This window comes from Pseudomonas sp. UW4 (assembly GCF_000316175.1).
Lineage (GTDB): Bacteria > Pseudomonadota > Gammaproteobacteria > Pseudomonadales > Pseudomonadaceae > Aquipseudomonas > Aquipseudomonas laurylsulfatiphila.
In genome coordinates this window covers 5,798,385-5,853,825 of sequence record NC_019670.1, presented here as the reverse complement: position 1 = coordinate 5,853,825, position 55,441 = coordinate 5,798,385, and the positions used below count along the sequence as shown (strand labels likewise).

Below are 55,441 nucleotides of genomic sequence, written 5' to 3'. Positions count from 1 at the left end.
TCGCCCGCATGCGCCATCGCATGCTGACGCTGCAACGCGGTCGATTGATCGGTGACGGGGAGGCCGCGGTATGAGTGCAACACGTAGCCCCAAGGTTTCCGAGCGCGTGGCCCCGAAAGCCGCCGATCCGCAGCCGCAAAAGAAAAAACACGACGATGACGACGGGCCGGACTTCGCCACGTTGTTCCGCGCCTGGATCGAAAGCCATCGCGCCAGCATGGTCGACAGCCTGCGTCGCCTGGGCAAGCAGCCTATCGGCAGTTTTTTCACCTGCATGGTGATGGCGGTGGCCCTGAGCTTGCCCATGGGGCTGTCACTTTTGCTAAGTAACGTCGAGCGTCTGGGGGGTTCCTGGCAGCGTGCGGCGCAGATTTCCCTGTATCTGGACCTTGAGGCCAAGCCGGCCGAAGGTGAATCGCTGCGCGATCAGATCAAGGGCATGCCGGGCGTCGCCGACGCCGAATACGTTGGCCGGGATCAGGCGCTGGAAGAGTTCCAGCAACAGTCGGGGCTGGGCGAGGCGCTCAAGGAATTGCCGGAGAACCCGCTGCCGGGCGTGGTCCTGGTGACGCCGAACGAGGTCGACAAGCCGGCCCTTGAAGCATTAAGACAAAAACTATCCGAGCTGCCGAAGGTACAGCAGGCGCAACTTGATTTAGTCTGGGTCGAGCGTCTGGCAGCCATCCTCAAGCTGGGTGACCGTTTTGTCTTCGGTCTGACCGTGCTTCTGGTTTCTGCATTACTTTTGGTGATAGGCAATACCATTCGTCTTCATATTGAAAACCGCCGCACAGAGATAGAAGTGATTAAACTGGTTGGCGGCACTGACAGCTATGTGCGCAGGCCCTTCCTGTACATGGGGGCGCTGTATGGCTTCGGTGCGGGGATTCTGTCCTGGGGCGTGCTTGCGTTCGGCCTTGATTGGCTGAACGACGCGGTGGTAGGGCTGGCCGGTCTGTACGGTAGTGATTTTGCGCTGGCTGGAGTGCCAGTTGCCGACGGTCTGTCTCTCTTGCTTGGCGCGGTGCTGTTGGGGTATATCGGTGCATGGATTGCAGTCGCACGCCACCTGAGGGAGCTTGCGCCTAAGTAGTATCATTTTGCTCGTATTGACCTTTCAGCGTTTATGGGTTTTAGGGAACTTGTCTTTCGGTTTCCGGTCAATTTTCGCAGTGCTGAACTGCACGAGTTTGTAAGTCGGAGGTTTTTTCGTATGACCAATTCTTTGCAACCTGCATATGCTCTGGTCCCGGGTGCGAACCTGGAGGCCTATGTGCACACCGTTAACAGCATTCCATTGCTGTCGCCGGAGCAGGAGCGTGAACTGGCCGAGAGTCTCTATTATGAGCAGGATTTGGGGGCGGCTCGGCAGATGGTGCTCGCCCACCTGCGTTTTGTCGTACATATCGCCCGTAGCTATTCCGGCTACGGCCTGGCCCAGGCTGACCTGATCCAGGAAGGCAACGTCGGCCTGATGAAGGCCGTGAAGCGCTTCAACCCGGAAATGGGCGTGCGCCTGGTGTCCTTTGCGGTGCACTGGATCAAGGCGGAAATCCACGAGTTCATCCTGCGCAACTGGCGCATCGTGAAAGTCGCGACCACCAAGGCCCAGCGCAAGCTGTTCTTCAACCTGCGCAGCCAGAAAAAACGCCTGGCCTGGTTGAACAACGAGGAAGTTCATCGCGTCGCTGAAAGCCTGGGTGTAGAGCCTCGGGAAGTGCGTGAGATGGAAAGCCGCCTGACCGGCCATGACATGGCCTTCGACCCGGCTGCCGAAGCGGACGACGACAGTGCTTTCCAGTCGCCGGCCAACTATCTGGAAGACCACCGGTACGACCCGGCGCGTCAACTGGAAGACGCCGACTGGAGTGACAACTCCAACCACAACCTGCACGAAGCGCTGGAAGTGCTGGACGACCGTAGCCGTGACATTCTCTACCAGCGCTGGCTGGCGGAAGAAAAAGCCACGCTGCACGACCTGGCGCAGAAGTACAACGTGTCGGCCGAGCGTATTCGCCAGCTCGAGAAGAGCGCGATGAACAAGCTCAAGTTGTCGATCGCTGCGTAACTGGCGGGCAGGCAGTAAAATGTATGGTCAGCCCGTCTCCTGCAACCTCTTTGGCTGTTTTCGGTAAAGCTGGCTTGCGCTAATGTATTCGGGCTCGTTGTGAGCGTTGCTGTAACAACGCTCGGCCCTCGATGAGTAGCCGCTCCCGACTGTCCTGAAAAAACCGTCAGCCTCTAAAGCTGATTTTTGTGCCAGGTTCTCAGTCGGGCCATATGCCGTTTACTGTCATCAGTCAGTGACGTCGCAAAAGCCGGTGGTAAAGCTGTAGGTTCAAACGTTCGGATGTGGGGCGTACTGGCCGCCTTTGGCCAGTACCGCCCACACGATTCGCGCCAGTTTGTTCGCCAGCGCGCAGGCGACAACATTGGCGTGTCGACGCGTTAGCAGTTCTCGAACCCAAGGCCCAAGGGCATCTTCCCGCTTATCGATATGCTGCATGAGGGCCCGCGCGCCCTGCACCAGCAGTTGGCGTATGTGCTTGTCGCCACGTTTGCTGATCCCCTGCAGCACCGTCTTGCCACCCGTTGAGTACTGTTTCGGCACCAGCCCTAGTGAAGCGGCAAAATCACGACCACTTCGATAGTTCGACGCATCGCCCACATCGGCCAATACCGCGCTGGCGGTGATGGGACCAATACCTGGAATACTCTGCAGACGACTCCCGGCATCATCTTCTTTCAACTGCTGTTTCAGGTCGGACTCGATGTCCTTGATTTCATCATTGAGCTGTTGAATTTGACGATGAAGACGCATCACCACACCCTTCAGGCGTACTGGAACGGGGTGTTGTGGATCGTCCAGCAGCGCTGGCACGCGGTGCAACGCAGTGACTCCAATAGGCAGGCTGATCCCGAACTCCAGCAGAAAGCCATGAATCTGGTTGGTCGCCACTGTGCGATGGCCAATCAATGATTCACGGACCCGATGCAGGGCTGAAAGCGTTTGCTGCTCTGCGGTTTTGATCGAGCAGAAGCGCATGGCGGGGCGGCTCGCCGCCTCGCAAATCGCTTCGGCATCAATGAAGTCGTTTTTGTTGCCTTTGACGAATGGTTTGACGTACTGCGGGGCGATCAGCTTCACCTCGTGGCCCAACGCACCGATCTGTCGAGCCAGCCAGTGGGCGCCGCCGCACGACTCCATCACCACCGTGCAGGCCGGTAGCTGGGCCAATGTACTGAGCAATTGGCCGCGGTTGGTTTTTTTGCGCAAGACCTGGTGGCCTTTAGAGTCCTGGCCATGCAAGTGGAAACTGTGTTTGCCGATGTCGATACCGAGAAGCGTCATCGTGTTCATGAGAGATCCTCCGGCCGAAAACGAGAAAAGCCCTGCAAGCGTAAACCTGCAGGGCTTCTCGGTCAGGCTGACCATCTCATTAAACCGAGCAGTGATCCTGTGGGAGCGAGCTTGCTCGCGATGAGGTCCGAACATTCAATACATAAGTTGAATGCCAGGCCGTCATCGCGGGCAAGCCCGCTCCCACAGTGGTTTTCAGGGCCTGAAGAATTGTGATCGGTTATTGGGACCAAGGTGCCCGACGCGAATCGTTCAGGCCCACCAGGTAGCTATCCCCGCCCAATTGGCTCATCTGTTGTCGAATCCAACCCGCTCGCCGCGATACGTATGAAGTCGGATGGCTTGCGCTCCAGACCCGCGGGTTTGGCAGTACGGCGGCCAGCAAGCTCGATTGCTGTCGGCTGAGGTTTTTCGCGCTGGTCCCAAAATGATGCCGTGCCGCAGCCTCTGCGCCAAACACCCCGTCATCCCACTCAACGCTATTCAGGTACACCTCAAGAATTCGCTGCTTTGGCCAGAACACTTCGATCAGCCCGGTGAACCAGGCTTCCAGGCCTTTGCGCAGCCAGCTGCGGCCAGACCACAGGAACAGGTTTTTCGAGACTTGCTGGCTGAGTGTGCTGGCGCCACGGATCGAACCGCCGCGCTCGTTATGGGCAAACGCCGCCTGAATCGCGCCGATATCGAAGCCCCAGTGCTCCGGGAATTTCTGGTCTTCGCCGGCAATGACCGCGACTTTCAAGTCGTCGGAGATCTCGTCCCAGGGTTTCCAGGTCCGTTGCAGGTCGATGGGTTCGCCGTCAAACCAGGATTCGATCTTGCGCTCGACCATCAGCGTCGTCCCCGGAGGTGGCACCACGCGAAAGATCAGCACCAGCAATACGCTGCCACCCATGAACCAGAGCACGGCCTTGGAGAAATGATGGAAATAGATACGCAGCATAGAGATGGCTTGGCCGAACCCGTTGAGCGGGCCATTATACAGACCCTTTGGATCGAAACTGACTGGAGTTCTGCATGCTGCGTGGCTTTCTGATGCTGGCCGCTTTTTTCGGCTTCACCGGTGTCGGCCTCGGGGCCTTTGCCGCCCATGGCCTGAAGAACCGCCTGAGCGCCGAGTACCTGGCGATCTTTCACACCGGCGTCACCTATCAACTGGTGCACGCCCTGGCGTTGCTCGGTATCGCAGCGCTGGCCACGCAGGTTCCCGGTCGTTTGGTCACCTGGGCCGGCGCATCGTTTGCCGTCGGAATCCTGCTGTTTTCCGGCAGTCTTTACGTGCTGACGCTGACGGGTATCAGCAAGCTCGGCATCATCACGCCTTTCGGCGGTCTTGCGTTCCTCGTGGGCTGGTTCTGCCTGGGACTCGCCGCCTGGCGCCTGTAGGAGCGAGCTTGCTCGCGATGGACGTCAACGATAACGCGTGCTGACTGATTTAACGCATTGCCCTGGCGTTTTTCGCGAGCAAGCTCGCTCCTACAAGGTCCATAACGACGAATGGCTTGGGTCGGCCTGACTGATCGGGCTAGAATGCCTGCCCCAAAAAATGATGGCGGCATCCGGCATGCGCATTCAGTTGAACGGCGAATCCTTTGAACTGCCCGACGGTGAAACCGTTGCGGCCCTGCTGACCCGTCTGGACCTGACCGGACGCCGGGTGGCGGTCGAACTCAATCTGGATATCGTCCCGCGCAGTCAGCATGCAGACACCACGTTGAACGACGGTGACAACGTCGAAGTGGTGCACGCCATCGGCGGCGGCTAGTAGTCTCGGCCGAGTGGCCACAGAATTCTGCAAGTACCTCACCCCTACAGAGGATTTCCCATGAGCATCGTTCGCAGCGACAAGCCTTTCGTCCTGGCCGGTCGTACTTACCAGTCGCGTTTGCTGGTCGGTACCGGCAAGTACCGTGACATGGAAGAAACCCGCCTGGCCATCGAAGCCTCGGGTGCCGAGATCGTCACCTTCGCCGTGCGCCGCACCAACCTCGGTCAGATCGAGGGCGAGCCGAACCTGCTCGAAGTGCTGTCGCCGGATCGCTACACCTTCCTGCCGAACACCGCCGGTTGCTACGACGCCATCGAAGCCGTGCGCACCTGCCGCCTGGCCCGTGAGCTGCTCGATGGCCACAATCTGGTGAAGCTGGAAGTGCTGGCCGATCAGAAAACCCTGTTCCCCAACGTGATCGAAACCCTCAAGGCCGCAGAAACGCTGGTCAAGGAAGGCTTCGACGTGATGGTCTACACCAGCGATGACCCGATCATCGCCCGGCAACTGGCGGAAATCGGTTGCATCGCGGTGATGCCACTGGCCGGTCTGATCGGATCGGGTCTGGGTATCTGCAATCCGTACAACCTGCAGATCATCCTCGAAGAAGCCAAAATCCCGGTGCTGGTGGATGCCGGCGTCGGTACCGCTTCCGACGCCACCATCGCCATGGAGCTGGGGTGTGATGCGGTGCTGATGAACTCGGCCATTGCCCACGCCCAGCAGCCGGTCATGATGGCTGAAGCCATGAAACATGCGATCGTCGCAGGCCGCCTGGCTTACCTCGCCGGCCGTATGCCGAAAAAACTCTATGCCAGCGCCTCTTCGCCGCTGGATGGTCTGATCAAGTAAGAGCCATTGATGACTGAATCGAACGACACGCCAATCCAGACGGAAGAAGGCGACGAGCGCCAACACCGCCGCATCAAGAGTTTCGTGATGCGTGCCGGGCGCATGACCGAAGGCCAGCAACGCGGCCTGGAGCAGGGCGCGCCCCTGTTCGTGCTGCCGCTGGCCGACGCGCCGGTGAATTTCGACCAGGTGTTCGGTCGCTCGGCACCGCGCTCGCTGGAAATCGGTTTCGGCATGGGCCATTCGTTGCTGGAAATGGCAGCGGCTGCGCCGGACCAGGACTTCATCGGCGTCGAGGTTCACCGTCCGGGTGTCGGGGCGCTGCTCAATGGCGTGCTGACGCAAGGCCTGACCAACCTGCGGGTCTACGATTGCGATGCGATCGAAGTGCTCAACCGCTGCGTGGCCGATAACAGCCTTGATCGCCTGATGCTGTTTTTCCCGGACCCGTGGCACAAGAGCCGTCACCACAAGCGCCGTATCGTCCAGGCGTCCTTCGCCGAGCTGGTGCGCAGCAAGTTGAAGGTCGGCGGCATTTTGCACATGGCCACCGACTGGGAGCCTTACGCCGAATATATGCTGGAAGTGATGAACGTTGCGCCGGGTTACCGCAACCTGGCCGAAGACGGCAAGTGCGTACCGCGCCCGGCCGAGCGCCCGATCACCAAGTTCGAACGCCGTGGCGAGCGTCTTGGGCATGGCGTTTGGGATTTGAAGTTCGAAAAGCAGTCCTAAACTTCACTCAATACAACCTGTGGGAGCGAGCCTGCTCGCGAAGAGGGAGTGTCAGTCGACAGAAATGCTGTCTGACACACCGCTTTCGCGAGCAGGCTCGCTCCCACAGTTGTTTTAGGGTGTGGCTTAAATTAGCGGCGATCCGCGACCACGCCAATCAACACCAACACCACCAACAACACCGGCGCCAGGCTGTAGTTGTTGAACTGGCTCAAGCCGCGCACTACCCAGGGCGTGGCATAGATCAGCGCCGCACCGCTGCCGATCATGCACAGCAAGGCCATCAGTGGCACGCGCAAGGCGCCGGCGATGCTGCCCAGGCGCTGCTCGACCCAGCCTTTGAAATCCGCACCAAACAGCACCAGCAGGCAGCCCACCAGGGCCAGGGCGATTTCCGAGAGGTTGCTGCGGCTCCAGCGAGACACGGTGGCAAGCAGGTCGAGTACCAAATCCATTCGATTTCCTTATGTCAGAAATTTCTGCAGCAAGTCGTTGAGGAAGAGTTGTCCGCGCATCGTGGCTACCAGGCGTGACGGTTCGACCTGCAACAGGCCGCTTTGTTCGGCTTCACGTCGGCCTTCAGCAAGGCTTTCCAGGGTCATGCCGGTACGTTCAGGGTACAGCCGCGATTCGACGCCTTCTGTCAGGCGCAGCGCGTTCATCAGGAATTCGAACGGCATTTCGTCGTTGGTCAGCGCTTTCTCGCCGGCCCGGAAGCTTTTCGCCGGATTCAGGTAATCCTTCGGCAGGCGGGTTTTCCAGGTGCGGACAATGCGCCCGTCCGGGTGACTGAGCTTGCCGTGGGCACCGGCGCCAATGCCGATGAAGTCGCCAAAACTCCAGTAGTTAAGGTTGTGTCGCGCCGGGCGACCGGGCAGGGCATAGGCCGAGACTTCGTACTGTGCGTAACCGTGTTCGGCCAGTAGCGCTTGTCCGGCCTCCTGAATGTCCCACAGCGTGTCGTCTTCCGGCAGTGTCGGCGGCTGGTTCCAGAACACCGTGTTCGGTTCCAGGGTCAGTTGATACCACGACAGGTGTGTCGGTTTCAGGGCGATGGCTGTGCGCAGGTCGGCCAAGGCATCGTCCAGGGACTGATTCGGCAAGCCATGCATCAAGTCCAGGTTGAAGTTATCGAAGCCGGCCTGCCGCGCCATGCCGGCGGCACGTACGGCTTCGTCGCCGTTGTGAATCCGGCCCAGGGCCTGGAGTTTTTCCTGCTGGAAGCTCTGGATGCCGATCGACAGGCGGTTGATCCCCAGTTTCCGGTACGCCACGAACTTGTCTTGCTCGAACGTACCCGGGTTGGCTTCCAGCGTGATTTCGATGTCGCTGGCAAAGGGGATGCGTTGTTCGACGCCTTTGAGCAAGCGACCCAGGGAATCGGCACTGAACAGGCTCGGCGTGCCACCACCAAAGAAGATCGAGCTCAGTTCACGGCCATGGACGGCGTGCAGGTCCTGGTCGAGATCCGCCAGCAACGCGTCGACATACTCTTCTTCCGGCAGCACAGGGCTGGCGGTGTGGGAGTTGAAGTCGCAATAAGGGCATTTGCGCACACACCACGGGATGTGGATGTACAGCGCCAGGGGCGGCAACACAGGCAATGCCGCCCGGGGCGATGAAGCATCGCCGCCGAAGATCAGCGGCGACGCGGATGATTCACGGGTCATTTCAAGCCCAGACGCTGGCGCAGCAGATCCATTGCACGGGCGCGGTGGCTGATCTGGTTCTTGTCGGCAGGGCTCAACTCGGCGCTGGAGCAATCGCGCTCCGGCACCCAGAACAGCGGGTCGTAGCCAAAACCGTGTTCGCCGCTGGCCTGGGTCAGGATTCGCCCGTGCCACAAACCTTCGCAGAGGATCGGCAACGGATCGTCGGCGTGACGTACCAGTGCCAGCACGCAGACGAACTGCGCCCCACGCTCGGCTTCAGGCACGTCTTTCAGCACGTCGAGGAGCTTGGCGTTGTTCGCTGCATCGCCCTTGCCGTCGGCATAACGCGCCGAATAAATGCCAGGCGCACCACCGAGGAAATCCACCGCCAGCCCGGAATCGTCGGCCAGCGCGGGCAAACCGGAAATGCGCGCGGCATTACGGGCCTTGAGGATGGCGTTCTCGACGAACGACAGACCGGTTTCTTCAGGCTCGACGCTGCTGAACTCGCCGATCGAGCGCAGATGCACCGACTCGCCGAGCATGGCCTGGAGTTCCTTGAGTTTGCCGGCGTTATGGCTGGCCAGTACGAGTTGCGTGAAGTTGATCATTGGCCAGGGAAGAGCTCTTGGTTGAAATTGATGGTGTTGATTTTGTCACCGGTCTGCACCTTGATCTCGAAGGTGCGGACTTCCTGCTGATCCACCGGATATTGCGCGATGTAGTAGATCGCGCCTTGTTCGGTGATCTGTTTGAACTTCAGTGGCACGGTCTGGCTGGTCAGGTCTTTGACCGAACCGCTCACCTGGGCCATCAGTGGCTTGCCTTCCTTGAGCACCGAGATATTGATCACGCCCTGGTTCTTGCTGCGGACCAGTTCGGCGGACTTGGCAATGTCCGGGGTCAGGAAGGTGGAGTTGAAGGTGTTGTAGTGCACCGTCACGTCGCCGAAGGTTTCCTGGCGCTCGCCCTTGATGGCTTCGGCGCCCATGGCGGTGACGCTCAGGCAGGCAGTGAGTAGAAACAAAGCAAGACGACCCATGATCGTTCTCCTTGAAATAAGTTGGATCAGACCGCGACCTTGTGGTCGGAAAGTCCCGGACTGCTGACGCGGTAGATTCCGATCTCACCTAACAGATTAGGCCATAGCTTACTGGCCCACCCGTGCCGATGCTGTTGATCCACGGCAAGCCGATCAATGACCTTCGCTTCACGTTCGCGACACAAGGCTTCAAAGTCCGCGAAGGTGCAGAAGTGGATGTTCGGCGTGTTGTACCAGGTGTACGGCAGGAACTCGGAAACCGGCATCCGGCCCTTGCTCGCCAGGTACCAGCGGCAGCGCCAGTGACCGAAATTCGGGAAGGTGATGATGCACTGACGGCCCACGCGCAGCATTTCTTCGAGGATCTTGTCCGGGTAATGCACGGCTTGCAGCGCCTGGGTCATGACCACGATGTCGAAACTGTTGCTGGCGAAGTTGCCCAGGCCCTTGTCCAGGTCCTGTTCGATGACGTTGATGCCCTTGGCCACGCACTCGGCAATGTTGTCGGCGTCGTTTTCCAGGCCATAACCGGTGACCTGCTTGTTGTCGCGCAGCCAGGTCAGCAGTTCGCCATCGCCGCACCCGAGGTCGAGCACGCGGCTGCCGGCGGGGATCCATTCCTGGATGATTTCCAGATCAGCTCTCATGGCTTTCTCACAACGTAATGCGGTTCATGTAATTGCCGAATGCCTGCAGGTAGCGCGGGATCGGAATCAGGAAGGCGTCGTGGCCTTGTGGTGCGTCGATCTCGAGGTAGCAGACGTCCTTGCGCGCGGCCATCAGCGCGTCCACCAGCTCGCGCGAGCGGGCAGGGGAGAAGCGCCAGTCGGTGGTGAACGACATCACGCAGAACTTGGCTTTGGCACCTTCAAAGGTTTTCGCCAGGTTATCGTCGAAATTCGCCGCCGGATCGAAGTAATCGAGCGCCTTGGTCATCAACAGGTACGTGTTGGCATCAAAGCGCCCGGAGAACTCTTCGCCCTGATAGCGCAGGTAGCTTTCGACCTGGAACTCGACGCTGTGGAAGTCGTAGTTGAGCTTCTCGCTCTTCAGGCCGCGGCCGAATTTTTCGCCCATGGAGTCGTCGGACAGGTAGGTGATGTGCCCGACCATCCGCGCCAGCATCAGGCCGCGCTTGGGGATCACGCCCTGTTCCTGGAACGAACCGCCGTGGAATTCGGGGTCGGTGAGGATCGCCTGGCGCGCCACTTCGTTGAACGCGATGTTCTGTGCCGACAGCTTGGGGGCCGAGGCGATGGCCAGGCAGTGACGGATGCGGTCGGGGTAGGTGATGCTCCATTGCATCGCTTGCATGCCGCCGAGGCTGCCGCCGATCACGGCCGCGAACTGGGCGATGCCGAGGCGATCGGCCAGGCGCGCCTGACTGTGCACCCAATCCTCGACGGTCAATACCGGGAAATCGGCGCCGAACGGCTTGCCGGTGTCCGGGTTGATGCTGCTCGGGCCGGTGGAGCCGTTGCAGCCGCCGAGGTTGTTCAGGCTGACCACGAAGAATTTGTTGGTGTCGATTGGCTTGCCGGGGCCGATGCAGCTGTCCCACCAACCGGGTTTACGGTCGTCGGCGCTGTGGTAGCCAGCAGCGTGGTGGTGCCCGGACAAGGCGTGGCAGATCAGCACGGCGTTGCTCGCCGTGGCGTTGAGCGTGCCGTAGGTTTCGTAGATCAGGTCATAGGCCGGGAGCGAACGACCACAGGCCAAAGCCAGCGGCTCGCTGAAGTGCGCCACTTGCGGCGTCACCAGACCAACAGAATCGGGGGGAAAGGCAGCTGGCATCGACCCTGCTCTCATTGAAATGAGGCGTAAGTCTAAAGACCGCTGGGGTTAGCGGCAAGCAAAGGCCGGGCCTGATTTCTTTCAGTAAGACCGAGGTGCACCATTCGCGAGCAAGCCCGCTCCCACAGAGGAGCGCATTACCCTGTGGGAGCGGGCTTGCTCGCGAATGAGGCGACTCGGTGGATCAGGCTGGACGCACCAGATCAGGCAAATCCGGCAACTTCTTCGGCGAGCAGATCCGCACCCGTTTCTGCCGGTTCAACTCGCCACTGATCAAGCTGACCTGGCTCTTGGACACGCCAAACGCCTTGGCCAGAAACGCCATCAGATATGCATTGGCCTTGCCCTCGACTGGCGGCGCGGTCAGGCGGATCTTCAGACGATCACCGTGCAGCCCGGCGAAGTCATCGCTACGGGCTGCCGGTTGCAGGTGACACTCCAGAATCAGGTCGTCACCGTCCCAGCGAAACCAGCTCACCGGGTCAGATCAACACGCGGAGGATTTCCGGCATCATGGTCAAGGCGGCGAGGTTGTTGATCACCAGCATGTCGACCAGTTTGATTGCCAGGAACGCAAAGATCGGCGACAGATCAAGCCCGCCCAGGTTCGGCAGGAACTTGCGGAACGGCGCCAGGGCCGGCTCGCAGATGTCGTTCACCAGTTCGGCGCCCGGGTTATGGCTGCCCGGTGCGACCCAGGACAGGATCACGCTGATGATCAGGGCAAAGAAGAAGATGTTCAGGAATAGCGCGGTCACACCGATGAGCGACCAGATCAGCAGTTGCAGCGGGTTGCCGATGGTGCCGTAGGTCAGCAACAGGGTCAGGGCCATCAGTGCCAGTTGCACCAGGATCGCCAGCACCAGCGAGGACATGTCCAGGCCGAACACGCTCGGGATGATCCGGCGCAGCGGCTTGAGCAGCGGCTGGGTGGCCTTGACGATGAACTGGCAGATCTGGTTGTAGAAGTTCGCCCGCACCAGTTGCAGTACGAAGCGCATCAGCACGATCAGCAGGTACAGGCTGCCGAGGGTTTGCAGCACGTAGACCGCTGCGGTGTTCAATCCAATCATGAAAAGCTCCTTATTGACCCAGTTGTTCGGCCATCTCGGCCGAGCGATGCGCGGCAGCGCCGAGTGCTTTTTCGACCAGGGCTTCAAAGCCATTGGCCTGGAACGACTTGATTGCAGCTTCCGTGGTGCCCGCAGGGGAGGTGACACGGCGGCGCAGCTCGGCCGCGTCGACGTCACTGGAGACCGCCATGTGCGCGGCGCCCAGTGCGGTTTGCAGGGTCAGTTGCGCGGCAATATCCGCCGGCAGGCCAAGTTTCACGCCGGCGGCGGTCATGGCCTCGATCAGCAGGAAGAAATACGCCGGGCCCGAGCCGGAAACGGCGGTGACGGCGTCCAGTTGCTGCTCTTCATTGAGCCATAAGGCGATGCCGACCGCGGACAGCAGCTCCTGGGCTTGCTGGCGCTGTTCGGCGGTCACTTGGGCTGTTGCGAACAAGCCGCTCACGCCCTGACGCAGTAGCGCCGGGGTGTTGGGCATGCAGCGCACGATCGGCTGGGCGCCAAGCCAGTTGTTCATGCTGGCGCAGGTGATGCCTGCAGCGATCGACACCACCAGTTGATGGGGCTTGAGGCTTGGGCGAATCGCTTCGCACACGGCTTTCATCGCCTGCGGCTTGACCGCAAGGACGACGACGTCGGCGCCTTCGATGGCCTGGGCGTTGTCGGCGAAGGTTTCGATACCGTGTTCAGCGCTCACGCGGGCGCGGGTTTCTTCGCCCGGATCGCTGGCGCGGATCTGCGCGGCTTCCAGACCCTTGGCCCGCAGGCCGCCGATCAGGCTGGCGGCCATGTTGCCGGCACCGATAAAGGCAATACGCGTCTTGCTCATGTCAGGTCCTTATAAAGAAGAGAGTCGGTCATGGGTTATGGCCGATCGTAATCACGGGCGCCAAACAGGGCCGTACCGATACGGACCCAGGTGGCGCCCTGGGCAATGGCCGACTCAAGGTCGTGGCTCATGCCCATGGAAAGTGTGTCGAGTGGCAGATTCAGGCTGGCTTGCAGGCTTTGCACGGCCGCAAACGCGGCGTCCTGGGCGGCGCGATCTTCAGTCGGCTCAGGGATGGCCATCAGCCCGCGCAACGTCAGGCGCGGCAGGGCGCTGATGGCACTGGCCAGGGCCGGCAGATCAGCCGGGGTGCAGCCGGATTTGCTGGCTTCACCGCTGACGTTGACCTGAATGCAGATATTCAGGGGCGGTAAATCGGCAGGACGTTGTTCGGACAGACGTTGTGCGATTTTCAGACGATCCACGGAGTGCACCCAGTCGAAGTGCTCGGCGATAGCACGAGTCTTGTTCGATTGAATGGGGCCGATGAAGTGCCAGATCAAGGGCAGGTCGGCCAGTTCAAGCTGTTTGCCCAGCGCTTCCTGCAGGTAATTCTCGCCAAAGTCGCGCAGGCCGGCGGCGTAGGCTTCACGCAGGTCCTGTGCGGGTTTGGTCTTGCTTACGGCCAGCAGATGGACGCTGTTTTCGGCGCGATTGGCGGCAAGTGTTGCGGCATGGATGCGCGAACTAACTTCGAGAATGTTGTCTGCTATGGTGGACATCAAGAGGCGCCAGCGGTCTGAAGGTTCGCGGCATTCTACTGGAATTGAGAGGCGCTATGGATATCACTGAACTGCTGGCGTTCAGCGCCAAACAGGGGGCATCGGACCTGCATTTGTCTGCTGGCCTGCCGCCGATGATTCGGGTGGATGGCGATGTGCGGCGCATCAACCTGCCGGCCATGGACCACCAACAGGTGCAGGCGCTGATCGATGCCATCATGAATGACACCCAGCGGGCGGACTTTGAGAAGCATCTGGAAATCGATTTTTCCTTTGAAGTGCCCGGTGTGGCGCGTTTTCGGGCCAATGCGTTCAATCAGAGCCGTGGCGCGGGTGCGGTGTTTCGCACCATTGCGGCGAAAGTGCAGAGCATGGACGAACTGGGCATGGGGGAAGTGTTTCGCAAAATGACCGACGCTCCCCGCGGCCTGGTGCTGGTGACCGGCCCGACCGGTTCCGGAAAATCCACCACGCTGGCGGCGATGATCGACTACCTCAATAACCATCGCCATCACCACATCCTCACCATTGAAGACCCTATCGAGTTTGTGCACGAGCCGCGCAAGTGCCTGATCAACCAGCGTGAGGTCCACCGCGATACCCGCAGCTTCGCCACGGCCTTGCGCTCGGCGTTGCGGGAGGATCCGGACGTGATTCTGGTGGGGGAGATGCGCGATCTGGAAACCATACGCCTGGCGTTGACCGCCGCCGAAACCGGCCATCTGGTATTCGGCACGCTGCACACCACGTCGGCGGCAAAGACCATTGACCGGGTAGTGGACGTGTTTCCGGGGGACGAGAAGTCAATGGTGCGCTCGATGCTCTCCGAGTCGCTGCTGGCGGTGGTGTCCCAGACGCTGGTGAAGAAGGTCGGCGGCGGACGCATCGCGGCCCACGAAATCATGCTGGGGACGTCGGCGATCCGCAACCTGATCCGCGAGGACAAGGTGGCGCAGATGTACTCGGCGATTCAGTCGGGAGGGGCGTTGGGAATGCAGACGCTGGATATGAGCTTGAAGGGCCTGGTGAGCAGGGGGGTGATCAGTCGTGATCATGCGCTGGAGAAAGCGCGGTCGCCGGATAGCTTTTGATGATCCAGAAACGCCATCGCGGGCAAGCCCGCTCCCACAGGATTGATGCAGTCCATGTGGGAGCGGGCTTGCCCGCGATGAGGCAATCATATTCAAAGCTATTCCCGAGGTTGACCTCGGTAGTTAAATCAGCGCTGAACAACCCGCATCTGATTCGGCTCTTTCGGCAGAACCCGCTTGGCAACCACGTAGTGGTTTTGCCAGTACGGTTTCTTCAGGGTGTCGATACTCACCGACTTGCCGCGACGTGGCGCGTGGATGAAGCGGTCGTTGCCCAGGTAAATGGCGACGTGATTGACCCGGCGGCTCTTGATGTTGAAGAAAATCAGGTCGCCCGGCTTCAGGTCGTTGCGATCGACTTTCTCCCCATGACCGCTGGCCATGGCGTTGGAGGTGCGTGGCAGGTCGAACGTGGCGTCGTTGAACGCGTATTTCACCAGGCCGCTGCAATCGAAGCCTTTGCTTGGGCTGCTGCCGCCCCAACGATAGGGAGTGCCAAGGACGTTCACGGCGCGGCTCAGCACGTCGCTGCTTTCCTTGGTGCCCATCGGTGGAACCAGGCCGCTTTTGCTGTTGGCCAGGCTTGGAGCATATTTAGTGGTTTTTTTGTCTTTGCTCGAAGGAGCAGAGACATGGGATTTGGGGGTGTAACCATTAACGTTAGGAAGACGTTGCTCACGATTGGTGGCGTGGGCGGCCAGTGGCATCAAAAGGCAAATGGTTAGCCATGTCTTGAAAAATGAACGCATTAGGCAAGGCTCTTAATAAGTTAGCGCGCAACTTTATAACAGCTTTTTTGCCGCTTCCGAGGCCGTTGGTCGATTCAACCTGGGGGACAATGGTGGCAAAAAAGCGGCAAAATGGCGCAATTGTCGGACAGAAGTCCGGTGTTACAAGGCTTTGACGGGAGTGAAGGTAGCATTTGCCATACGTCGGGTGCCTGTAAAAAAGTCACAAAGAATTGAAGAATATTTATCTATCGTATGAATCGAGGTCATTCATGAACCCCTATCAACAGACTTATCCGCAGCAAGACACCCACAGCAAAGTGATCGGTTATCTGCTGTGGATTTTCGGATTTACCGGCGCTCACCGCTTCTATTACGGCAAGCCGGTGACCGGGACGATCTGGTTCTTCACCTTTGGTTTGCTGGGCATCGGCTGGCTGATCGACCTGTTCCTGATCCCGTCCATGGATCGCGAGGCTGACCTGCGGTTTACCGCAGGGCCCATCGAATACAACGTGGCGTGGATTCTGCTGACGTTTCTCGGGGTGTTCGGTGTGCACCGGATGTATCAGGGGAAATGGATCAGCGGGCTGCTGTACCTGCTCACCGGCGGGTTGTTCTTTCTCGGGGTGCTGTATGACTTCTGGACGTTGAATGACCAGGTGTCCGTGCGTAACGCGCAGCGTCGATAAGCGAAGAGCAAAAGATCGCAGCCTGCGGCAGCTCCTACACAGGAATATGCATTTCCCTGTAGGAGCTGCCACAGGCTGCGATCTTTTGTTTTTAAGCCTGGTGGCTAATGCGTCCATCCACCAGGGTGTAACGCACTACACCCGGCAGGCTGTGGCCGATGAACGGGCAGTTCTCGCCCTTCGACAACCAGGTTTCGCCCGCGACGGTCGAGGTCGTCGGGTCGAACAGCACGATGTCCGCCGCACCACCCACCGCCAGTTTGCCTGCCGGCAGGCGCAAGGCCTCGGCAGGGCCGGTGCTCAGGCGTTTCAGCAACGTCGGCAGGTCCAGCAAGCCGTCTTCGACCAGGGTCATTGCCAGTGGCAGCAGCAGTTCAACGCTGCTGATGCCCGGCTCGGTGGCGCCGAACGGTGCCAGCTTGGCGTCACGTTCATGGGGTTGGTGATGGCTGGAGATGGCCGAGATCACGCCGGATTTCACCGCTGCGCGCAGGCCATCGCGGTCGGCGCGGGTGCGTAGCGGCGGCTGGACGTGATACAGGCTGCTGAAGTCGATCAGGGCTTCGTCGGTCAGGATCAGCTGGTACAGGGCGACATCCGCGGTCACCTTCAGGCCCCGGGCCTGGGCCTGGGCGATCAGTTCCACGCCGCGGGCACTGGTGAGCTGACTGAAGTGCGCGCGCACGCCGGTCTGTTCAACCAGCAGCAGGTCCCGAGCCAGAGCGACGGTCTCGGCGCTTTCCGGGATGCCTGGCAAGCCAAGGAAACTGGCGGTCGGGCCTTCGTGAGCCAGGCCGCCTTCGGCCAGGTCGTGATCCTGGGAGTTGAAAATCACCGTCAGGTCGAACGTTGCCGCGTAGTCCAGTGCCCGGCACAGGGTGCGGGTGTTGCGGAAGCTCTCCAGGCCGTTGCCGAAGGCCACGCAACCGGCGTCGCGCAAGGCAACCAGCTCGGCCAGCTGTTCACCGTCCAGGCCTTTGCTCAGGGCGCCAATCGGGAAGACTTTGGTGTTGCCGGCCTCACGGGCGCGGTCGAGGATCAGTTCGGCCACCGCCGAGGTGTCCAGCACCGGTTTGGTCTTCGGCGGGCAGCACAGGCTGGTCACGCCGCCAGCCGCCGCCGCGCGGGTTTCGCTGACAATCGAGCCTTTTCGGCTGTAACCCGGCTCGCGCAGGGCAACGTTGAGGTCGACCAGGCCGGGAGCGGCCACCAGGCCTTTGGCGTCGATCGTGTCGACAGCGACAAAACCGGCGGGCGCCGCGCCAAGGGCGACGACTTTGCAGGCTTCAATGTGGATGTCGGTCACTTGATCCAGGCCGCTGGCCGGATCGATCACGCGGGCGCCGAGAATGCTGAGCTTCACTGTGCGCTCTCCTGTTCGAATTGGCCCTGCTCGAATTGACGCTGCGCAGTCTGCCCGCTCATGGCCATGGACAGCACGGCCATACGAATGGCGATCCCGTAGGTCACCTGGTTGAGGATCACCGAATGCGGACCGTCGGCCACTGCCGACTCGATTTCCACGCCGCGGTTGATCGGCCCCGGGTGCATCACGATGGCATCGGGTTTGGCGCCGGCCAGGCGCGCGGTGGTCAGGCCGAACAGGCGGTAGAACTCGCCTTCGCTCGGCAGCAGGCCGCCGGTCATGCGTTCACGCTGCAGACGCAACATGATCACCACGTCGACGTCCTTCAGGCCTTCGGTCATGTCGGTGTAGACCTTCACGCCGTATTGCTCGATGCCGATCGGCAGCAGGGTCTTCGGTGCGATCACGCGGATGTCCGGGCAACCGAGGGTTTTCAGGGCCAGCATGTTCGAGCGCGCCACCCGCGAGTGCAGGATGTCGCCGACGATGGCCACCGAAAGGTTTTCGAACCCGCCCTTGTGCCGGCGAATGGTCAGCATGTCGAGCATGCCCTGGGTCGGGTGCGCGTGCCGGCCGTCACCGCCGTTGATGATCGCCACTTGCGGGCAGACATGCTCGGCGATGAAGTGCGCGGCGCCGGAGTCACCGTGGCGCACGACGAACATGTCGGCGGCCATGGCTTCCAGGTTACGCAGGGTGTCGAGCAGGGTCTCGCCCTTGCTTGCCGACGACGTGGACACGTTGAGGGTGATCACGTCCGCCGAGAGCCGCTGGGCCGCCAGTTCGAAGGTGGTGCGGGTACGGGTCGAGTTCTCGAAGAACACATTGCACACGGTCTTGCCGCGCAGCAACGGGACTTTCTTCACGGCCCGGGCGCCGACTTCGAGGAAGGAGTCGGCGGTGTCGAGGATTTCCGTCAACAGCTCACGGCGCAAACCGTCGAGCGAGAGGAAGTGGCGCAGCTGGCCCTGATCATTGAGCTGCAGCGGGCGCTTGGTGTCTAGAGGCGTCATCGCAAGGGGGACTCTCAATAGGGCGAATTAAAGGGCGAGGTCTTGCAGTTCGAGCGCGAGCTCCGGGCCGGACAGCTTCACCCGTTCGTGGGCGGCCAGCGACAGGGTCGCGCCCACCACGTTCGGGCGGATCGGCAGTTCGCCGGCGTCCAGGTCCAGCAGGCACACCAGCGTCACGCTGGCCGGGCGACCGTAGTCGAACAGTTCGTTCATGGCGGCGCGGATGGTCCGGCCGCTCATCAGCACGTCGTCGATCAGCACCAGGTGCTGGCCTTCGATCTCGAACGGCAGCGCCGAAGGGCGAACCTGAGGATGCAGGCCGTTCTGGCTGAAATCGTCGCGGTAGAAGGACACGTCCAGGGTGCCGAGGGGCTCATTGCTGCCCAGTTCCTTGAGCAGGGCCTGGGCCACCCAGACGCCGCCGGTACGAATGCCGATGAAGCGCGGGTCGCTGATGCCACGGTGTTCCAGGTGGGCCTTCAGGCGCGTGGCCATCTGGCTGATCAGTTCGGCGGGATTGGGCAGGCTCATGGTTGCTCCTTCTTGGGCCCGAGCCGGGTTTCACGCAAGGTGGCTCGGGTTGTAGCTAAGAGAGACGCATCGCGGCTCTTCAGGATTCGAACAGTGCGCCATTTTCGTCGAGCCAGCCTTGCAGCAGCAGGGCGGCGGCGATGGCGTCGACCGGGTTGTCGCGGTAACTGCCTTTCTGGCCACCACGAGCCAGGCGTTCGCCCTTGGCCTCGAAGGTGGTCAGGCGTTCATCGTGGGTATAGAAGGGCAGGTTGAAGCGGCCGTTCAGGCGCCGGGCGAATTTTTCCGCGCGAGCGCACATGTCGCTGGGCGTACCGTCCATGTTCAGCGGCAGGCCGACCACCACGGCATCGGGTTTCCACTCTTTGATGAGGGCTTCGACCTGGTTCCAGTCAGGAATGCCGTTCTGCGCTTTCAGGGTGCACAGCTCACGAGCCTGGCCGGTAATCACCTGGCCGACTGCAACGCCGATCTGTTTGGTGCCGTAGTCAAACCCCAGAATCAGCTTCAGGGCCATCAGGCGTGCCCCGCCTGGCTGGTCAGCAGGCTGAGGTTGACGCCCAGGTGTCTGGCGGCCGCTTCCAGGCGAAGTTCGCTGCTGGTGTTGAACAGGATGTCGGCGTCAAACGGGCAGTTCAGCCAGGCGTTCTGGGCCAGTTCGGCCTCCAGTTGCCCGGCTTCCCAGCCGGCATAACCGAGGGCGATCAGGCTTTTTGCCGGGCCGACGCCGTCAGCGATGGCGAACAGTACGTCCTGGGACGTCGACAGGGACAACTCATCTTCCAGATCAACGGTCGCCTGGAAACTCTGCCCCTTGGGGTGAAGGACGAAGCCGCGATCGGTTTGCACCGGGCCGCCGATGAAGATCGGCACATGCTGGCAGAGCGCTGGCGGTTCGATTTCCGGGCGTAATTGCTCAAGGATATCGGCCAGGTTCAGCTCTTGCGGACGGTTGACCACCAGCCCCATGGCACCATTGGCCGTGTGCTCGACGATGTAGGTCAAGGTGTGTGCAAAGTTCGGGTCGGCCATGTGCGGCATGGCGATCAGGAATTGATGCTTGAGGTAGCTGGGGCTGACGTTTTTCATGTGCGCTAGTGTGGCGTTCGAGGGGCGAACTGACAAGCCGGGGATGCGCAGGAAATGCCGTAATTCTGTAGGAGCGAGCTTGCTCGCGATGAACCTGAGAACACTGCGGGGTGTCAGGCTTGCAGCGTTATCGTTGGCGACCATCGCGAGCAAGCTCGCTCCTACAGGGGGATTTGTGCGGGTCAGTTGCTTGAGAGGCGATCGCCGCGGGCAAATTTCCAGGTCCGGATGATCTCCAGCCGGTCAACATCCGACAGATCCCCGGTAAAGGGTGCGAACGGCGCCGCCAGCCGGACGATCCGTTGCGCCGCCTGGTCCAGCAGCGGCTGGCCTGAAGATTCCAGTACCAGCACCTCATACAGCGAGCCGTCACGATTGATCGACACCATCAGGCGCAAATTGCCGTAGATCTGTTTGCGCCGTGCTTCGTCGGGGTAATTGAGGTTGCCGATGCGTTCGACTTTCTTGCGCCATTCGTCCTTGTACCAGGCGCCCTTGTCGCGCATGGTCGAGGCGGCGCTCAAGCGGTGGATGCGCGGGCGCTTGGCGTACAGTTGTTGTTCGGCGGCCAGTTCCGCTTCGAGGCTGGCGATGTCGCTGGACAGCCGCTCACTGTCGAACGTCGGCGCCTGGACCTGGGGTTTGACCTCGGTCTTGGGCTCCTCGGTCTTGGCGGGGGCCTTTTTCGGCTTCGGCGCCACGGTGGTCACGGCAGCCTTCGGCGGGGCTTCCTGCGCTTCAGGCTTGGCGGCCGGCGGTGGCGTGACTTTCTGTACCTTGTTGTCCTGGAAGGGCGCGACCTCGGTGGTCTTGGGAATCGCCTTTTTATCCAGGGTGCCGCTGCCTTGCTGGTTCTCTTGCGCCAGGAAATCGGCCTTTTCAGGCTTCTTTTCGCTTTTGAAGGTGGCGAGGGTGATTTCCAGGGTTTTGCTGATCTGCTTGGGCTCGACCACGGCAAACCCGACACCCAGCAGCAAGGCCAGGTGGATCAGCGCCGCCAGAAACAGGGTAAAACCGAGGCGATCGGCCGGGCGCACGCCACGGTGGGCGAGTTCGGCAGGCAGATCGGACGGGAGGGTCATGACAAGGAAACCAACATCGCGTTTTCACAGGCCGCGCATGATAACGCAATGTTGGTTTGGCTAATCAACGTGCCTTGAGCTTCTGATCGATGGCATCCATCAGCAGGCCGCCGATATCGGTGCCAAAGGCATTGTCGATTTCGCGGATGCAAGTCGGGCTGGTGACGTTGATCTCGGTCAGGTGCTCGCCGATCACGTCCAGGCCAACGAACAGCAGGCCTTTTTCACGCAGCGTCGGGCCGACTTGTGCGGCGATCCAGCGATCCTTTTCGGTCAGCGGACGGGCTTCGCCACGGCCGCCGGCGGCGAGGTTGCCACGGGTTTCACCCTGGGCCGGAATCCGTGCCAGGCAATAATCCACAGGCTCGCCGTCGATCATCAGGATGCGCTTGTCGCCGTCCTTGATGGCCGGCAGGTAGGCCTGGCCCATGATCTGCTGGGCGCCGAGGGCCGTTAGGGTTTCGAGGATCACCGACAGGTTCGGGTCGCCCGCGCGGTGACGGAAGATCGACGTGCCGCCCATGCCGTCCAGCGGCTTGAGGATCACATCGCCGTGTTTGGCGGCGAACTCACGCAACACGTCGGCGCGGCGACTGACCACGGTCGGCGGCGTGCACTGCGGGAACAGCGTGGCGAACAGCTTTTCGTTGCAGTCGCGCAGGCTCTGCGGCTTGTTGACCACCAGCACACCGGCGCGCTCGGCCTGTTCCAGCAAGTAGGTGGAGTAGACGAACTCCATGTCGAACGGCGGATCCTTGCGCATCAGGATCACATCCAGATCGCTCAGCAGCGCGTCGCTTTCGGCGCCCAGTTCGAACCATTTTTCCGGGTTGGCGAACACCTGCAGCGGACGCATCCGCGCCCGGGCCTCACCTTCGCCCTGATACAGGTCGCGCTGTTCCATGTAGAACAGCTCCCAGCCACGCTTCTGCGCGGCCAGCAGCATGGCCAGCGAGCTATCCTTTTTATAGGAAATGCTGGCGATAGGGTCCATGACAATCCCGACGCGAACGCTCATTGGGTTTTCCTCGAAAAATGGGGGCCGGACGTTGATCTTCTGTGGGAGCGAGCAGGCTCGCTCCCACAAAAAGCGATCAGGCCAAAGGGCCGTATAAAAGTGGCGTCAGAGTGGCGCTGAGTGTGTTTGCGGTCAAGGAAAAACCATCGCCCCGGTCGGCCGATAGATTGGTTCTGGAGACTGTGCTAAAAAGGCTGCCATGTCGTGCTGGCCCTTGAGTATCAAGGGTTTCGAGCCGCCAATTACCCGCAAACGGACAATTTGATTCGTAAAGGCGACGCAGAGCATCTTATGGAACAGCCCCCCAGCGCCTTGAAGGTCATGGTGATCGACGATTCGAAGACGATCCGTCGCACCGCCGAAACGCTGCTCAAGAACGTGGGTTGTGAGGTCATCACGGCCATCGACGGCTTCGATGCCCTGGCCAAGATTGCCGACAACCACCCCGGCATCATCTTTGTCGACATCATGATGCCGCGCCTGGATGGCTATCAGACCTGCGCCCTGATCAAGAACAACAGTGCGTTCAAGTCCACCCCGGTGATTATGCTGTCATCCAAGGATGGCCTGTTCGACAAGGCCAAGGGGCGCATCGTCGGCTCCGACCAGTTTTTGACCAAGCCTTTCAGCAAGGAAGAGTTGCTGGATGCGATCCAGGCCCATGTGCCTGGTTTCGCCGCCGTTTTGCCGCAGTAGGACACGCACAGTGACGCTCGGCCATCGGGCCCTGCGTCGACAAGAATGGGGAAGACCATGGCACGTATTCTGATCGTCGATGATTCGCCGACCGAAATGTACAAACTGACCGGCATGCTGGAAAAGCATGGCCATGAAGTGTTGAAAGCCGAAAACGGCGCCGACGGCGTGGCCCTGGCCCGCCAGGAAAAGCCCGACGCTGTCCTGATGGACATCGTCATGCCCGGCCTCAATGGTTTCCAGGCAACACGCCAGTTGACCAAGGACCCGGAAACCGGACACATCCCGGTGATCATCATCACCACCAAGGACCAGGACACCGACAAGGTCTGGGGCACGCGCCAGGGCGCCAAGGACTACCTGACCAAGCCGGTCGATGAAGAGACCCTGATCAAGACCCTGAACAACGTGCTGGCCGGTTGATCGTCAGGCCATGAACGAGTCGCTGACGGCTTTCGAACTGCTGCTGCAGATCGACCAGCGCTGTCGTTTGCTGGCGGCGGACTTGCCGTCCCAACCGACCCGTCGGGACAGCTGGAGCGGCATCGGTTTTCGCCTGGGCGAGCACTGGTACGTCGCGCCCATGAGTGAGGTCAGCGAAGTCTTGCATGAGCCGCGACTGACTCAGCTGCCGGGGGTCAAATCCTGGGTCAAGGGTGTCGCCAACCTGCGCGGGCGATTGCTGCCGGTCATGGATCTGAGTGGGTTCTTCGGGCACGAGCTTTCGGCGGTGCGCCGCCAGCGCCGGGTGTTGGTGGTGGACCACGATGAGGTGTTTGCCGGGTTGCTGGTCGATGAAGTCGTCGGCCTCCAGCACTTTGCCCGGGACAGCCTGGAGCCAGTGCCGGCAGACGAGTTGAAGGGGCCGGTGGCGGCATTCGTCCAAGGTCGGTTTCAGCGCGGGCAGTGCTGGCAGGTGTTCAGCCCGTTTGCGTTGACGCGGTCTCAGGGGTTCATGAGCGTCGCGATTTAACCGGAAAACCAGGGAACCTTGTGGGAGCGAGCTTGCTCGCGATGACGGACTTGCAGCCAACATTGATGTCGACTGACACAACGCAATCGCGAGCAAGCTCGCTCCCACAGGTTTCCTGGCAAGCGCAAAAGTGGGTTAACAGGCGAGGACCGATGACAAAAACAAAAGCAGGCAAGCCAATGGAAGGGTCGCGCAGCCGGTCGCAGATCATCGTGCTGTTCATCGCGCTGATCGTCTTCATCATGCTGCTGTTCGCCAACTTCGCGTACCTCAACACCCAGGCGACCTACGACAAACAGTACATCGGCCACGCCGGCGAACTGCGCGTGTTGTCCCAGCGCATCGCCAAGAACGCCACCGAAGCGGCCGCCGGCAAGGCTGCCGCGTTCAAGTTGCTCAGCGATGCGCGCAATGACTTTGCCCGGCGCTGGGGCTATCTGAAGAAGGGCGACCCGGCCACCAGCCTGCCACCGGCCCCGGCCACTGTGCGTCCAGAGATGCGCGCGGTGCAACAGGACTGGGAACGCCTGCTGAAGAACACCGACGCGATTCTCTCCAGCGAGCAAACCGTACTGTCCCTGCATCAGGTCGCCGCGACGCTGGCTGAAACCGTGCCGCAGTTGCAGGTCGAGTACGAAAAAGTCGTCGAGATCCTCCTGCAACGGGGCGCCCCGGCGGCCCAGGTGGCCATGGCCCAGCGCCAATCGCTGCTGGCCGAGCGGATCCTCGGTGCGGTCAATACGGTATTGGCCGGCGACGAAAACTCACAGCAGGCCGCCGATGCGTTCGGGCGTGACGCGACGCAGTTCGGCAAGGTGCTCAACGGCATGCTCCAGGGCGACCCGGCGCTCAAGGTCAGTCAGGTCGAAGACCGCGACGCCCGTGCGCGACTGGCGGAAATTGCCGAGCTGTTCGAGTTCGTCTCGGGCTCGGTGGACGAGATCCTCGAAACCTCGCCTGAGCTGTTCAAGGTCCGTGAATCGGCCTCAAACATTTTCAGTCTCTCGCAAACCCTGCTCGAAGAAGCCTCACACCTGGCCAGCGGTTTTGAAAACATGGTCGGCGGGCGCACCACCGACACCATAGGCGGTTATGTGCTGGGCTTGCTGGCGCTGACTTCGATCATCCTGATCGGCCTGGTGATGGTGCGCGAAACCAATCGCCAGCTGCGCGAAACCGCCGAGAAAAACGAGCGTAACCAGAACGCGATCATGCGTTTGCTCGACGAGATCGAAGACCTGGCCGACGGCGACCTCACGGTGACGGCCTCGGTGACGGAAGACTTTACCGGCACCATCGCCGACTCGATCAATTACTCCGTCGACCAGTTGCGCGATCTGGTCGCGACCATCAACCTCACCGCTGGCCAGGTCGCCGCTGCCGTGCAGGAAACCCAGGCCACCGCCATGCACCTGGCCCAGGCTTCGGAACATCAGGCCCAGCAGATTTCCGAGGCCTCGATGGCGATCAACGACATGGCCGAGTCCATCGACCAGGTGTCGGCCAATGCCGCTGAATCTTCGGCGGTTGCCGAGCGCTCGGTGGAAATTGCCAACAAGGGCAACGAGGTGGTGCACAACACCATCCACGGCATGGACAACATTCGCGAGCAGATTCAGGACACCGCCAAGCGCATCAAGCGCCTTGGCGAGTCCTCCCAGGAAATCGGCGACATTGTCAGCCTGATCGATGACATTGCCGACCAGACCAACATCCTCGCCCTCAACGCGGCCATCCAGGCGTCCATGGCTGGCGACGCCGGTCGCGGTTTCGCCGTGGTGGCCGATGAAGTGCAGCGGCTGGCCGAGCGTTCTTCTGCCGCCACCCGGCAGATCGAGACTCTGGTGCGGGCGATCCAGACCGACACCAACGAGGCGGTCATCTCCATGGAGCAGACGACGACCGAAGTGGTGCGCGGCGCCCGTCTGGCGCAGGATGCCGGTGTGGCCCTGGAAGAAATCGAGGGTGTGTCGAAGACGCTCGCGGCGCTGATCCAGAGCATCTCCAATGCCGCACAACAGCAGACGTCGTCGGCCGGCCAGATTTCCCTGACGATGAACGTGATCCAGCAGATCACCTCGCAGACGTCGTCGGGTTCCACCGCCACGGCCGACAGCATCGGCAACCTGGCTAAAATGGCCAGTCAGTTGCGTCGTTCGGTGTCCGGTTTCACCTTGCCGGATGCCAAGGCGCAGGTTGTGGACAAAGCTTGAACCGCCCATGGGTATCTGAATTGTGATTGGAGTGGTTATGGGTGATCGGCACGACTATGTGGCCCTCGAGTGGGTCAAGGGCGAGATTGCCGAAACGCTGAAACAGGCTCATCACGCGATCGAGAGCCTGCTCGATGACCCGCAGGCGACGCATGCGCTGGATGAATGCCTTGCGTGCATCCATCAGGTCCACGGCAGTTTGCAGATGGTCGAGTTCTACGGTGCGGCGTTGCTCGCCGAAGAGATGGAACAACTGGCCATGGCCTTGCAGGGTGACCGCGTCAGCCATCGCGACGAGGCGTTGCACCTGTTGATGCAGGCCCTCGGACAGTTGCCGATCTACCTGGACCGGGTGCAAGGTGCGCGCCGCGACTTGCCACTGGTGGTGTTGCCACTGATCAACGACCTGCGCAGCGCCCGTGGCGAAAGCCTGCTGTCGGAAACCAGCCTGTTCAGCCCGCAATTGCCCGAGTTGCCTGCGCTGGACGCAGAAACGCTGGCGCAGCTTGAGCCGGCCGAATTGCCCAATGTCCTGCGCAAGCTGCGGCAGATGCTGCAGATGGCGTTGGTCGGGTTCCTGCGTGAGCAGGATAACGAAACCAACCTCGATTACCTGGCCAAGGTCTTCGCCCGCCTCGAGGCACTGTGCGCCAATGCCCCCCTGAGCCCGCTGTGGCAGGTGGCCTCGGCGCTGGTCGAAGGCATGCAGGGCGGTGCGATCGCCAACAGCCCGGCCTTGCGCAGCCTGTTCAAGGACGCCGACAAGGAACTCAAGCGCCTGCTCGAAGAAGGCATGCGCGGCATCAATCAACCGGCGCCACCGGAGCTGCTCAAGAGTTTGCTGTTCTACATAGCCAAGGCCGAACATCCCACCGGGCAGATGCTGACCATGAAAGAACGCTACTCACTGGACGACGCGCTGCCCGACAGCGCGATGGTCGATGAAGAACGCGCGCGGCTGGCCGGTCCAGACCGGGATGCCATGCGCTCGGTGCTGGCAGCGCTGTGCGAAGAGCTGGTGCGGGTCAAGGAGCGCCTGGATCTGTTCGTGCGCAGTGACCGCCAGCACACCGCTGACCTCGACAGCCTGCTGGCGCCGCTACGGCAAATCGCCGATACCCTGGCGGTCCTGGGCTTCGGTCAGCCGCGCAAGGTGATTATCGATCAATTGGCGGTGGTGCTCAGCCTCGCCCAGGGGCAGCGCGAACCCAACGATGCGATCCTCATGGACGTTGCCGGGGCCTTGCTGTACGTCGAAGCGACGCTGGCCGGCATGGTCGGCACCGTGGAGCCGGAGAGCCAGGATGACAATCGCCTGCCGACCACCGACCTGACGCAGATCCATCAGATCGTGATCAAGGAGGCCCGCATCTGTTTGCAGCAGGCCAAGGACATGATCGTCGACTACATCGATGCCGATTGGGACCGCCAGCATTTGCAGGCACTGCCGGCCTTGCTGACCCAGGTACGCGGTGCGCTGGCGATGATTCCGTTGAGCCGGGCGGCGAGCCTGGTCGACACCTGCAATCACTTCATTCGCGAGCACCTGTTGCTCGAGCCGGGTCAGCCGGGCTGGCAGGAACTGGACAGCCTGGCCGACGTGATCACCAGCATCGAGTATTACCTCGAGCGCCTCGGCGATGACCCGCAGGCGCAGGGTGAAAACCTGCTCGATGTCGCGGAAAAAAGCCTGGCGAGCCTCGGGTTTTTCCCCAGTGAGCAGCATGTGCCCGTGCTGGATGATGTGCTCAACCCGAGCGAAGCGCAGGTCATGCAGATGATGCAGGAGCTGGATGACCCGCAGATCGTCCAGACCCTGGCCGATGTGCTCGCCAGCCCGGTTTCGAGCCTGAACCCGCCCGCCCTGGACACCCCGGGCAGCCTGCTGCCGCCACCCCCGGGCGAAGAACCGGTGGACGAGGAACTGCGCGAGGTGTTCCTTGAAGAGACCGACGAAGTCCTGGAAATCCTGCGCGAGTATTTGCCGCGCTGGTCGGCCAATCCTGACAGCCGCTCGGCCCTGAGCGAACTGCGCCGCGCCTTTCATACCCTCAAGGGCAGTGGTCGCATGGTGCGTGCCCTGGTGCTGGGCGAGCTGGCCTGGGCCGTGGAGAACCTGCTTAACCGCGTACTGGAAAACAGCGTGGAACCGGGGGCTACGGTGCAGCAACTGATCGGCGATGTGCTGCATCTGCTGCCGGAGCTGGTGGCTGAATACGCCGCCAATGCCCAGCGTCAGCGCAACGATGTCGACCAGTTGGCCGCCCGCGCCCATGCCCTGGCCAAGGGCGACGAACCGGTGTCCGATGAGGATACGCAGGATGTCGCGGCCCTCGACCCGCTGTTGCTGGAGATCTTCCGCAAAGAGGCGCAAACCCACTTGGGCAGCCTCAATCGCTTCCTTGATCAGGCTGCCGAGCATGTGCCGTTGCAGGCCAGTGACGAATTGCAGCGCGCCTTGCACACCCTCAAGGGCAGTGCCTATATGGCCGGTGTCTTGCCGATTGCCGAGCTGGCCGCGCCACTGGATCAACTGGCCCGGGAGTACAAGGCGCACCTGATCGCGCTGGACCTGGATGAAGTGGAATTGCTGTTGGAAGCAGAAGGGCTTTTCCGCCTCGGTCTGCGCCAGCTCAAGCGCGATCCGCTGGCGGAAATTCCCGGCGCCCTGCATTTGATTGAGCGAGCCAAAGCGCTGCTGGCCGAGCGCCTGGAAAACCTCCTGAGCACACCTAACACCGGGCTGCGGATCAAGCGCGATCCGCAACTGATCAACAACTTCCTCTCCCAGGGCATGGACATCCTGCTGGACGCCGAGAGCCTGCTACAACGTTGGCAGCAACACCCCGGCGAACGCCAGGAACTCAGCGCGCTGCTGGATGAATTGACCACCCTCGGCGAAGGCGCCCACCTGGCCGAGCTGCACCCGGTGGATGAGCTGTGCGAGGCGTTGCTCGACCTCTACGGTGCCGTGGAAGAAAGCAGCCTGGCGGTCAGCGAGCGGTTTTTCCATGAGGCTCAGGGTGCCCACGAAGCGCTGATCAACATGCTCGACGAACTGGCCGCCGGTCAGGAAGTCAGCCCGCAGCCGCAACGGATCAGGGCGTTGCGCGAGTTGCTCGACGAGAGCCTCGACCCGTCGGCTATGGGCCTGATTCGCAGTGATGGCAGCCGCACCCTGAGCATCCGCGAGCTGGGTGCTGCCACCGCCGATCTAGAGCGCACGCTACCCCCTGTAGGAGCGAGCCCGCTCGCGATGGACGTTAACGATGACGCGTTACCATTGGATAAACGCGGCGCCGGTGAGACCACTCGCGAGCGAGCTCGCTACCCCCTACTAGGAGCGGGGCGCGAACTGGACGATGAAATCGTTGCGATCTTCCTTGAAGAAGCGGTGGATATCCTCGAAAGCGCCGGTCAGGCCCTGCAGCGCTGGTTGCGCGACTCGGACAACGCCGCGCCGCTGTCGTCCCTGCAACGGGACTTGCACACCCTCAAAGGCGGCGCGCGCATGGCCGAGGTCGGGCCGGTCGGCGATCTGGCCCATGAACTGGAAAGCCTTTACGAAGGTCTGGTGGATCGTCGCTACGCCTACAGCGACTCATTGGCGGTGCTGTTGCAGCAGAGCCATGACCGCTTGGCGCAGTACCTTGACCAGTTACGGCACAACCAGCCCTTGGGCGATTGCGCTGAGCTGATCGAGGCCATTCGCGCCTACCGGCAGGGCCATTCGGGCGCCGCCGAGGTCAGCGAACTGGCAGCCACTAATGACTCGGCCGCCCATGATCCGGAGTTGCTGGAGATCTTCCTCGAGGAAGGTTTCGACATCATCGAAAGCTCCGGTGCGGCGCTTGAGCGCTGGCAGGCCCAGCCTTCGAGCCGTCAGGAAGTGGAAACCCTCCTGCGCGACCTGCACACCCTCAAGGGCGGCGCGCGCATGGTGGAAATCGCCGCGATTGGCGACCTGGCCCATGAACTGGAATTCCTCTACGAAGGCCTGTCCACCGGCGTGTTGCAGCCGACGGCGCCGTTGTTCGCGCTGTTGCAACGCAGCCATGACCGCCTGGCGCAGATGCTCGACGCGGCCCGCGCCGGTGAGCCGATGCCGCCCGCCGACCGCTTGATCGATGCGATCAAGAACTTCAGCCACCCGGCCGTGGCCGAAGCACCCGCGCCGGTTGCGTCACCGGCCACGCCCAAGGCCGAACCACTGGCGCCGCCGTCCGAGGCCGGCGCCGACATGGTCAAGGTCTCGGCAGAGCTGCTCGACGATCTGGTCAACCTGGCTGGTGAAACATCGATCTTCCGTGGCCGGATCGAACAGCAGGTCAACGATGCACACATCGCCCTGAGCGAGATGGAAACCACCATCGAGCGCATGCGCGACCAGTTGCGCCGCCTCGATACCGAAACCCAGGGGCGGATCCTCAGCCGTCAGCAAGTCGACGCCGAACGTCTTGGCTATGAAGAGTTCGACCCGCTGGAAATGGACCGCCACTCGCAGTTGCAGCAACTGTCCCGCGCGCTGTTCGAATCGGCCTCTGACTTGCTCGACCTCAAGGAAACCCTCGAACGACGCAATCAGGACACGGAAAACCTGCTGCAACAGCAGGGCCGCATCAACACCGAACTGCAGGAAGGCCTTATGCGCACGCGCATGGTGCCGTTCGAACGCATGCTCCCGCGGTTACAGCGCATCGTCCGCCAGGTGTCCAGCGAGCTTGGCAAGGACGTGGATTTCATCGTCGATAACGCCGAAGGCGAGATGGATCGCAACGTGCTTGAACGCATGGCCGCGCCCCTGGAACACATGCTGCGCAACGCCGTCGACCATGGCCTGGAGTCCGTCGAAGCGCGGCTGGCGGCGGGGAAACCGGCCAAGGGCAAGATCACCCTCGATCTGCTGCGTGAAGGCGGCGACATCATTTTCGACATTCGCGACGACGGCGCCGGTGTGCCGCTGGACGCGGTGCGGCGCAAGGCGATCAAGCGCGGCATGCTCGCCCCGGACAGCGTCATCAGTGATCACGACGTGTTGCAGTTCATCCTGCAACCGGGGTTTTCCACGGCCGAGAAAATCACCCAGATCTCCGGTCGCGGCGTCGGCATGGACGTGGTGCATGAAGAGGTGCGGCAACTGGGCGGCACCATGAGCATCGACTCGGTGCCGGGGCAGGGCGTGCATTTCCGCATTCGCCTGCCGTTTACCGTATCGGTCAACCGAGCGCTGATGGTGCAGTGCGGTGAGGACCAATACGCGATTCCGCTCAATACCATCGACGGCATCGTTCGTGTCCTGCCCAATGAGCTTGAAGGCTATTTCCGTTTCGATTCGCCCACCTACGAATACGCCGGGCAACGTTACGAGCTGTGCTATCTGGGTGAGCTGCTGAAAACCATCCCGCGCCCGAAACTGTTGGGCCAGAGCCTGCCATTGCCGGTGCTGCTGGTGCAGTGCAACGAACGGCACATCGCGGTGCTGGTGGACGCCATGGCCGGCACTCGCGAGATCGTGGTCAAGAGCCTGGGGCCGCAGTTTGCGGCGGTGCAAGGGGTGTCCGGGGCGACGATTCTTGGCGATGGCCGGGTGGTGCTGATTCTGGATCTGCTGGCGCCGATCCGCGCCATGCAGGCCCGCGTACCTCAGCGTCCCGCGGGGCAGGAGGTCGAGGTCGAACCCCATCGGCCGTTGCTGGTGATGGTGGTCGACGACTCGGTCACCGTGCGCAAGGTCACCAGCCGCTTGCTCGAACGCCACGGCATGAACGTACTGACCGCCAAGGACGGGGTCGATGCCATGCTGCTGCTGGAAGAGCACATGCCTGACCTGATGCTGCTGGACATCGAGATGCCGCGCATGGACGGCTTCGAGGTCGCGACCCAGGTGCGCAACGACGAACGCCTGCAGCACCTGCCGATCATCATGATCACCTCCCGCACCGGGCAGAAACACCGCGACCGCGCCATGGCCATTGGCGTCAACGACTACCTGGGCAAGCCGTACCAGGAGTCGGTGCTGCTCGAAAGCATCGCCTTTTGGAGCAAGACCCATGCTTGAACACCGCACCAGCAACCTCACCGGCCTGCTGCTGCCGTTGGCCGACCGCAACCTGATCCTGCCCAACGTCGCCGTGGCCGAGCTGATCGACTACCAGCAACCGGGGACCTTCGATCTCGACACACCGCCGTGGTACCTCGGCCTGGTGACATGGCGCGAACGGCAGATACCGCTGCTGAGTTTCGAGTCGGCCTGTGGGCAGAAAATCGTCATCGGTGAGCGCGCGCGGATCGTCATTCTCAATGCCCTTGGCGGGCGGCCCGAGCTGAAGTTCATCGCGCTGTTGGTGCAGGGGATTCCGCGCTCGTGCAAGCTCGACAGCCAGTTGAGTTACGTGGATGTGCCGTTGTGCGCGCTGGAGCAGGCGGCGGTGCAGGTGGCGGAGCAGGTGGCGAAGGTGCCGGATTTGCTGGCGCTGGAGGCGTTGTTGGTGGATGCCGGGTTAATCAACTGATCCCGATTCAGTGGTGATCTGACCGGCCCCTTCGCGAGCAAGCCCGCTCCCACACTGGATTTGTGTTCGCCACGGATCCACTGTGGGAGCGGGCTTGCCCGCGAAGGCGTCAGCCCAGACAACCATTACCCTGAGCGTAACGTTCCGCCACTCTGCTTGATTGATGCCCCCCACCCAACACTCCTAATGTGACCCCCACGACAGCGAACCCGTGGAGTGGTCATGACAACAACAATATCCCCCGACTCGCGATGGACGCGGCGGCGCAGCGAAAAGCAGCGGCGTCTCGAGCTGGTGCGAGGTCTTGCCGACGGTGTGGTGTTGCCCACCGATAACATCGTCGCGGCGCTGGAGGCGTTGATCCTGCCGGGCGACCGCGTGGTGCTCGAAGGCAACAACCAGAAGCAGGCGGATTTCCTTTCACGTTCCCTGGCCAAGGCCGACCCCGCGAAGTTGCATGACCTGCATATGATCATGCCCAGCGTCGGACGCTCCGAGCACCTGGACCTGTTCGAACGCGGTATCGCGCGCAAGCTCGACTTCTCTTTCGCCGGCACCCAAAGCCTGCGCATCAGCCAGTTGCTCGAAGACGGCCTGTTGGAAATCGGCGCGATCCACACCTACATCGAACTCTACGCACGGCTGGTGGTGGACCTGATTCCCAACGTCGTGCTCTCGGCCGGCTTCATGGCCGACCGCGCCGGCAACATCTACACCGGGCCGAGCACCGAAGACACCCCGGCACTGATCGAACCGGCGGCCTTCAGCGACGGCATCGTCATCGTGCAGGTCAATCAGTTGGTGGACGATGTCAGCGACTTGCCGCGGGTGGACATTCCGGCGTCCTGGGTCGACTTCGTGGTGGTGGCCGACAAGCCGTTCTACATCGAACCGCTGTTCACCCGCGACCCACGGCACGTCAAGCCTGTGCACGTGTTGATGGCGATGATGGCGATCCGCGGCATCTACGAAAAACACAACGTGCAGTCGCTCAACCACGGCATCGGTTTCAACACCGCGGCGATCGAGCTGATCCTGCCGACCTACGGCGAATCCCTCGGCCTCAAAGGCAAGATCTGCCGCAACTGGACGCTCAATCCGCACCCGACCCTGATTCCGGCGATTGAAAGCGGCTGGGTCGAAAGCGTGCATTGCTTTGGCACCGAACTGGGGATGGAGAACTACATTGCGGCGCGGCCGGATGTGTTCTTTACCGGGCGCGACGGTTCCCTGCGTTCCAACCGGATGTTCAGCCAACTGGCCGGGCAATACGCCGTGGACCTGTTTATCGGCGCGACGTTGCAGGTGGATGGCGACGGCCATTCCTCCACCGTGACTCGCGGGCGCCTGGCCGGATTCGGCGGCGCGCCGAACATGGGCCACGACCCGCGCGGTCGTCGCCACGGTACCCCGGCCTGGCTCGACATGCGCAACACCGACGTGGCCGAGCCGATGCTCGAGCGCGGCAAGAAACTCGTGGTGCAGATGGTCGAGACTTTCCAGGAGGGCGGCAAACCGACCTTCGTCGAAACCCTTGATGCCGTTGATGTAGCGAAGAAAAGCGGCATGCCGCTGGCGCCGATCATGGTCTATGGCGACGACGTCACCCATTTGTTGACCGAAGAAGGCATCGCTTACCTGTACAAGGCGCGTTCGCTGGAAGAACGCCAGGCGATGATCGCCGCCGTCGCCGGGGTGACTGCCATCGGTTTGCGCCACAACCCTAACGACACCGCGCGCATGCGCCGCGAAGGCCTGATTGCCTTGCCCGAAGACCTCGGCATCCGCCGCACCGACGCTACTCGCGAACTGCTCGCGGCGAAAAGCGTGGCCGATCTGGTGGAGTGGTCCGGCGGCCTCTACAACCCGCCCGCCAAGTTCAGGAGCTGGTAATGCACGCACTCAACCTGCAACCCAAAACCCTAAGCCTGGCCGAGCAGCTGGCGGACATGGCGGTGGACGCGCTGATCGACGAGGCTGACCTGTCGCCGAAACCGGCACTGGTCGACCGTCGCGGCAATGGCGCCCACACCGATTTGCACCTGGGGCTGATGCACGCTTCGGCGCTGTCCCTGTGGCCGGCCTTCAAGGCGATGGCCGATGCCGCGATTGAGTTCGGTGAGATCGGCTTGCCCCTGCGCGAAGCCGTCGGCCGCATCGGTCGTGAAGGCGAGCAAGCGATGCTCGACACCACGGGCGGCGTGAATACTCATCGCGGGGCGATCTGGGCTTTGGGCCTGTTGGTCACTGCCGCTGCGCTGGACCCTGAATCCACGGCTGCAAGCAGCGTATCGATTCGTGCGGCGCGTCTGGCGTTGCTCGACGACCGTTACGCGCCTCGTCCCCTCAGCCACGGTGCTCAAGTCGCTCAACGCTACGGCGCTCGCGGAGCCCGTGAAGAAGCGCAACTGGGTTTCCCGGCGGTGTTGCAACGCGCGTTGCCGCAACTCAAATGCAGCCGCGCCGCCGGCCATGGCGAACAGAACGCCCGGCTCGATGCGCTGCTGGCGATCATGACGAATCTGGCCGACACCTGCGTGCTGTACCGCGCTGGAGAACAAGGTCTGCACACCATGCAACTCGGCGCCCAGGCAGTGCTCGATGCCGGGGGTAGCGCCAGCCTCGCCGGACGTCGCCGCCTGCATGAGCTGGACCAACAACTCATCGCGTTGAATGCCTCGCCCGGCGGCGCTGCGGACCTGCTCGCAGCCTGCCTGTTCATCGACCGTATCGAGTCGGGCGACAACCTTTTCCTCTGCAATTCACGAAGGGAAGCTTTTTGATGGAAACCTTATCCTTTGAATTCCCCGCCGGGCAGCCGCCACGTGGCCGCACCCTGGTGGGTTGTGTCGGCTCGGGCGATCTGGAAGTGCTGATCGAACCGGGGCAGGCCGGCAAGCTGACGATCAACGTACAGACCTCGGTCAATGGCAGTGAACAACGCTGGCAGCATCTGTTCGCACGGATGTTCGACGGCCAGACGCCGCCGGCGATGGCCATCGACATCCACGATTTCGGCGCGACACCCGGCGTGGTGCGTCTGCGTCTGGAACAGGGTTTCGAGGAGATCGGCCATGACTGACAGCGCATCCCTGCTGAGCAAGCACAGCTTCGTCGAGCTCGGTGCGCGGCAACGGGCCAAGGCCCTGCTCGATGCCGGTACCTTCCGCGAACTGCTCGACCCTTTTCAACGGATCATGTCGCCGTGGCTGTCGCGCCAGGGCGTGGTGCCGCAAGCCGACGACGGTGTGGTGATCGCCAAGGGCAATCTCGATGGTTTGCCGGTGGTGATCGCCGCCATCGAAGGCGCGTTCCAGGGCGGCAGCCTCGGTGAGGTCGGCGGGGCAAAAATCGCCGGTGCGCTGGAACTGGCCGCCGAAGACAACCGCAACGGTATCCCGACCCGCGCCGTGCTGTTGCTGGAAACCGGCGGCGTGCGTTTGCAGGAAGCCAACCTCGGTCTGGCGGCGATTGCCGACATCCACGCGGCGATTGTCGATTTGCAGCAGTACCAGCCCGTGGTCGGAGTCGTGGCGGGCAGCGTCGGTTGCTTTGGCGGCATGTCGATTGCTGCCGGGTTGTGCAGCTACCTGTTGGTGACCCAGGAAGCGCGACTGGGCCTGAACGGCCCACAGGTGATCGAGCAGGAAGCCGGACTCGAGGAATACGACTCCCGCGACCGGCCCTTCATCTGGAGCCTGACCGGTGGCGAGCAGCGCTTCGCCAGTGCTCTGGTGGATCGCTATGTTGCCGACGACGTGGCGCAGATTCGCCAGCAGGTGGGTGAGTTGCTCCAGCAAGGTTTGCCGGCGCAATCACGCAGTCGCCAGGCCGAATTGTTCCTGCAACGCCTGGCGCGTCTGGACGCCGAACCGCAAATCGAGCCGTCCGTGGTTCGCGATCTGTACCAAGGAGAACGCCCATGAGCTCGTATTCCCTGCGTGGTTTGAACTGGTTCAACGCCTTGAGTGCCGGGGCGCAAGCGGTCGAGGGGTTGCCGGCTTCGCTGAAGGTCGCGGACGGTTCGCTGGGCGATCAGCCTGTGCGTTTCATCGCGGTGGTGGCCGACCCGGAAAACCGCTTCGTCCGTGCACGCAATGGCGAAGTGGGGTTGCTCGAAGGCTGGGGCCTGGCCAAGGCGCTGGATGAAGTCATCGCCGCCGATCAAAACAAGGCACGCAAACGCGCCCTGATAGCTATCGTCGACGTGCCGAGCCAGGCTTATGGTCGCCGCGAAGAAGCGCTCGGCATTCATCAGGCGTTGGCCGCAGCAGCGGGCAGTTACGCCCGTGCTCGTCTGGCCGGCCATGCGGTGATCGGTTTGCTGGTGGGCAAGGCGATGTCCGGGGCGTTTCTGGCCCATGGTTATCAGGCCAATCGCTTGGTCGCCCTGCGCGATCCGGGGGTGATGGTGCATGCCATGGGCAAGGCGTCGGCGGCGCGGGTGACCTTGCGCAGTGTCGAAGAACTCGAAGCCCTGGCGGCCAGCGTGCCGCCGATGGCCTATGACATCGACAGCTATGCCAGCCTCGGGCTGCTGTGGGAAACCTTGTCAGTAGAGCAGATCGAGCAGCCGACTGCGGCGGATCTGGCGCGGGTGACCGAGTGCCTGGGTCAGGCGATGGGCGATATCGCCCAGAAGGGTGCAGATCTCAGCGGTCGTCTCGGTGCGGCCAATCGTGCGGCGTCGAGCAAGGTTCGCCAATTGCTGAGAGCACAGTGGTGAGTGCTCTTCTGGCTCACGACCTGCTGTGGGGCATGACCTCGTGGCAGTTGCCTGCGGATGCCCCGACCTGGGTGATCGACTCGATCAGTGCCGGCCAGCCGGTGGTGGTCCGTCGCGCCTTGAGCGCGGCGGGGCAGGTGGCGGTGGGCGTGCGCGGGCCGTTGCGCGAGCAGCGGTTTGCGACGGAGATGGAAGTCGCCGCCATCACGCGACGGGTGCGGCCGGAAGAACTTTGCCGTGTTCAAGGACTGCGTGATTTCCCGGCGCTGCGTGCCTTGGCGCAACTGCGTTCGCACCTTGATGAGAGTGACTGGGTCTGGGGTGTCAGTGGCAGTGCCGGGTTTGAGTTGGCCAGCGGTTTTGCCGCATTGCACGAGGGCAGCGATCTCGATCTGATCCTGCGTACACCGCGTCCGTTGAGTCGTGCCGATGCGCAGGCGCTGGTGGCCATTCTCGACACGGCCGTGTGCCGCGTGGACATGCAGTTGCAGACACCCTTGGGCGCCGTTGCCTTGCGCGAATGGGCCGGCACTGCGTCACGGGTCCTGCTGAAAAATGCCACTCAGGCCCGTCTGGTCACTGACCCGTGGCATCCACAGGAGCAGGCAGCGTGAGCAGCCTGCTGGTGTTCCCCGGCCAGGGTGCGCAGCAACCCGGCATGCTGACGCGCTTGCCTCGGGAAACGTTGAACGAGGCGAGCGATTGGCTCGGTGAAGACGTGACGCAGCTGGACTCTGCCGAAGCACTGCGGTCGACGAGGGCGGTTCAGCTTTGCCTGCTGATCGCTGGCGTCGCCGCTTCACGCCAGCTGGCCATGGCCCCGGACTACGTGGCCGGCTTGTCGATCGGCGCTTATCCGGCGGCAGTGGTGGCGGGTGCCTTGGGTTTCAGCGATGCACTGCACCTGGTCAGCCTGCGCGGTGAGCTGATGCAGCAGGCTTATCCACAGGGTTACGGCATGACCGCGATCATCGGTCTGGAGATGGCCTTGGTGGAAGATTTGTTGGCGCAGGTTCACAGCGCTGATGCGCCGGTTTATCTGGCCAATATCAACGCCGATAACCAGGTGGTGATTGCCGGCAGCGATGCGGCGATGAAAGCGGTGGCGGAGTTGGCGAAAGGTTGCGGAGCTGGCCTGGTCAAGCGTCTGACAGTGAGCGTGCCATCCCACTGCCCATTGCTTGAAGCACCCGCGCAACGGTTGGCCGAAGCCTTCGCCAGGGTGCCACTGCAAACCCCGAAGATGGGCTACCTGAGCGGCAGCCGTGCGCGTCCGCTGATCAAGCCTGAAACCTTGCGTGACGACCTGGCCTTCAACATGTGCCGCATCGTCGACTGGCGTGGCACGGTACAAAGCGCCTACGAGCGCGGCGTACGTCTACAGATCGAACTGCCGCCCGGTGCGGTGCTGACCGGGCTGGCGCGCCGGGTGTTCGAGCAGGGCACCGTGATTGCCTTCGACGGTGCGCGGCTCGATACCCTGCAGGCGCTGATGCGTGAGGAGGGAAGCCGCCACTCCTGAAACTCAGGCTTCGAACAACAAAAACAACATTCGAAATGCACTTTGAGGACTACAACAATGATTATTTACGGTGTGGCGCTGTTGGCGATCTGTACGCTGGCAGGGGTGATCATGGGTGACATGCTCGGCGTGTTGCTGGGTGTGAAATCAAACGTCGGCGGCGTCGGCATCGCGATGATCCTGCTGATTTGCGCACGGTTATGGATGCACAGGCGTGGCGGCATGACCCGGGAGTGCGAGATGGGTGTCGGCTTCTGGGGTGCCATGTACATCCCGGTGGTGGTGGCGATGGCGGCGCAACAGAACGTGGTCACGGCGCTGCACGGTGGTCCGGTGGCGGTGTTGGCGGCGATCGGTTCGGTGGTGGTCTGCGGTTGCACCATTGCCCTGATCAGCCGGACCCACAAAGGCGAACCCTTGCCCGATGAACCGGCGGATGTAACGCCGGTTGGCGCACCGGCAGGAGGTCGCTGATATGTGGGATTTGATCAAGAGCGGTCTGGAACACAACGGCCTGGTCACCGCATTCGCCTTCGTCGGCGTGATCATGTGGGTGTCAGTGGTGATCTCCAAACGCCTGACCTTCGGACGCATCCACGGTTCGGCGATTGCCATCGTCATTGGCCTGGTGCTGGCCTGGGTTGGCGGAACCATGACCGGCGGGCAAAAGGGCCTGGCGGACTTGACGCTGTTTTCCGGCATCGGGTTGATGGGTGGCGCGATGCTGCGGGACTTCGCCATCGTCGCCACGGCATTCGAGGTGCAGGCCACGGAAGCGAAAAAGGCCGGCTTGATCGGCGTGATCGCGCTTTTGTTGGGCACGGTGCTGCCGTTTATCGTCGGTGCGTGCATGGCCTGGGTATTTGGTTACCGCGATGCGGTGAGCATGACCACCATTGGCGCCGGTGCGGTGACTTACATCGTCGGCCCAGTGACCGGGGCCGCGATTGGCGCCAGTTCCGATGTGGTGGCGTTGTCGATTGCCACCGGCCTGATCAAGGCGATTCTGGTGATGGTTGGCACGCCGATGGCGGCGCGCTGGATGGGCCTGGACAACCCGCGTTCGGCGATGGTGTTCGGTGGGCTGGCCGGGACGGTCAGTGGCGTGACGGCGGGGCTGGCGGCAACAGATCGGCGCCTGGTGCCTTATGGCGCGTTGACCGCGACCTTTCACACCGGGCTTGGCTGCTTGCTCGGGCCTTCGCTGTTGTTCTTCATTGTTCGCGGGATTGTCGGCTAGGTTCAGGGGCTGAGTTGTCGGGTCCGACGCCTTCGCGGGCAAGCCCGCTCCCACATTTGGAATGCGTTCGAATGTGGGAGCGGGCTTGCTCGCGAAGGGCGCGACTCGGTTTCAAGCCTGCCGATTGGCATACATCCGACACTCCGCCAGCAACGCCAGCAGGTTCGGATCACGCTCCTTGGCCTTCAGAAACACCACGCCAATGTGTTGCTGCAAGCGGTACTTTTCCTGCAACGGGATCAGCTTCACCCGGTTCTCGTACACCGCCGCAATCCGCCCCGGCAGCAACGCATAACCCACGCCCGAACTGACCATGCTCAGCAGGGTGAAGATGTCGTTGACCTGCATCGCCACCTTCGGCTCGAACCCTGCCTGCTCGAATACCCGCTTGCCGTCCTGATGGGTGGCGAAGCCCTGGGTCAGGGTGATGAAGGTTTCGTCGCGGACCTCGGCCAGGTCGACTTCTGTGCGCTGGGCAAACTTCGAGTCGGCGGGTGTGGCGAGGAAAATGTCGTCGGAAAACAGCGGGATCTGCTCGCAATCCGGGTCGTTGATGCTGTCGTCCAGTGACACCAGGATCGCATCGACTTCCATGTTCTTGAGCTTGTAGAGCAGGTCGATATTAGAGCCCAGAATCAGGTCGATGTTGAGTTCGCTGCGGCGGATTTTCAGGCCCATGATCAGTTGCGGTACGGTCTTCACCGTCAGCGAATACAGCGATCCCAACTTGAAACGCTCGGCCGAGAACCCGGCGGCCTCGCGGGTCAGGCGCACGCTTTCGACGACATCCTGAATCAGCTTCTGCGCCCGCTCTTCGAGCACGTAAGCGCTTTCCAACGGCGTCAGGCTACGACCTTCGTGCTTGAACAACGGGCAGCGCAGGGCACTTTCCAGGGAGTGGATCGCCCGATGCACGCTGACGTTGCTGGTCTGCAACTCGGCGGCGGCGCGTGCCAGGTTGCCGGTGCGCATGAAGGCCAGGAACACCTCGAGTTTTTTCAGGGTCAACTCTTCATCGATCAGCATGGACGTGGCTCTTATTCGAATGCCTCGATTGTGCCTAATTCAACAAGCCCACGCAGACCTTTGTAGGAGCTGGCTTGCCAGCGATAGCAATCTTGAGTACAGCGCAAAATTCCAGGGACCCATCGCCGGCAAGCCGGCTCCTACAGGGTGATTGTGTTCTGAAACATTGCGCTTTTAACCTTGAGGGCTGAGCCTTGCGCGTTGCGCTGATGAAATTCGAGGTGAGCACCACATGTATCACGGGGAACGATTGAATGCCTGGACGCATCTGGCCGGTGCCGTGGCGGCGTTTATCGGCGGGGTGTGGCTGATTGTGCTGGCCAGTCTCGACGGCAGCCCATGGAAGATTGTCAGCATGGCGATCTACGCCTTTACCTTGCTGGTGCTTTACAGCGCATCGACCGTGTACCACAGCGTGCGCGGGCGCAAGAAAGCGATCATGCAGAAGGTCGATCACTTCTCGATCTACCTGTTGATCGCCGGCAGCTACACGCCGTTCTGCCTGGTGACCCTGCGCGGGCCGTGGGGCTGGACCTTGTTCGGGATTGTCTGGGGGCTGGCGCTGATCGGCATCCTGCAAGAGATCAAGCCGCGTTCGGAGGCGCGAATTCTGTCGATCGTGATTTATGCGGTGATGGGCTGGATTGTGCTGGTGGCGGTCAAGCCGCTGCTCGCGGCGCTGGGCGGCGCCGGGTTTGCCTGGCTGGCTTCAGGCGGGGTGTTGTACACCGTGGGGATTATCTTTTTTGCCCTTGATCATCGCCTGCGCCATGCCCACGGGATCTGGCACCTGTTCGTGATCGCCGGGAGCTTGCTGCACTTTGTGGCGATTTTCTTTTATGTCCTCTAGACCGTGTCGCTGCCATTCGCGAGCAGGCTCGCTCCCACAGTAGATCTTCAGTGAACACAAATGTTGTGTACGGCTCAGGTCAATTGTGGGAGCGAGCCTGCTCGCGATGAGGCCCTAGAAATCACCCCAAAGCTGCTGGGCCACCGCCAATGCAACAACCGGCGCAGTCTCGGTACGCAGCACTCGCGGACCCAATCGAGCGGAATGGAAATCCGCCGACTTGGCCTGATCCACCTCGGCATCCGACAACCCGCCTTCCGGCCCAATCAAAAACGCCAGCGTCCCAGGCTTGGCATGGCTGACCAAAGGCTCGGCCACCGGATGCAGCACCAGCTTCAACTCGGCTTGCGTCTGCTTCAACCAGTCAGCCAGCAACAGCGGCGGATGAATCACCGGTACCCGTGAACGGCCGCATTGCTCGCAAGCGCTGATCGCCACCTGACGCCAGTGCAGCAGGCGTTTGTCGGCGCGCTCGTCCTTGAGCCGGACTTCGCAGCGTTCGGTGAAGATCGGGGTGATTTCGCTGACGCCCAGTTCCGTGGCTTTCTGAATCGCCCAGTCCATGCGTTCGCCCCGGGACAGGCCCTGGCCGAGATGGATTTGCAGCGGCGATTCGATCTGTCCGGCGAAGCTTTCATCGATCTGCACCACGACGCGTTTTTTGCCGACTTCGACCAGCCTGGCGCGAAACTCCTGGCCCGAGCCGTCGAACAATTGCAACGCATCGCCCTCGGCCATGCGCAGCACGCGGCTGATGTAATGGGCCTGGGCTTCGGGCAACTCGTGCTCGCCGGTGCTCAGGGGGGCGTCGATGAAGAAGCGGGACAGTCTCATTCGGGGTCTCTGAAAAGGGTGTAAATATCTGGCGGCCCCATCGCGGGCAAGCCCGCTCCCACAGGTACAGCGCAATCCTGTGGGAGCGGGCTTGCCCGCGATGACGGTAGTCCGGTCAGCGCTGAAGCTTAGGTGAAATCAATCAACCCGGATCACGGAACCCCGGGTGGAAGTCCTTCGGCACCGCCACGCTGACGCTGTCACGGGTGGCAATGTCGATCCCTTCGCTGGCCACATCGGCCAGGAAATCGATCTGCTCCGGAGTGATCACGTACGGCGGCAGGAAATACACCACGCTGCCCAATGGGCGCAGTAAGGCACCGCGCTCCAGGGCGTGCTGGAACACCTTCAGGCCGCGACGTTCCTGCCACGGGTAAGCCTCTTTGCTGGCCTTGTCCTTGACCATCTCGATGGCCAGCACCATGCCGGTCTGGCGCACTTCGGACACGTTCGGGTGATCCACCAGATGCGCCGTCGACGAAGCCATGCGCTGCGCCAGGGCCTTGTTGTTCTCGATGACGTTGTCTTCTTCGAAAATATCCAGCGTCGCCAGGGCTGCCGCGCACGCCAGCGGGTTGCCGGTGTAGCTGTGGGAGTGCAGGAAGGCGCGCAGGGTCGGGTAGTCGTCGTAGAAGGCGCTGTAGACTTCGTCTGTGGTCATGCACGCCGCCAGCGGCAGATAGCCGCCGGTCAGGGCCTTGGACAGGCACAGGAAGTCCGGGCGGATACCGGCCTGTTCACAGGCGAACATCGTCCCGGTGCGGCCGAAACCGACGGCGATTTCGTCGTGGATCAGGTGCACGCCGTAGCGGTCGCAGGCTTCGCGCAGCAGCTTGAGGTACACCGGGTGGTACATGCGCATGCCGCCGGCACCCTGGATCAGCGGCTCGACAATCACGGCTGCGACGCTGTCATGGTTCTCGGCCAGGGTCTGTTCCATCGCGGCGAACATATTGCGCGAATGCTCTTCCCAGCTCATGCCCTCGGGACGCTGGTAGCAGTCCGGGCTCGGCACTTTGATGGTGTCCATCAACAGCGCCTTGTAGGTCTCGGTGAACAGCGGCACGTCGCCCACCGACATCGCCGCCATGGTTTCACCGTGGTAGCTGTTGGTCAGGGTGACGAAGCGCTTCTTGTTCGGCTGACCGCGATTGAGCCAGTAGTGAAAGCTCATTTTCAGTGCGACTTCGATGCAGGACGAGCCGTTATCGGCGTAGAAGCACCGGGTCAGTCCTTCCGGCGTCATCTTCACCAGGCGCTCGGACAACTCGATCACCGGTTGATGACTGAAGCCGGCAAGGATGACATGTTCGAGCTGATCGACCTGGTCCTTGATGCGCTGATTGATCCGCGGGTTGGCGTGCCCGAACACATTGACCCACCAGGAGCTGACCGCATCGAGGTAGCGTTTGCCTTCGAAGTCTTCCAGCCACACGCCTTCCCCGCGTTTGATCGGGATCAGCGGCAGTTGTTCGTGATCTTTCATCTGGGTGCAGGGATGCCACAACACGGCGAGATCGCGTTGCATCCACTGATTATTCAGGCCCATTTTCACTCTCCTGGAGGCGGTCCGTGACCTGCGCGGACAAACAATCGGGCAAGCCTATGCAATGCGTGCCACGGGGACAACCCATTGTGTCGAATGAACTACTTTGTTCAGGCCGATCGACGTAGCTGGCAGGTGCCTGATGGCTGACGTATCCTTCGCGGCTCTTGAGCCGTCTGGCTCGCAAAAACTGCTGTTTTCCTCGTGTAATTCCGGAGTTCGCTGAATGTCTGTCGGTTGGCTGCGCGCCTGTGCGCTGGTGATGTTGGGGCTGTTCAGCGTGTCTGCGCTGGCCAAGGATAAAACCGCGATCGTGATCGGCGGCGGCCTGTCGGGCCTGACTGCCGCGTACGAGCTGCAGAGCAAGGGCTGGCAGGTCACCCTGCTGGAAGCCAGGTCGAGCCTGGGCGGCCGTTCCGGCATGGCCACCAGCGAGTGGATCGGCAATGACAAGACCCAGCCGGTGCTGAACAAGTACGTATCGAACTTCAAGCTGAGCACCACGCCGGCCCCTGAATTCGTGCGGACCCCAGGCTACCTGATCGATGGCGAGTATTTCTCTGCCGCCGATCTGGCGACCAAGCAACCGGCCACCGCCGAGGCGCTCAAGCGCTTCGACAAGACCCTGGACGATCTGGCGCGTTCGATCGACGACCCGCTGAACCCGGCCGCCAACAACACGCTGCACGCGCTGGATCAGATCAACGTGTCGAGCTGGCTCGACAAGCAGAACCTGCCGGCCACTGCCCGCCAGTTGATCAACCAGCAGATCCGTACCCGCTACGACGAACCTTCGCGCTTGTCGCTGCTGTACTTCGCGCAGCAGAGCCGCGTCTACCGTGGTGTCTCCGATCGCGACCTGCGCGCTTCGCGGCTGGTCGGTGGCAGCCCGGTGCTGGCCCAGGCCTTCGTCAAGCAGCTGAAAACCATCAAGACCAACTCCCCGGTTTCGGCGATCATTCAGGACAAGGACGGCGTGACCGTCAAAGTCGACAGTGTCGGTTATAAAGCTGACTACGTTGTATTGGCCGTGCCGTTGCGCGCCCTGAACAAGATCCAGATGACCCCGGCGCTGGACGCTCAGCACCTGGCGGCGATCAAGGGCACCAACTACGGCTGGCGCGACCAGATCATGCTGAAGTTCAAGACGCCGGTGTGGGAAAGCAAGGCGCGCATGTCCGGCGAGATCTACAGCAACACCGGTCTGGGCATGTTGTGGGTCGAGCCTGCCCTGAAGGGCGGCGCCAACGTGGTGATCAACCTGTCCGGCGACAATGCGCGAGTAATGCAGGCGTTCGGCGACAAGCAGATGGTTGATCAGGTGTTGATCCGCCTGCACGCGTTCTATCCACAGGCCCGTGGTTCGTTCACCGGTTATGAAATCCGTCGCTACAGCACCGACCCATCGACTGGCGGCGCCTACCTGGCCTTCGGCCCGGGCCAGATCAGCAAGTTCTGGCGCCTGTGGGAACGCCCGATTCAACGCGTAGCCTTCGCTGGCGAACACACCGATACCCTGTACCCGGGCACCCTGGAAGGCGCGCTGCGCACCGGTCAACGTGCAGCCAGCCAGGTTGAAGACCTGGCGGCGGGCAAGTCGTTCGAACCGGCCAAAGTGGTTCCGGCAGCCGCTGCGGCGGCGGGCGCTGGTGCGGTGGCGGCGAAAAAAGGCAACTTCTTCAGCAACCTGTTCGGCGGCTCGGATGACGAGAAGAAGCCGGAACCGGTCAAGACACCTGAGCCTGTTGCACCGCCAGCACCTGCTCCGGCACCAGCCCCGGCCGCCGCGCCGGCACCGGTGGAAGCACCGAAGCCTGCGGCACCGGTAAAAACCGAGCCAGCCAAGAAGGCACCGGCGAAACCAGCCGCCAAGACCGAAGCGAAAAAAGCCTCGGCCAAGGCGCCGGCCAAGAAAGTCGAGCCGGCCAAGAAGCCAGTGGCCAAACCGGCTGCGACTCCGGCAACGGAGGCCAAGGCGCAGTAACGTTCAGGCGTAATAAAGCGCGGCTCAAGGGTCGCGCTTTTTTTGCCATCAAACATGAAAGATCCGGTTGTTGCTGCGCGGTCCTACATGCGGCAGTGATGCATCAGAAACTTCCCACAAAAGATTCGGAACTAAAAGATAGCTGGATACTGATATTTAGTTTTATGCTCTTCAGGTAATTGGAGGGTATATGAAATCACTAGCAGTAATAATCATATTGATAGCGCTTTCTGGCTGTGTAAGTAGCGAATGGTTTCCTAAGGGGTACAGCCATGAACTGGCCTATAAATGCCAGATAAATCCGTACGATCCTGATTGTTTGCAACCACCTCCGGTTTTCAAAAGTTCTTAATTGTGTAAGTGGTTTGCACGGTTAAAGAGGGTCTAATGAGAACTTCCAGGTTTTAATCTCTTTATCTTCAAACAAGATTTTTATCGGATTTGGCTTTGAAATGCGACCAGGGACGAATCCAAAGCGGGCCCAGCGCAGGCTGCCGTTGCGCTGATCGTAAATGACTAAATTTCCATCGTCTTGAATAACCATACAAGCGTTGTACCAAAGCGATTTATCAATGCTATGGGTGCTTTCAGCAACCCATAAACGCCTTCTGGACGGATCATAGAGAAAACCACTATTGCTGATTACAAACATCAGAGGCTCTCGCATTCTTTTTGGGTAGGTAGTTCGGCTATAAGGCTGATTGCTATCTGCAACCCAGATTACAGCTTCGCCATCTTTAATGATCAGATTACCATCAGTCTGTAATATCAATTTAAAGCGTCCATTCGCGGACATAAGGTACTGGCCCGGCGACATCCTTTGATTGGGAGGCAGCAAAGGCGAGCCGCTTGCATGAAATGGTGTGTAAGTAATAGCCATGTTTTTTTCCTGATTAATGAGTTGTTGAGCTCTTATTCAATCAGGTTAAAAATCGAAAGTGGCTATACATATTTATATCTTTTCTAAACACCTACATTACAGGTTCGCGTGAAACAGAAAGCCAACGGGCGCCATCAAGGGCTCTGGATCGTTGAAGGTTGTGCCGTCACTCATTGTAGGAGCGAGCTTGCTCGCGATGGTCGTTAACGGTGATGCAGACCCACTGGGTACCCGCGGTGTTCTTGAGCCCATCGCGAGCAGGCTCGCTCCCACAAAATCCTTAACCGATCAGCATTCGGCTCAAGGGCCGCGCTTTTTTTTGCCTGGAGAAAAACCGGGACCAGAATCGAATAAATTTTTTGATACAGGTGTTCTCTGGTTTGTATTCACTTTTACTCACAATTTCGACTTTAATCTTTCCTTAACTCGCAGGCTTCAGACTGTTGATCGTATTTTTCGATATTTCAAAGCAAATTTTTCCGCTTTAATTCGATAGATAACTCGATACTCTTGAGCCAGCACTTACAGGGATCCAGGCAATGCAGCTACGTAACTCTACCTCCCGCTACGGCTGGGTCAGCATCTTCATGCACTGGGGCGTGGCACTGGCCGTATTCGGTTTGTTCGCGCTTGGGTTGTGGATGGTCGGGCTCGACTACTACAGCACCTGGCGCAAAGACGCGCCGGACCTGCACAAGAGCATCGGCCTGGTGGTGCTGGGTGTGATGCTGCTGCGGGTACTGTGGCGCTTCATCAGCCCGCCGCCGCCAACCCTGGCCAGCTACAGCCGCATGACGCGCCTGGGCGCCAGGTTCGGTCATGGCTTTCTGTACCTCAGTCTGTTTGCTGTGTTGATTGCCGGTTACCTGATTTCCACCGCAGAAGGCGTCGGTATCCCGGTGTTTGGCTTGTTTGAAGTGCCTGCTCTGGTATCCGGATTGCCGGACCAGGCAGATACCGCTGGCGTGATTCACCTCTACCTGGCGTGGGTGCTGGTAATTTTTTCCGGCCTCCATGCGTTGGCAGCATTGAAGCACCACTTTATCGACCGTGATGTGACCCTCAAGCGAATGCTGGGTCGCAAAGCCTGAAGTTCAACCTCGACTCCCAAGGAAAACAAAGCATGTTGAAAAAGACTCTGGCCGCTCTGGCAATCGGTTCGGCCCTGTTGTCCGCCGGTAACGTAATGGCCGCTGATTACGTGGTCGACAAGGAAGGCCAGCACGCCTTCGTTGACTTCAAGATCAGCCACCTGGGCTACAGCTTCATCACCGGTACTTTCAAGGACATCGACGGCAAGTTCAGCTTCGACGCTGCCAAGCCTGAAGACAGCAAGATCGAGTTCAACGTGAATACCGCCAGCGTGTTCACCAACAACGCCGAGCGTGACAAGCACATCGCCAGCAAAGACTTCCTGAACGCCAGCAAAGCCACTTTTGTTTCCACCAGCGTCAAACCCACCGGCAAAAACGCCGCTGGCAAGGACACTGCTGACGTGGCTGGCGACCTGACGATCCTCGGCGTGACCAAGCCAATCGTGGTCAAGGCCACTTTCCTGGGCGAAGGCAAGGATCCATGGGGCGGCTACCGTGCAGGCTTTGAGGGTACTTTCAGCCTCAAGCGTTCCGATTTCGGCAAGCAGAAAGACCTGGGTCCATCGTCCGATGCGGTTGAAATGTACGTGACGTTCGAAGGTGTCAAAGCGAAGTGATGCTGAGTCTGTAGGAGCGAGCCTGCTCGCGATAGACACGAGAGCGCCGCGGAGCATCAGGCTTCCAGCGTTATCGTTGACGACCATCGCGAGCAAGCTCGCTCCTGCAGGGTTTTACATCAGCCATAAAAAAATGCCCCGGTTCTCACAAACCGGGGCATTTTTTATTGCAGCGACAAATCAGCGATTGCGGGTCAGCAGCGCTGGTTTTTCACCACGAGGACGGCTTGGCAGTTGATCCAGCTGCTCAGGTGTCGGGAAGCGGTCGGCTTTCGATTCCTTGTGCATGATCTTTGGTGCCGGGCCGCGCGGGTTCTGCACAGCCGGTTCCGAACGAGGCTGGTCGTCACGGGCCGGGCGGCGATTGCGTGAGTCTTCGCGGCGGGCCTGGCCATCGCGCGGTGCGCCACTGCGAGGCCCGTTACGCTTGGCCGGCGGGGTGCCGGTGCTGGCGCCATCGCTATTGCGCGGACCATTCTGGCGACCTTGTGGCTTGCCGGAGCGTGGAGTGCCTGCGGCGGTGCCCTGTGCTGGAGCACCCGGACGGCGACCACGGCCTTGCGCGGGTTTCTGCTGCGGTACGTAGTCGACGCGGTTACCGAAGTTATCGATATCGTCGTCCAGGAACTCGTCCGGGGCACGGTCAGCGGCGGCACGTGGCGGTTGGCTCGGACGCTGTTCGCGAGCCGGAGTGCCTTCACGTGGCTTCTGCTGACGGGCAGGGCGCTCGCCGCGTTCGCCGGCCGGTTTTTCCTTGCCCTTGTCCTTGCCTTTGTCCTTGCGACCGCCGCCACCACCGCTGCCGTTCGGGCCGTCGCCGCGCGGGCCACGCGGATTGCGCGGGTTACGCATGTCCGGACGCTCGCGCACTTCAGGCTTTTCCGCCTCGATGGTGCTTGCATCGAAGCCCATCAGGTCGCCGTCGGCGATTTTCTGTTTGGTCATGCGTTCGATGCTTTTCAGCAGTTTTTCTTCGTCCGGGGCGACCAGCGAAATCGCCTCGCCCGAACGGCCGGCACGGCCGGTACGGCCGATACGGTGCACGTAGTCTTCATCGACATTCGGCAGTTCGAAGTTGACCACGTGTGGCAACTGGTCGATGTCCAGGCCGCGGGCGGCGATGTCGGTGGCCACCAGGATGCGCACGGTGCCGGCCTTGAAGTCGGCCAGGGCTTTGGTGCGGGCGTTCTGGCTCTTGTTGCCGTGGATCGCGACAGCGCTCAGGCCGTGTTTGTCCAGGTACTCGGCCAGGCGGTTGGCGCCGTGCTTGGTGCGGGTGAACACCAGCACCTGTTCCCAGGCGCCAGCGGTGATCAGGTGCGCCAGCAAGGCACGCTTGTGGCTGGCCGGCAGACGGAATACGCGTTGTTCGATGCGCTCGACCGTGGTGTTCGGCGGCGTGACTTCGATGCGTTCCGGGTTGTGCAGCAGCTTGCCGGCGAGGTCGGTGATGTCCTTGGAGAAGGTCGCCGAGAACAGCAGGTTCTGGCGTTTGGCCGGCAGGCGGGCCAGGACCTTTTTCACGTCATGGACGAAACCCATGTCGAGCATGCGGTCGGCCTCGTCCAGCACGAGGATTTCCACGTGGGACAGATCGACGCTGCCTTGGCCGGCCAGGTCGAGCAGGCGGCCAGGGCAGGCCACCAGTACGTCTACGCCACGGGACATGGCCTGAACCTGCGGGTTCATGCCGACACCACCGAAGATGCAGGCGCTGACGAACTTCAGGTCACGGGCATAGACCTTGAAGCTTTCATGCACTTGCGCGGCGAGTTCGCGAGTCGGGGTCAGGACCAGCACGCGCGGTTGGCGCGGGCCGTGACGCTGGGATTTGTCCGGGTGACCGTTGGGGAACAACCGCTCCAGGATCGGAAGGGCGAAACCACCGGTTTTACCAGTACCTGTCTGTGCCGCGACCATCAGGTCGCGACCTTGCAACACGGCGGGAATGGCCCGCTGTTGCACCGGAGTAGGCTCGGTATAGCCCGCTGCCTCGATGGCGCGGACTAAAGCCTCGGAGAGACCGAGGGAAGCAAAGGACATGAGTAATCCTGTTTTAGTTAGGGCTTGGCCCAATGGGAGTCTTGCCTGGCGCGAATTGCGTTTAAGAGGACGCAATCCCGTCCGGTCCTGCTGGGTCTCGAAGGCTCGTCTGCAAGCGCTCGCGCGGGCTGAAAGCTGCGCAGTAGCGGGGTTGAGATGCCTTTAACGATTCCGGGCGTCCGGGCGTGAGCCTGGCGGGAAGGCCGGAGTATAACAGAGCAATCACTGCGCGCCGCTTTCCTGCTGCTCAACGGTTTTTTCCGTGGCAGCCGTGGCCTTTTCAGTCTTCATGCTGGCGGCCGGTTCCGCGCCATAGCGGGCACTCAGTTCGGCGTAGGCGGGTTCGCGCTTGAAGCGCTTGAGTTCGGCGCCGAAACGTTGCACCAGCAGATCCATGCCCGCATTGCGCCGCACCGCGAGAAACTGGCTTTGCTGGCTGATGATCGTGGGGTTTTCGGTGATCTTGTCGCGGATGCCCAGTTCATCGAGCAAATGCTGGCCGACCCGGCGGTCGGTAATCAATAGGTCAATCCGTCCGCGCAGCAGTTTGCCGAAGTTGGCTTCGTGGGTGGGCGCCGGCTCGCGAGTGAACAACGTGGAGTCGCTGAAGTCCTTGCTGTACAGGTAACCCGGCGAGGTGCCGATGGTCAGGCCGCGCAAGTCATCAAGGGTGCGAAACGGATGGGGCCGCTCATTGGCGTAGAACAACACGAACTGTACTTCAGACAGTGGTTCGCTGGGGTAGAGAAGGGTCGCATCACGCTCATCGCTGTGAAAGATGTCCAGCGCGCCGTCGGCCTGGCCTGATTCAAGCATCGACAGGCAGCGTTTCCATGGCAGGAACTGCCACTCCACTTCGATGCCCAGGCGCTTGAAGACAATGGCGGTGGTTTCGTAGTCCAGGCCCAGTGATTTGCCGTTGTCCTCGTACACATAAGGCGCCCACGGCTCGGTGACAATGCGCAACTTCTCGCCCCGGGCGGCGAAGCTCAGGCAAGTAAAGACAAGCACGGCGATTAATTGCGTGATCAAAGGCATGGGCTTGAGATTACGACGAGAAACCGGAAAGAGCCAGAAACTGACCGCAGATGCTCTAACTCCGTGGATTGCTGCACATTTATAGTGCGTTGAAGCAAAAGATCGCAGCCAGCGGCGGCTCCTGTAATTGGAGCTGCCGCTGGCTGCGATCTTTTGATCTTGCTTTGCTTAACGCGGCAACTTTAGGTTGTTCCACACCGCCAGGCTCGCTTCAGCCTGGTTCAGCGTGTAGAAGTGCAGCCCTGGAGCGCCACCTTGCAGCAGTTGTTCGCACATCTCGGTGATGACCTGTTCGCCAAAGCGCTGAATGCTCTGGGTGTCGTCGCCGTAGGCTTCCAGTTGCTTGCGGATCCAGCGGGGGATTTCCGCACCGCAGGCATCGGAGAAGCGCGCCAGCTTGCTGTAGTTGGTGATCGGCATGATGCCCGGCACGATCGGGATGTCCACGCCCAATGCCCGCACGCGTTCCACGAAGTAGAAGTAGCAGTCGGCGTTGAAGAAGTACTGGGTGATCGCGCTGTCGGCGCCGGCGTTGGCCTTGCGCACGAAGTTGGCGACATCGTCTTCGAAGTTGCGCGCTTGCGGATGCATTTCCGGGTAGGCGGCGACTTCGATGTGGAAATGGTCGCCGGTTTCTTCACGAATGAACTCAACCAGGTCATTGGCGTGGCGCATTTCGCCACTGGCCATGCCCATGCCCGAGGGCAGGTCACCGCGCAGGGCAACGATGCGCTTGATGCCGGCGGCCTTGTACTGGGCCAGCAGGCCGCGCAGGTCGGCTTTGCTGTCGCCCACGCAGGAAAGGTGCGGAGCGGCAGGGATTTTGACTTCACTTTCCAGCTGCAACACGGTGTTCAGCGTGCGATCACGGGTCGAACCGCCGGCGCCGTAGGTGCAGGAGAAGAAATCGGGGTTGTAGGTGGCCAGCTGGCGAGCAGTGGCGAGCAGCTTTTCTTGCCCAGCATCGGTCTTCGTAGGGAAGAACTCGAAGCTGTAGCGACGATCTTGGGACATGGGAATACCCTTGAAAACGCGTAAGCCTGTGAGGCTTGCATATCCCATGTGGGAGCGGGCTTGCCCGCGAAAGCGGTGGGTCAGTCGACATTAATGTTGAATGATAAACCGCTTTCGCGAGCAAGCCCGCTCCCACAGGGAGAGCAGGCAGCAGAACCGATCAGTAGCGGTAAGCGTGCGGCTTGAACGGACCTTCGACGGTCACGCCGATGTAGTCGGCCTGGGTCTTGGTCAGTTGAGTCACGACGCCGCCGAAGCCACGGACCATTTCCAGGGCTACTTCTTCGTCGAGTTTCTTCGGCAGTACTTCAACGGTCAGGCGCTCGGCTTTCTGGGCTGGCGACAGGTCGGCGTACTTCTGGCCGAACAGGAAGATCTGCGCCAGAACCTGGTTGGCGAACGAACCGTCCATGATGCGGCTCGGGTGGCCGGTGGCGTTGCCCAGGTTAACCAGGCGGCCTTCGGCCAGCAGGATCAGGTAGTCGTCGTTCTGTGGGTCGAAATCGCCAGCGCCGGTGCGGTGGATCTTGTGAACCTGTGGCTTCACTTCTTCCCATGCCCAGTTCTTGCGCATGAAAGCGGTGTCGATTTCGTTGTCGAAGTGGCCGATGTTGCAGACAACAGCGCGCTTCTTCAGGGCCTTGAGCATGTTCGAATCGCAAACATTGACGTTGCCGGTGGTGGTCACGATCAGGTCGATCTTGCCCAGCAGTGCCTTGTCGATGCTGGCTTCGGTACCGTTGTTGATACCGTCGATGAACGGCGAAACCACTTCGAAACCGTCCATGCAGGCTTGCATGGCGCAGATCGGGTCAACTTCGGAAACCTTGACGATCATGCCTTCCTGACGCAGGGACTGAGCGGAACCCTTACCCACGTCACCGTAGCCGATGACCAGCGCTTGCTTGCCGGACAGCAGGTGGTCGGTGCCGCGCTTGATGGCATCGTTCAGGCTGTGACGGCAGCCGTACTTGTTGTCGTTCTTGCTCTTGGTCACCGAGTCGTTGACGTTGATGGCCGGGATTTTCAGCTCGCCCTTGGCCAGCATGTCCAGCAGGCGGTGAACGCCGGTGGTGGTTTCTTCGGTCACGCCGTGGACGCGATCCAGAACCTGTGGGTACTTCTTGTGCAGCAGCTCGGTCAGGTCGCCGCCATCGTCGAGGATCATGTTGGCGTCCCATGGCTGGCCATCCTTGAGGATGGTTTGCTCCAGGCACCACTCGTACTCTTGTTCGGTTTCACCCTTCCAGGCGAAAACCGGGATGCCGGCAGCGGCGATGGAAGCGGCGGCCTGATCCTGAGTCGAGAAAATGTTGCAGGACGACCAGCGCACTTCGGCACCCAGGGCAACCAGGGTTTCGATCAGCACGGCAGTCTGAATGGTCATGTGGATGCAGCCGAGGATCTTCGCGCCCTTGAGCGGTTGCTCTTCGGAGTACTTGCGACGCAGACCCATCAGGGCTGGCATTTCGGACTCGGCGATGATGGTTTCGCGACGGCCCCAGGCAGCCAGGGACATGTCGGCGACTTTGTAATCGGTAAAATCTGCAGGCGTGATAACAGCGCTCATGAAGAGCCTCCATTCGTAATGTATGCGAATGGGCGCCGTTGTGCGTTTAGTGTCTGGCTTAAGGCCAGGCAACGCCCCATCCGAGCCTGACAGGTCGAACCTGCTGCAGCGCCCCTCGGACAGGTGGCGGGAAAACGGTATCAAGTGATGATGACCGTTTTGAAACGGTGGCGATTATAGCGGGCTATGCCGATCTTCCAAAGCGTTTCTGTCGGTCAATGTCCGAACGGTAATCGAGACCATAGTCGATGCTCAATAGAGCTCTGGGTTGGGCTCTGCCATGATGGTCAGCATCATTCGGCAAGGCGCTCAGGAGTGAACATGAATTTCCACACCCGCAAATGGGTCAAACCCGAAGACCTCAATCCTAATGGCACTTTGTTCGGCGGCAGCCTGCTGCGCTGGATCGACGAAGAGGCGGCGATCTACGCCATCGTCCAGTTGGGCAACCAGCGTGTAGTGACCAAGTACATTTCCGAAATCAACTTCGTCAGCGCCTCGCGCCAGGGCGACATCATCGAGCTGGGCATCACCGCCACCGAGTTCGGCCGTACCTCGATCACCCTGACCTGCGAAGTGCGCAACAAGATCACCCGCAAGAGCATCCTCACGGTCGAGAAAATGG

57 protein-coding genes and 1 riboswitch (2 of these 58 only partly in view) are annotated in these 55,441 nt (G+C 61.2%); of the genes, 29 read left to right on the top strand and 28 right to left on the bottom strand.

All coding sequences use genetic code 11. The features are described from left to right. The 3 genes from ftsE to rpoH all read left to right on the top strand — a co-directional run. A protein-coding gene (gene ftsE / locus PPUTUW4_RS26060; protein WP_007975383.1) for a cell division ATP-binding protein FtsE crosses the window boundary here: on the top strand, positions 1–74 show its final stretch. It extends 598 nt beyond the left edge of the window; the window shows 74 of its 672 coding nt (coding positions 599–672); the start codon falls outside the window, past its left edge; its stop codon occupies positions 72–74. After that, complete coding sequence (gene ftsX, locus PPUTUW4_RS26055; RefSeq protein ID WP_007975385.1) at positions 71–1,093, top strand: permease-like cell division protein FtsX; 1,023 nt, start codon at positions 71–73, stop codon at positions 1,091–1,093. The genes ftsE and ftsX overlap by 4 nt, the downstream gene beginning before the upstream one ends. Before the next feature lie 120 nt (positions 1,094–1,213). Continuing rightward, positions 1,214–2,068 (top strand): RNA polymerase sigma factor RpoH, encoded by an 855-nt coding sequence (rpoH, locus tag PPUTUW4_RS26050; protein ID WP_007975386.1) that lies wholly within the window; start codon positions 1,214–1,216, stop codon positions 2,066–2,068. Positions 2,069–2,338: 270 nt separating this feature from the next. Here the strand turns inward: rpoH and PPUTUW4_RS26045 are convergent, their stop codons facing one another. Both PPUTUW4_RS26045 and mtgA read right to left on the bottom strand, forming a co-directional pair. Further along, positions 2,339–3,361, bottom strand: coding sequence for an IS110 family transposase (locus PPUTUW4_RS26045; protein WP_015093890.1), 1,023 nt, complete (start codon positions 3,359–3,361; stop codon positions 2,339–2,341). A gap of 220 nt (positions 3,362–3,581) precedes the next feature. After that, complete coding sequence (mtgA, locus tag PPUTUW4_RS26040) at positions 3,582–4,304, bottom strand: monofunctional biosynthetic peptidoglycan transglycosylase (protein ID WP_015097215.1); 723 nt, start codon at positions 4,302–4,304, stop codon at positions 3,582–3,584. A gap of 74 nt (positions 4,305–4,378) precedes the next feature. On the opposite strand from mtgA, the gene PPUTUW4_RS26035 reads away from it, so the two are divergent. From PPUTUW4_RS26035 to trmB, 4 genes are all read left to right on the top strand, one after another. Beyond that, positions 4,379–4,747, top strand: a complete 369-nt coding sequence (locus tag PPUTUW4_RS26035) for a DUF423 domain-containing protein (protein ID WP_015097214.1) — start codon at positions 4,379–4,381, stop codon at positions 4,745–4,747. Between the two features lie 178 nt (positions 4,748–4,925). Continuing rightward, positions 4,926–5,126 carry a sulfur carrier protein ThiS gene (thiS, locus tag PPUTUW4_RS26030; RefSeq protein WP_007953386.1) on the top strand — a complete coding sequence of 67 codons (201 nt, stop codon included), beginning with the start codon at positions 4,926–4,928 and terminating at the stop codon, positions 5,124–5,126. Between the two features lie 60 nt (positions 5,127–5,186). Continuing rightward, entirely contained in the window at positions 5,187–5,981 is a 795-nt protein-coding gene (locus PPUTUW4_RS26025; protein ID WP_007975390.1) for a thiazole synthase, read from the top strand. A gap of 9 nt (positions 5,982–5,990) precedes the next feature. Then, entirely contained in the window at positions 5,991–6,716 is a 726-nt protein-coding gene (gene trmB / locus PPUTUW4_RS26020; RefSeq protein ID WP_015097212.1) for a tRNA (guanosine(46)-N7)-methyltransferase TrmB, read from the top strand. 131 nt (positions 6,717–6,847) lie between these two features. Here the strand turns inward: trmB and PPUTUW4_RS26015 are convergent, their stop codons facing one another. The 10 genes from PPUTUW4_RS26015 to PPUTUW4_RS25970 all read right to left on the bottom strand — a co-directional run bounded on the left by PPUTUW4_RS26015 (position 6,848) and on the right by PPUTUW4_RS25970 (position 13,828). Beyond that, positions 6,848–7,171: a DUF3392 domain-containing protein gene (locus PPUTUW4_RS26015; protein WP_007975393.1), complete on the bottom strand. Its 324-nt coding sequence runs from the start codon at positions 7,169–7,171 to the stop codon at positions 6,848–6,850. Between the two features lie 9 nt (positions 7,172–7,180). Continuing rightward, the gene (gene hemW, locus PPUTUW4_RS26010; RefSeq protein ID WP_015097211.1) at positions 7,181–8,386 is read right to left on the bottom strand and encodes a radical SAM family heme chaperone HemW; all 1,206 of its coding nucleotides are present in this window, start codon (positions 8,384–8,386) and stop codon (positions 7,181–7,183) included. Continuing rightward, the gene (gene rdgB, locus PPUTUW4_RS26005) at positions 8,383–8,979 is read right to left on the bottom strand and encodes an RdgB/HAM1 family non-canonical purine NTP pyrophosphatase (RefSeq protein ID WP_007975395.1); all 597 of its coding nucleotides are present in this window, start codon (positions 8,977–8,979) and stop codon (positions 8,383–8,385) included. Before rdgB ends, hemW begins: the two co-directional genes overlap by 4 nt. Next, positions 8,976–9,410 carry a DUF4426 domain-containing protein gene (locus tag PPUTUW4_RS26000; RefSeq protein WP_015097210.1) on the bottom strand — a complete coding sequence of 145 codons (435 nt, stop codon included), beginning with the start codon at positions 9,408–9,410 and terminating at the stop codon, positions 8,976–8,978. The genes rdgB and PPUTUW4_RS26000 overlap by 4 nt, the downstream gene beginning before the upstream one ends. Before the next feature lie 26 nt (positions 9,411–9,436). Beyond that, positions 9,437–10,057, bottom strand: coding sequence for a methionine biosynthesis protein MetW (metW, locus tag PPUTUW4_RS25995; protein WP_007975398.1), 621 nt, complete (start codon positions 10,055–10,057; stop codon positions 9,437–9,439). 7 nt (positions 10,058–10,064) lie between these two features. Next, positions 10,065–11,204 (bottom strand): homoserine O-acetyltransferase, encoded by a 1,140-nt coding sequence (locus tag PPUTUW4_RS25990; RefSeq protein ID WP_015097209.1) that lies wholly within the window; start codon positions 11,202–11,204, stop codon positions 10,065–10,067. A gap of 184 nt (positions 11,205–11,388) precedes the next feature. After that, positions 11,389–11,682 carry a DUF167 domain-containing protein gene (locus PPUTUW4_RS25985; RefSeq protein ID WP_015097208.1) on the bottom strand — a complete coding sequence of 98 codons (294 nt, stop codon included), beginning with the start codon at positions 11,680–11,682 and terminating at the stop codon, positions 11,389–11,391. Positions 11,683–11,686: 4 nt separating this feature from the next. Next, positions 11,687–12,277 (bottom strand): YggT family protein, encoded by a 591-nt coding sequence (locus PPUTUW4_RS25980; protein ID WP_015097207.1) that lies wholly within the window; start codon positions 12,275–12,277, stop codon positions 11,687–11,689. Between the two features lie 10 nt (positions 12,278–12,287). Beyond that, positions 12,288–13,106, bottom strand: a complete 819-nt coding sequence (gene proC, locus PPUTUW4_RS25975; protein ID WP_007975403.1) for a pyrroline-5-carboxylate reductase — start codon at positions 13,104–13,106, stop codon at positions 12,288–12,290. Positions 13,107–13,141: 35 nt separating this feature from the next. Continuing rightward, entirely contained in the window at positions 13,142–13,828 is a 687-nt protein-coding gene (locus tag PPUTUW4_RS25970) for a YggS family pyridoxal phosphate-dependent enzyme (protein ID WP_015097206.1), read from the bottom strand. A gap of 56 nt (positions 13,829–13,884) precedes the next feature. Between PPUTUW4_RS25970 and PPUTUW4_RS25965 the strand changes: the two genes are divergently transcribed. After that, complete coding sequence (locus PPUTUW4_RS25965; RefSeq protein ID WP_015097205.1) at positions 13,885–14,919, top strand: type IV pilus twitching motility protein PilT; 1,035 nt, start codon at positions 13,885–13,887, stop codon at positions 14,917–14,919. A gap of 128 nt (positions 14,920–15,047) precedes the next feature. On the opposite strand, the gene PPUTUW4_RS25960 is transcribed toward PPUTUW4_RS25965, so the two are convergent. Further along, positions 15,048–15,668: a C40 family peptidase gene (locus PPUTUW4_RS25960; protein ID WP_015097204.1), complete on the bottom strand. Its 621-nt coding sequence runs from the start codon at positions 15,666–15,668 to the stop codon at positions 15,048–15,050. A gap of 251 nt (positions 15,669–15,919) precedes the next feature. On the opposite strand from PPUTUW4_RS25960, the gene PPUTUW4_RS25955 reads away from it, so the two are divergent. Beyond that, positions 15,920–16,339, top strand: coding sequence for an NINE protein (locus PPUTUW4_RS25955; protein WP_015097203.1), 420 nt, complete (start codon positions 15,920–15,922; stop codon positions 16,337–16,339). A gap of 91 nt (positions 16,340–16,430) precedes the next feature. On the opposite strand, the gene PPUTUW4_RS25950 is transcribed toward PPUTUW4_RS25955, so the two are convergent. The 7 genes from PPUTUW4_RS25950 to gshB all read right to left on the bottom strand — a co-directional run bounded on the left by PPUTUW4_RS25950 (position 16,431) and on the right by gshB (position 22,438). Then, a complete protein-coding gene (locus PPUTUW4_RS25950) occupies positions 16,431–17,702 on the bottom strand; it encodes a dihydroorotase (RefSeq protein ID WP_015097202.1) in 1,272 nt (423 codons plus the stop codon). Then, the gene (locus PPUTUW4_RS25945; RefSeq protein ID WP_007975410.1) at positions 17,699–18,718 is read right to left on the bottom strand and encodes an aspartate carbamoyltransferase catalytic subunit; all 1,020 of its coding nucleotides are present in this window, start codon (positions 18,716–18,718) and stop codon (positions 17,699–17,701) included. Before PPUTUW4_RS25945 ends, PPUTUW4_RS25950 begins: the two co-directional genes overlap by 4 nt. Positions 18,719–18,745: 27 nt before the next feature. Next, positions 18,746–19,249, bottom strand: coding sequence for a bifunctional pyr operon transcriptional regulator/uracil phosphoribosyltransferase PyrR (pyrR, locus tag PPUTUW4_RS25940; protein WP_015097201.1), 504 nt, complete (start codon positions 19,247–19,249; stop codon positions 18,746–18,748). A 79-nt stretch (positions 19,250–19,328) separates the two neighbouring features. After that, positions 19,329–19,766, bottom strand: a complete 438-nt coding sequence (ruvX, locus tag PPUTUW4_RS25935) for a Holliday junction resolvase RuvX (RefSeq protein WP_007975412.1) — start codon at positions 19,764–19,766, stop codon at positions 19,329–19,331. Beyond that, positions 19,766–20,338 carry a YqgE/AlgH family protein gene (locus PPUTUW4_RS25930; protein WP_015097200.1) on the bottom strand — a complete coding sequence of 191 codons (573 nt, stop codon included), beginning with the start codon at positions 20,336–20,338 and terminating at the stop codon, positions 19,766–19,768. Before PPUTUW4_RS25930 ends, ruvX begins: the two co-directional genes overlap by 1 nt. Before the next feature lie 182 nt (positions 20,339–20,520). Then, on the bottom strand, positions 20,521–21,420 hold the full coding sequence (locus tag PPUTUW4_RS25925) for an energy transducer TonB (protein ID WP_015097199.1): 900 nt from the start codon (positions 21,418–21,420) through the stop codon (positions 20,521–20,523). A gap of 64 nt (positions 21,421–21,484) precedes the next feature. After that, positions 21,485–22,438, bottom strand: coding sequence for a glutathione synthase (gene gshB, locus PPUTUW4_RS25920; protein WP_007975415.1), 954 nt, complete (start codon positions 22,436–22,438; stop codon positions 21,485–21,487). Between the two features lie 291 nt (positions 22,439–22,729). Between gshB and pilG the strand changes: the two genes are divergently transcribed. The 15 genes from pilG (at position 22,730) to madM (ending at position 40,320) form a co-directional block, all read left to right on the top strand. Then, complete coding sequence (gene pilG / locus PPUTUW4_RS25915) at positions 22,730–23,134, top strand: twitching motility response regulator PilG (protein ID WP_015097198.1); 405 nt, start codon at positions 22,730–22,732, stop codon at positions 23,132–23,134. A gap of 57 nt (positions 23,135–23,191) precedes the next feature. Next, positions 23,192–23,557: a twitching motility response regulator PilH gene (pilH, locus tag PPUTUW4_RS25910; RefSeq protein ID WP_007975417.1), complete on the top strand. Its 366-nt coding sequence runs from the start codon at positions 23,192–23,194 to the stop codon at positions 23,555–23,557. 10 nt (positions 23,558–23,567) lie between these two features. After that, on the top strand, positions 23,568–24,107 hold the full coding sequence (locus tag PPUTUW4_RS25905; protein ID WP_015097197.1) for a chemotaxis protein CheW: 540 nt from the start codon (positions 23,568–23,570) through the stop codon (positions 24,105–24,107). Positions 24,108–24,286: 179 nt separating this feature from the next. Next, positions 24,287–26,320, top strand: coding sequence for a methyl-accepting chemotaxis protein (locus tag PPUTUW4_RS25900; protein WP_227698145.1), 2,034 nt, complete (start codon positions 24,287–24,289; stop codon positions 26,318–26,320). Between the two features lie 37 nt (positions 26,321–26,357). Further along, positions 26,358–32,378 carry an Hpt domain-containing protein gene (locus PPUTUW4_RS25895; RefSeq protein ID WP_015097195.1) on the top strand — a complete coding sequence of 2,007 codons (6,021 nt, stop codon included), beginning with the start codon at positions 26,358–26,360 and terminating at the stop codon, positions 32,376–32,378. Next, positions 32,371–32,832, top strand: a complete 462-nt coding sequence (locus PPUTUW4_RS25890) for a chemotaxis protein CheW (protein ID WP_015097194.1) — start codon at positions 32,371–32,373, stop codon at positions 32,830–32,832. Before PPUTUW4_RS25895 ends, PPUTUW4_RS25890 begins: the two co-directional genes overlap by 8 nt. A 222-nt stretch (positions 32,833–33,054) precedes the next feature. Next, complete coding sequence (gene mdcA / locus PPUTUW4_RS25885; protein ID WP_015097193.1) at positions 33,055–34,725, top strand: malonate decarboxylase subunit alpha; 1,671 nt, start codon at positions 33,055–33,057, stop codon at positions 34,723–34,725. After that, complete coding sequence (locus PPUTUW4_RS25880) at positions 34,725–35,615, top strand: triphosphoribosyl-dephospho-CoA synthase (protein ID WP_015097192.1); 891 nt, start codon at positions 34,725–34,727, stop codon at positions 35,613–35,615. Before mdcA ends, PPUTUW4_RS25880 begins: the two co-directional genes overlap by 1 nt. Continuing rightward, positions 35,615–35,914 (top strand): malonate decarboxylase subunit delta, encoded by a 300-nt coding sequence (locus PPUTUW4_RS25875; protein WP_008001147.1) that lies wholly within the window; start codon positions 35,615–35,617, stop codon positions 35,912–35,914. Before PPUTUW4_RS25880 ends, PPUTUW4_RS25875 begins: the two co-directional genes overlap by 1 nt. Beyond that, positions 35,907–36,758, top strand: coding sequence for a biotin-independent malonate decarboxylase subunit beta (locus PPUTUW4_RS25870; protein ID WP_015097191.1), 852 nt, complete (start codon positions 35,907–35,909; stop codon positions 36,756–36,758). Before PPUTUW4_RS25875 ends, PPUTUW4_RS25870 begins: the two co-directional genes overlap by 8 nt. After that, positions 36,755–37,558, top strand: a complete 804-nt coding sequence (gene mdcE / locus PPUTUW4_RS25865; protein ID WP_015097190.1) for a biotin-independent malonate decarboxylase subunit gamma — start codon at positions 36,755–36,757, stop codon at positions 37,556–37,558. The genes PPUTUW4_RS25870 and mdcE overlap by 4 nt, the downstream gene beginning before the upstream one ends. After that, positions 37,552–38,172: a malonate decarboxylase holo-ACP synthase gene (locus tag PPUTUW4_RS25860; RefSeq protein WP_015097189.1), complete on the top strand. Its 621-nt coding sequence runs from the start codon at positions 37,552–37,554 to the stop codon at positions 38,170–38,172. Before mdcE ends, PPUTUW4_RS25860 begins: the two co-directional genes overlap by 7 nt. Then, positions 38,169–39,080, top strand: a complete 912-nt coding sequence (mdcH, locus tag PPUTUW4_RS25855; RefSeq protein WP_015097188.1) for a malonate decarboxylase subunit epsilon — start codon at positions 38,169–38,171, stop codon at positions 39,078–39,080. The genes PPUTUW4_RS25860 and mdcH overlap by 4 nt, the downstream gene beginning before the upstream one ends. Positions 39,081–39,137: 57 nt before the next feature. After that, a complete protein-coding gene (gene madL, locus PPUTUW4_RS25850) occupies positions 39,138–39,554 on the top strand; it encodes a malonate transporter subunit MadL (protein ID WP_007975430.1) in 417 nt (138 codons plus the stop codon). 1 nt (position 39,555) lies between these two features. Next, positions 39,556–40,320 carry a malonate transporter subunit MadM gene (gene madM / locus PPUTUW4_RS25845; RefSeq protein ID WP_015097187.1) on the top strand — a complete coding sequence of 255 codons (765 nt, stop codon included), beginning with the start codon at positions 39,556–39,558 and terminating at the stop codon, positions 40,318–40,320. 111 nt (positions 40,321–40,431) lie between these two features. Here madM and PPUTUW4_RS25840 read toward each other — a convergent pair whose 3' ends face one another. Continuing rightward, positions 40,432–41,346, bottom strand: a complete 915-nt coding sequence (locus PPUTUW4_RS25840; protein ID WP_015097186.1) for a LysR substrate-binding domain-containing protein — start codon at positions 41,344–41,346, stop codon at positions 40,432–40,434. A 232-nt stretch (positions 41,347–41,578) separates the two neighbouring features. Here PPUTUW4_RS25840 and PPUTUW4_RS25835 point away from each other — a divergent pair, with 232 nt between their 5' ends. Next, a complete protein-coding gene (locus PPUTUW4_RS25835) occupies positions 41,579–42,196 on the top strand; it encodes a hemolysin III family protein (protein ID WP_007975433.1) in 618 nt (205 codons plus the stop codon). A 114-nt stretch (positions 42,197–42,310) separates the two neighbouring features. Here PPUTUW4_RS25835 and PPUTUW4_RS25830 read toward each other — a convergent pair whose 3' ends face one another. Then, positions 42,311–43,030, bottom strand: coding sequence for a 16S rRNA (uracil(1498)-N(3))-methyltransferase (locus PPUTUW4_RS25830; protein WP_015097185.1), 720 nt, complete (start codon positions 43,028–43,030; stop codon positions 42,311–42,313). A 142-nt stretch (positions 43,031–43,172) separates the two neighbouring features. Continuing rightward, a complete protein-coding gene (locus PPUTUW4_RS25825) occupies positions 43,173–44,579 on the bottom strand; it encodes an adenosylmethionine--8-amino-7-oxononanoate transaminase (RefSeq protein WP_015097184.1) in 1,407 nt (468 codons plus the stop codon). A gap of 223 nt (positions 44,580–44,802) precedes the next feature. Between PPUTUW4_RS25825 and PPUTUW4_RS25820 the strand changes: the two genes are divergently transcribed. After that, positions 44,803–46,560 (top strand): flavin monoamine oxidase family protein, encoded by a 1,758-nt coding sequence (locus tag PPUTUW4_RS25820; protein ID WP_015097183.1) that lies wholly within the window; start codon positions 44,803–44,805, stop codon positions 46,558–46,560. 373 nt (positions 46,561–46,933) lie between these two features. Here PPUTUW4_RS25820 and PPUTUW4_RS25815 read toward each other — a convergent pair whose 3' ends face one another. After that, a complete protein-coding gene (locus PPUTUW4_RS25815; RefSeq protein WP_015097182.1) occupies positions 46,934–47,440 on the bottom strand; it encodes a hypothetical protein in 507 nt (168 codons plus the stop codon). A gap of 539 nt (positions 47,441–47,979) precedes the next feature. On the opposite strand from PPUTUW4_RS25815, the gene PPUTUW4_RS25810 reads away from it, so the two are divergent. Next, a complete protein-coding gene (locus PPUTUW4_RS25810; RefSeq protein WP_015097180.1) occupies positions 47,980–48,531 on the top strand; it encodes a cytochrome b in 552 nt (183 codons plus the stop codon). Between the two features lie 32 nt (positions 48,532–48,563). Further along, positions 48,564–49,151 (top strand): YceI family protein, encoded by a 588-nt coding sequence (locus PPUTUW4_RS25805; RefSeq protein ID WP_015097179.1) that lies wholly within the window; start codon positions 48,564–48,566, stop codon positions 49,149–49,151. Between the two features lie 180 nt (positions 49,152–49,331). Here the strand turns inward: PPUTUW4_RS25805 and PPUTUW4_RS25800 are convergent, their stop codons facing one another. The 4 genes from PPUTUW4_RS25800 to ahcY all read right to left on the bottom strand — a co-directional run bounded on the left by PPUTUW4_RS25800 (position 49,332) and on the right by ahcY (position 54,816). Further along, positions 49,332–51,194 (bottom strand): DEAD/DEAH box helicase, encoded by a 1,863-nt coding sequence (locus PPUTUW4_RS25800; RefSeq protein ID WP_007975446.1) that lies wholly within the window; start codon positions 51,192–51,194, stop codon positions 49,332–49,334. A 222-nt stretch (positions 51,195–51,416) separates the two neighbouring features. Next, complete coding sequence (locus PPUTUW4_RS25795; protein ID WP_015097178.1) at positions 51,417–52,232, bottom strand: transporter substrate-binding domain-containing protein; 816 nt, start codon at positions 52,230–52,232, stop codon at positions 51,417–51,419. 168 nt (positions 52,233–52,400) lie between these two features. After that, positions 52,401–53,246, bottom strand: a complete 846-nt coding sequence (gene metF / locus PPUTUW4_RS25790; protein WP_015097177.1) for a methylenetetrahydrofolate reductase [NAD(P)H] — start codon at positions 53,244–53,246, stop codon at positions 52,401–52,403. A 160-nt stretch (positions 53,247–53,406) separates the two neighbouring features. Beyond that, the gene (gene ahcY, locus PPUTUW4_RS25785) at positions 53,407–54,816 is read right to left on the bottom strand and encodes an adenosylhomocysteinase (RefSeq protein ID WP_007975450.1); all 1,410 of its coding nucleotides are present in this window, start codon (positions 54,814–54,816) and stop codon (positions 53,407–53,409) included. 23 nt (positions 54,817–54,839) lie between these two features. Next, positions 54,840–54,939: riboswitch (S-adenosyl-L-homocysteine riboswitch) on the bottom strand. 198 nt (positions 54,940–55,137) lie between these two features. On the opposite strand from ahcY, the gene PPUTUW4_RS25780 reads away from it, so the two are divergent. Further along, on the top strand, positions 55,138–55,441 hold the 5' portion of the coding sequence (locus PPUTUW4_RS25780) for a hotdog domain-containing protein (protein ID WP_008050263.1). It continues 101 nt past the right edge of the window; the window shows 304 of its 405 coding nt (coding positions 1–304); the start codon lies at positions 55,138–55,140; its stop codon lies beyond the right edge, outside the window.

Coding starts and splice junctions, on each gene's coding strand:
- ftsX (WP_007975385.1), top strand. CDS start 71: ATGAGTGCAACACGTAGCCCCAAGGTTTCCGAGCGCGTGGCCCCGAAA.
- rpoH (WP_007975386.1), top strand. CDS start 1,214: ATGACCAATTCTTTGCAACCTGCATATGCTCTGGTCCCGGGTGCGAAC.
- PPUTUW4_RS26045 (WP_015093890.1), bottom strand. CDS start 3,361: ATGAACACGATGACGCTTCTCGGTATCGACATCGGCAAACACAGTTTC.
- mtgA (WP_015097215.1), bottom strand. CDS start 4,304: ATGCTGCGTATCTATTTCCATCATTTCTCCAAGGCCGTGCTCTGGTTC.
- PPUTUW4_RS26035 (WP_015097214.1), top strand. CDS start 4,379: ATGCTGCGTGGCTTTCTGATGCTGGCCGCTTTTTTCGGCTTCACCGGT.
- thiS (WP_007953386.1), top strand. CDS start 4,926: ATGCGCATTCAGTTGAACGGCGAATCCTTTGAACTGCCCGACGGTGAA.
- PPUTUW4_RS26025 (WP_007975390.1), top strand. CDS start 5,187: ATGAGCATCGTTCGCAGCGACAAGCCTTTCGTCCTGGCCGGTCGTACT.
- trmB (WP_015097212.1), top strand. CDS start 5,991: ATGACTGAATCGAACGACACGCCAATCCAGACGGAAGAAGGCGACGAG.
- PPUTUW4_RS26015 (WP_007975393.1), bottom strand. CDS start 7,171: ATGGATTTGGTACTCGACCTGCTTGCCACCGTGTCTCGCTGGAGCCGC.
- hemW (WP_015097211.1), bottom strand. CDS start 8,386: ATGACCCGTGAATCATCCGCGTCGCCGCTGATCTTCGGCGGCGATGCT.
- rdgB (WP_007975395.1), bottom strand. CDS start 8,979: ATGATCAACTTCACGCAACTCGTACTGGCCAGCCATAACGCCGGCAAA.
- PPUTUW4_RS26000 (WP_015097210.1), bottom strand. CDS start 9,410: ATGGGTCGTCTTGCTTTGTTTCTACTCACTGCCTGCCTGAGCGTCACC.
- metW (WP_007975398.1), bottom strand. CDS start 10,057: ATGAGAGCTGATCTGGAAATCATCCAGGAATGGATCCCCGCCGGCAGC.
- PPUTUW4_RS25990 (WP_015097209.1), bottom strand. CDS start 11,204: ATGCCAGCTGCCTTTCCCCCCGATTCTGTTGGTCTGGTGACGCCGCAA.
- PPUTUW4_RS25980 (WP_015097207.1), bottom strand. CDS start 12,277: ATGATTGGATTGAACACCGCAGCGGTCTACGTGCTGCAAACCCTCGGC.
- proC (WP_007975403.1), bottom strand. CDS start 13,106: ATGAGCAAGACGCGTATTGCCTTTATCGGTGCCGGCAACATGGCCGCC.
- PPUTUW4_RS25970 (WP_015097206.1), bottom strand. CDS start 13,828: ATGTCCACCATAGCAGACAACATTCTCGAAGTTAGTTCGCGCATCCAT.
- PPUTUW4_RS25965 (WP_015097205.1), top strand. CDS start 13,885: ATGGATATCACTGAACTGCTGGCGTTCAGCGCCAAACAGGGGGCATCG.
- PPUTUW4_RS25960 (WP_015097204.1), bottom strand. CDS start 15,668: ATGCGTTCATTTTTCAAGACATGGCTAACCATTTGCCTTTTGATGCCA.
- PPUTUW4_RS25955 (WP_015097203.1), top strand. CDS start 15,920: ATGAACCCCTATCAACAGACTTATCCGCAGCAAGACACCCACAGCAAA.
- PPUTUW4_RS25945 (WP_007975410.1), bottom strand. CDS start 18,718: ATGACGCCTCTAGACACCAAGCGCCCGCTGCAGCTCAATGATCAGGGC.
- pyrR (WP_015097201.1), bottom strand. CDS start 19,249: ATGAGCCTGCCCAATCCCGCCGAACTGATCAGCCAGATGGCCACGCGC.
- ruvX (WP_007975412.1), bottom strand. CDS start 19,766: ATGGCCCTGAAGCTGATTCTGGGGTTTGACTACGGCACCAAACAGATC.
- PPUTUW4_RS25930 (WP_015097200.1), bottom strand. CDS start 20,338: ATGAAAAACGTCAGCCCCAGCTACCTCAAGCATCAATTCCTGATCGCC.
- PPUTUW4_RS25925 (WP_015097199.1), bottom strand. CDS start 21,420: ATGACCCTCCCGTCCGATCTGCCTGCCGAACTCGCCCACCGTGGCGTG.
- gshB (WP_007975415.1), bottom strand. CDS start 22,438: ATGAGCGTTCGCGTCGGGATTGTCATGGACCCTATCGCCAGCATTTCC.
- pilG (WP_015097198.1), top strand. CDS start 22,730: ATGGAACAGCCCCCCAGCGCCTTGAAGGTCATGGTGATCGACGATTCG.
- pilH (WP_007975417.1), top strand. CDS start 23,192: ATGGCACGTATTCTGATCGTCGATGATTCGCCGACCGAAATGTACAAA.
- PPUTUW4_RS25905 (WP_015097197.1), top strand. CDS start 23,568: ATGAACGAGTCGCTGACGGCTTTCGAACTGCTGCTGCAGATCGACCAG.
- PPUTUW4_RS25900 (WP_227698145.1), top strand. CDS start 24,287: ATGGAAGGGTCGCGCAGCCGGTCGCAGATCATCGTGCTGTTCATCGCG.
- PPUTUW4_RS25895 (WP_015097195.1), top strand. CDS start 26,358: ATGGGTGATCGGCACGACTATGTGGCCCTCGAGTGGGTCAAGGGCGAG.
- PPUTUW4_RS25890 (WP_015097194.1), top strand. CDS start 32,371: ATGCTTGAACACCGCACCAGCAACCTCACCGGCCTGCTGCTGCCGTTG.
- mdcA (WP_015097193.1), top strand. CDS start 33,055: ATGACAACAACAATATCCCCCGACTCGCGATGGACGCGGCGGCGCAGC.
- PPUTUW4_RS25880 (WP_015097192.1), top strand. CDS start 34,725: ATGCACGCACTCAACCTGCAACCCAAAACCCTAAGCCTGGCCGAGCAG.
- PPUTUW4_RS25875 (WP_008001147.1), top strand. CDS start 35,615: ATGGAAACCTTATCCTTTGAATTCCCCGCCGGGCAGCCGCCACGTGGC.
- PPUTUW4_RS25870 (WP_015097191.1), top strand. CDS start 35,907: ATGACTGACAGCGCATCCCTGCTGAGCAAGCACAGCTTCGTCGAGCTC.
- mdcE (WP_015097190.1), top strand. CDS start 36,755: ATGAGCTCGTATTCCCTGCGTGGTTTGAACTGGTTCAACGCCTTGAGT.
- madL (WP_007975430.1), top strand. CDS start 39,138: ATGATTATTTACGGTGTGGCGCTGTTGGCGATCTGTACGCTGGCAGGG.
- madM (WP_015097187.1), top strand. CDS start 39,556: ATGTGGGATTTGATCAAGAGCGGTCTGGAACACAACGGCCTGGTCACC.
- PPUTUW4_RS25840 (WP_015097186.1), bottom strand. CDS start 41,346: ATGCTGATCGATGAAGAGTTGACCCTGAAAAAACTCGAGGTGTTCCTG.
- PPUTUW4_RS25835 (WP_007975433.1), top strand. CDS start 41,579: ATGTATCACGGGGAACGATTGAATGCCTGGACGCATCTGGCCGGTGCC.
- PPUTUW4_RS25830 (WP_015097185.1), bottom strand. CDS start 43,030: ATGAGACTGTCCCGCTTCTTCATCGACGCCCCCCTGAGCACCGGCGAG.
- PPUTUW4_RS25825 (WP_015097184.1), bottom strand. CDS start 44,579: ATGGGCCTGAATAATCAGTGGATGCAACGCGATCTCGCCGTGTTGTGG.
- PPUTUW4_RS25820 (WP_015097183.1), top strand. CDS start 44,803: ATGTCTGTCGGTTGGCTGCGCGCCTGTGCGCTGGTGATGTTGGGGCTG.
- PPUTUW4_RS25815 (WP_015097182.1), bottom strand. CDS start 47,440: ATGGCTATTACTTACACACCATTTCATGCAAGCGGCTCGCCTTTGCTG.
- PPUTUW4_RS25810 (WP_015097180.1), top strand. CDS start 47,980: ATGCAGCTACGTAACTCTACCTCCCGCTACGGCTGGGTCAGCATCTTC.
- PPUTUW4_RS25805 (WP_015097179.1), top strand. CDS start 48,564: ATGTTGAAAAAGACTCTGGCCGCTCTGGCAATCGGTTCGGCCCTGTTG.
- PPUTUW4_RS25800 (WP_007975446.1), bottom strand. CDS start 51,194: ATGTCCTTTGCTTCCCTCGGTCTCTCCGAGGCTTTAGTCCGCGCCATC.
- PPUTUW4_RS25795 (WP_015097178.1), bottom strand. CDS start 52,232: ATGCCTTTGATCACGCAATTAATCGCCGTGCTTGTCTTTACTTGCCTG.
- metF (WP_015097177.1), bottom strand. CDS start 53,246: ATGTCCCAAGATCGTCGCTACAGCTTCGAGTTCTTCCCTACGAAGACC.
- ahcY (WP_007975450.1), bottom strand. CDS start 54,816: ATGAGCGCTGTTATCACGCCTGCAGATTTTACCGATTACAAAGTCGCC.